The sequence below is a fragment of the Paraburkholderia sp. Tr-20389 genome, from assembly GCF_017104565.1.
GTDB lineage: Bacteria > Pseudomonadota > Gammaproteobacteria > Burkholderiales > Burkholderiaceae > Paraburkholderia.
Genome location: NZ_JAAGPD010000051.1, coordinates 1 through 57,671, shown reverse-complemented (window position 1 = coordinate 57,671; position 57,671 = coordinate 1). Strand labels below are relative to the sequence as shown.

Genomic DNA, 57,671 nt, shown 5'->3' with positions numbered 1-57,671 from the left:
GCGGCACAGGCGCTGGCCGTGCACAAGCAGATGGGCTGGGATCAGTCGAAGATCAACGTGAACGGCGGCGCGATTGCGATCGGTCACCCGATCGGCGCATCCGGTTGCCGGATTCTCGTCACGCTGCTGCACGAAATGCAGAAGCGCGACGCGAAGAAGGGTCTGGCGTCGTTGTGTATCGGCGGCGGCATGGGTGTGGCGCTCGCGGTCGAGCGTCCGTAAGAGGACGTTGCACGAGGAGGCCGTCACGCGTCCGTTGTCCGTCGAGGGCGATCGGCAGCGTGACGCGGTCCGGTGCGCATCGCGTGAGCGAGCGCTGTGCACCCGGCAGATTGGAAGGCGAAGCACGAGGCGGCTGGCGTCTCGTAAAACGATAATGGAGTGTGTTTTATGTCACAACGAATTGCGTACGTAACGGGCGGCATGGGTGGCATCGGCACGAGCATTTGCCAGCGTCTGTACAAGGACGGCTTCAAGGTGATCGCGGGCTGCGGCCCGAACTCGCCGCGCCGCGTGAAGTGGCTCGAAGATCAGAAAGCCCTTGGCTTCGACTTCATTGCTTCGGAAGGCAACGTGGGCGACTGGGAGTCGACCAAGATCGCGTTCGACAAGGTCAAGGCGGAAGCCGGCGAAGTCGACGTGCTGGTGAACAATGCGGGCATCACGCGCGACGTCGTGTTCCGCAAGATGACGCATGAAGACTGGACGGCCGTGATCGACACGAACCTGACCAGCCTCTTCAATGTGACGAAGCAGGTGATCGACGGCATGGTCGAGCGTGGCTGGGGCCGCGTGATCAACATTTCGTCGGTGAACGGCCAGAAAGGTCAGTTCGGTCAAACGAACTACTCGACCGCGAAGGCGGGCATTCACGGTTTCACGATGGCGCTCGCGCAGGAAGTGGCCACCAAGGGCGTGACGGTCAACACCGTTTCGCCGGGCTACATCGGCACGGACATGGTGAAATCGATTCGCGCCGACGTGCTGGAAAAGATCGTCGCGACGATTCCGGTGCGCCGTCTCGGCACGCCGGATGAAATCGGGTCGATCGTTGCATGGCTGGCGTCGGACGAGTCGGGCTTCTCGACGGGGGCCGACTTCTCGCTGAACGGCGGCCTGCATATGGGCTGATCCGTGAGCGTCCTGTCTTGTCGCAGCATGGACAAAGCAGGACGTTGCATGGTTCAGATGTTTCTGGCGGCGTCTTGTACGCGCAGTGTCAAGCTGTGCGTGCGACAGGACGCCGTTTCTGCGCTTCATTCGCGCTCAAAGGCGTTACATGACCACTACTACAAAGAAAACAGCCGAACGACTCATTAAGAAATATCCGAACCGTCGACTGTACGATACAGAGACCAGCACTTACATCACGTTGACCGATGTGAAGCAGCTCGTGCTGGATCAGGAGGATTTCAAGGTCATCGATGCCAAGAGCAACGAAGACCTGACGCGCAGCATTCTGCTGCAGATCATTCTCGAAGAAGAGAGCGGCGGCCTGCCGATGTTCTCGTCGCTGATGCTGTCGCAGATCATCCGTTTCTATGGGCACGCGATGCAGGGCATGATGGGCACGTACCTGGAAAAGAACATCCAGGCGTTCATCGATATCCAGAACAAGCTCGCGGATCAGTCGAAGGGCCTGTACGAAGGCAAGACGATGAATCCGGAAGTCTGGTCGCAATTCATGAATATGCAGGCCCCGATGATGCAGGGGATGATGACGAGCTATATCGAACAGTCGAAAAACATGTTCGTGCAGATGCAGGAGCAGATGCAGAACCAGGCGAAGACGATGTTCAGCACGTTCCCGTTTACGCAGCCTGCGCCGCAGGGGAATCCGGAACCGGAGAAGAAGTAGGCGGTTCTTCCCATCGCCGGTCTTTCGATGTGAGTCTGCCCGGGTAGCGAGCCCGGCAGACCGCACGCTGTTTCTGTTCCCTTTTTCGGACGATGGGCGTCGATTCGTGTCGAGCACGAGCGTCCATCGAGCTTGCCGGAGCGGGGCGCCTCCGCCGTCCGCGCGGCGCCTGGGCATCCGCCTCCACGGTATAATATGAGGTTGCTTGCGCGGGGCCCCGCCGATTCCCACAAGATCCACATGGCCCCATTTCGCGACGGCCCTCGCTAGAGGGCGCCGCATGGTGCGCCCACGTTTGCCGAGATTCCGGCGTTCGGGCTGCACGCCCAAGCCCTCGCACATCGCGTCACTCATCGCTTCTCGCCGGACCATTTTCTATGTCGCAGACTTCGATCCCCGCCGCGCCGACCGCTTCGATTCCGAAGGTCGGATTCGTTTCACTCGGATGCCCGAAAGCCCTCGTCGATTCCGAACAGATCATCACGCAACTGCGCGCCGAGGGTTACGAAATCTCCGGCACGTATGACGGCGCGGATCTCGTCGTCGTGAACACCTGCGGCTTCATCGACGAAGCCGTGCAGGAAAGTCTCGACGCGATCGGCGAAGCGCTGAACGAAAACGGCAAGGTGATCGTCACCGGCTGCCTCGGCGCGAAGCAGAGCGCGAGCGGGTCGAACCTGATCGAGGAAGTGCACCCGAAGGTGCTCGCCGTGACGGGCCCGCATGCCGTCGGCGAAGTGATGCAGGCCGTGCACAGCCACCTGCCGAAGCCGCACGATCCGTTCGTCGACCTCGTGCCCGCTGCGGGCGTCAAGCTCACGCCGCGTCACTATGCGTATCTGAAGATTTCCGAAGGCTGCAATCACCGCTGCACGTTCTGCATCATCCCGTCGATGCGCGGCGACCTCGTGTCGCGTCCCGTCGCCGAAGTGATGCTCGAAGCGGAAAACCTCTTCAAGTCGGGCGTGAAGGAACTGCTGGTGATCTCGCAGGACACGAGCGCGTACGGTGTCGACGTCAAATACCGCACGGGCTTCTGGAACGGCAAGCCGATCAAGACGCGCATGACCGACCTCGTCGGCGCGCTCGGCGAACTCGCCGCGCAGTATGGCGCGTGGGTGCGTTTGCACTACGTGTATCCGTATCCGAGCGTGGACGAAGTCATTCCGATGATGGCGGAAGGCCCATTCAAGGGCCACGTGCTGCCGTATCTGGACGTGCCGTTCCAGCACGCACATCCCGAAGTGCTCAAGCGCATGAAGCGCCCGGCGAACGCCGAGAAGGTACTCGAGCGAGTGCGCGCATGGCGCGAAATCTGCCCGGACCTGACCATCCGCAGCACGTTCATCGCGGGCTTCCCCGGCGAGACGGAAGAGCAGTTCGAAACGCTGCTCGACTTCATCCGCGAGGCGGAACTCGATCGCGTCGGCTGCTTTGCGTATTCGCCCGTCGAAGGCGCGACGGCCAATGAACTCGACGGCGCGCTGCCCGACGAAGTCCGCGAAGAACGTCGCGCGCGCTTCATGGAAGTCGCGGAAGAAGTGTCGGCGAAGCGCATCGCGCGCAAGGTCGGCAAGACGCTGAAGGTGCTCGTCGACGAAATCAACCCCGACGGCGGCATTGGCCGCACGGCGGCGGATGCGCCGGAGATCGACGGTGTCGTCTATATCGCGCCTGCGACCAAGGCGTCGAAGCGCTACAAGGTCGGCGATTTCGTGTCGGTGAAGATCACGGGCGCGGACGGCCACGACCTGTGGGGCGAGGTCTGACGCAATGACGTCGAACACGGTCGCCAGCACGCCGTCCATCCTCGCGCTCGGCGAGGCGATGGTCGAATTCAACCAGTCCGGCAAAAATCAGCCGACGTATCTGCAAGGCTTCGGCGGCGACACGTCGAACTTCTGCATCGCGGCTGCGCGGCAGGGTGCGTCGGCGGGCTTCGTGTCCGCCGTCGGCAGCGACCAGTTCGGCCGCCTGCTGCTCGACCTGTGGCAGCGCGAGCAGGTCGATACCGCATATGTGCGCATCGACGATCAGGCGCCGACGGGCGTGTATTTCGTGTCGCACGGTCCGGCCGGCCACCAGTTCGACTATCTGCGCGCGGGCTCGGCCGCGAGCCGTTACGCGCCGCGCGATCTGCCGCTCGATGCGATTGCGGCCGCCAAGGTCATCCATCTGTCGGGGATCAGTCTCGCGATCGGCGTGAACGCCTGTGACGCGGCGCTCGCCGCCATCGCACACGCGCGCGCGAACGAGGTGCTCGTGAGCTTCGACACCAATCTGCGCCTCAAGCTGTGGCCGCTCGCGCGGGCGCGCGCGGTGATGCTCGAAGCGATTCGCCAGACGGACATCTGTCTGCCTAGCTGGGACGACGTCACGGAACTGACTGGCCTCACCGCGCGCGACGACATCGTCGATTTCCTGCTGACGCAAGGGCCGCGTGTGGTCGCACTGAAGCTCGGCAAGGAAGGTTCGTACATCGCGACGCCGCAGGAGCGCCGCGTTGTGTCCGGCCACGTCGTCAATGCCGTCGACGCAACGGGCGCGGGCGACTGTTTCGGCGGTGCGTTCATCGCGCGCATCGTGGCGGGCGACGATCCGTTCCAGGCGGCGCGCTACGCAAACGTCGCGGCTGCGCTGTCGACGCAAGGCTTTGGCGCCGTCGCGCCGATTCCCGACCGCGCGACGGTCGAAAAATTGCTCGGCGCCTGATCTCTCACTCGATCGCACCTCGCAGGCGCCGCTGCACAATAACGTCAGACGCGTGGGACTCAGCGCGCAAATCCGGCAACTCCGGTATGTTGAAAGACAAAGTCGCGCGCGGCAACCATGCCGCGCGCGATATCCAACCGAGACAGAGAAGAGGAGCAAGCGATGCAACGTGAAGTGGTGGTAGTGAGCGGCGTCCGCACGGCAATCGGCGACTTCGGCGGCAGCCTGAAAGATTTCGCGCCGACGGATCTCGGCGCGCGTGTCGTACGCGAGGCGTTGTCGCGCGCGAACGTCGCCGGCGACGAAGTCGGCCATGTCGTGTTCGGCAGCGTGATCCACACCGAGCCGAAGGACATGTACCTCGCGCGCGTCGCGGCATTGAACGGCGGCGTCGCGCAGCATGCGCCTGCGCTGACCGTGAACCGCCTGTGCGGCTCGGGCTTGCAGGCTATCGTGTCGGCGGCGCAGTCGGTGCTGCTCGGCGACGCGGACGTCGCGATCGGCGGCGGTGCGGAAAGCATGAGCCGTGCGCCGTACATCATGCCGTCGGCGCGCTTCGGCCAGCGCATGGGCAACGCGAGCATGGTCGACATGATGCTCGGCGCGCTGCACGATCCGTTTCAGACGATCCACATGGGCGTGACGGCCGAGAACGTCGCGAAGAAGTACGACATCTCGCGCGACGCGCAGGATGCGCTCGCACTCGAATCGCACCGCCGCGCCGCAAAGGCGATTGAAGCCGGCTACTTCAAGGAACAGATTCTGCCCATCACGATCGCGTCGAAGAAGGGCGACACCGTGTTCGACACGGACGAGCACGTGCGCCTGAACGCGACGCCCGACGACTTCTCGAAACTGAAGCCGGTGTTTGCGAAGGAAAACGGCACGGTGACGGCGGGCAACGCGTCGGGCATCAACGACGCGGCGGCCGCCGTCGTGCTGATGGAACGCAGCGTCGCTGAAAAGCGCGGCATGAAGCCGCTCGGCAGACTGGTCGCTTACGCGCACGCGGGCGTCGATCCGAACTACATGGGCATCGGCCCCGTGCCGGCGACGCAGAAGGTGCTCGAACGCGCGGGCCTGACGGTCGCCGATCTCGACGTGATCGAGGCGAACGAGGCGTTTGCCGCGCAGGCTTGCGCCGTCAGCAAGGAACTCGGCCTCGATCCCGCGAAGGTGAACCCGAACGGCTCGGGCATTTCGCTGGGCCATCCGATCGGCGCAACGGGCGCGCTGATCACCGTGAAGGCGCTGTACGAACTGCAGCGCATCGGCGGGCGTTATGCGCTCGTGACGATGTGCATCGGCGGCGGGCAAGGCATCGCCGCCATCTTCGAGCGGATCTGATCCGCTCGCTCGGGACAGGGGCGGCCGCCGCGCCGCCCCTGTCTCTGAACGAACTTGCGGTATAACCGGTCGAAGCGGGTGCTCGACGTCATGCGCGTCATCGAGCGTCACTGAGCGTCACTGAGCGTCATCAAACCGGTTGAAAGGAAAGAACGGATGCAGGAAGCAAGGTCGAAACACAGGGCGTCGCGGCTCGCGATGATCGCCGCCGCGGCATTGACCGTCACAGCGGTGCTGTCTGGCGCGGCGCATGCGCAAAGCGATGCCGTCAAACAACTGGCGGCGCCCCCGGCGATGCAGTTGCCGCTGAAGCCGAGCCCCGAATTCGCGAAGTTTCCGCAATACGCGGGCACGCTCGGCAAGCGGCAGATCGTGCTGCGCCTCGGCGCGAAAACCGATCGCGACGATGCCGGCGGCGTCCACGGCGAATATCAGTACGCCGACACGGGCGAAGTGATCCTGATCGCGGGCGACCGCGACGGCGATACGCTCGAAGTCGAAGAGTCGAACGACGGCACGCATATCACGGGCAACTGGGTCGGCAAGTTCGCCGCCGATGGTTCGCTCGAAGGCGAGCGGATGAACGTCGACGACTCCGATCCGCTCGAATTTTCGCTGCGGCCGCTTGCTGCGGGACAGAAACCGTCCGTCGCGGCAGGACAGAGCGCACCGGCGCCTGTCCAGGCCCAGAAGCCGGCGCCGCAGCCCGCCCCGTCGCACGGGCAGGCCGTCAACGGCGTGAGCAATCTGACGATAGGCGAATGAGCGCCGCGCGTATCACTGACGAACCCAATTCTCTCTGACCATGACTCCAAAGACTCCGAAGCACGGCTTGCAGACTCGTATCGTCCAGCCGACCGATCAGATGACGCCCGGTTGGGAATCTTTCTCGGTGCCCGTGGCGCGGGCGTCGACGGTCGTGTTTCCCGACCTCGCGACCATGCGCGCGCTCGACTGGAAGAACGACGCGCAATGGCGCTACGGCCTGCACGCAACGCCGACGTCGATCGCGCTCGCGCAGCGGCTCGCGGCGCTCGAAGGCGGCAATCACGCGCTGTTGCAGCCGTCCGGCCTGTCGTCGATCTCGAACGTCTATTTCGGCCTCGTGAAAGCGGGCGACGACGTGCTGATTCCCGACAACGTCTACTCGCCGAACCGCGATCACGCGGAATGGCTCGCGAAGGATTTCGGCATCAGCGCGCGTTACTACGATCCGATGATCGGCGCGGGCATCGCCGATCTGATCCAGCCGAACACGAAGCTGATCTGGCTCGAAGCGCCCGGCTCGGTGACGATGGAAGTGTCGGACATCCCCGCCATCACGGCCGTCGCCCGCGCGCGCGGCGTGGTCACGGCGATCGACAACACGTGGTCGGCGGGTCTCGCGTTCCGGCCGTTCGATCACGGCGTCGACATTTCGATGCAGGCGCTCACGAAGTACCAGTCGGGCGGCAGCGACGTGCTGATGGGCGCGACCATCACGGTGGACCGCGAACTGCATCTGAAGCTGAAGCTCGCGCGCATGCGCATGGGCATCGGCGTGTCGGCGGACGATTGCTCGTTGATCCTGCGCAGCCTGCCGTCGATGAAAGTGCGTTTCGAGCAGCACGACAAGAGCGCACTCGAACTCGCCACGTGGCTGAAGACGCGCGCCGAAATCGCCACCGTGCTGCACCCGGCGCTGTCCGATTGTCCGGGCCACGAGTTCTACAAGCGCGATTTCACAGGCGCGGGCGGACTCTTTTCGGTCGTGTTCGACGCGCATTACACGCCGGAGCAGATCGACAGGTTCTGCGAATCGCTGGAACTGTTCTCGCTCGGCTGGAGCTGGGGCGGGGCGCAAAGTCTCGCGATGCCGTACAACGTCGCGTCGATGCGCACCGAGTCGCAGTGGCCGCATCGCGGCACGCTGGTGCGCTTCTACATCGGTCTCGAAGACGAAGCGGATCTGCGCAAAGATATCGAGCGCTGTCTCGTCGCGCTGGGTTGAGCGCGTAGCGTTTTATCTGCGGATTCAAACCAAAGCCCGCCTTGAACTGAGCGGGCTTTTTCACATCTGCCGCTTCAGCAAGCGGCGTTCAGAACAGCCGCAGCAAGCCGTCGAGCCCGACATGGTTGAACGCGACGCTGGCCGCTTCGCGCACCACGGGCTTCGCGCGGAACGCGACGGACAGGCCCGCCGCCGCCATCATCTTCAGATCGTTCGAGCCGTCGCCCATCGCGATCGCACGCGTCGGCTCGATGCCGAGCTTGTCGCACGCTTCGCGCAGCGTGCGGGCCTTCACGTCGGCGTTGACGATCTCGCCGAGCACACGGCCCGTCAGCTTCCCGTCGACGATCTCCAGCGTGTTGGCGCGCGCGAAATCGAGGCCGAGACGCGCCTGCAGTTTTTCGGTGAAGAAGGTGAAGCCGCCCGACACCAGCAGCGTCTTCATCCCCGCAGCCTTCGCGCCCGCCAGCATCTGTTCCGCGCCCGGCGACAGTTGCAGCCGCTGTTCATAGACCTTTTCCAGCGCGCCCGCGTCGAGGCCCTTCAGCAGCGCGACGCGGCGTGTGAGACTCTCGTTGAAGTCCTTGATTTCGCCGCGCATCGACGCTTCCGTGATCGCGGCCACTTCCGCTTTCAGCCCGCAGAAATCCGCAATTTCGTCGATACACTCGATCGTGATCAGCGTCGAATCCATGTCCATCGCGACGAGGCCGAAATCCGTCAGACGGCGGCCCGCTTCGACGAACGCGTAGTCGAGCGCATGCGCGCCGCAGTACACGTCGAGGTCGGGACGTTGCGCGACGGCGGCGTCGTCGATGCGCACGGCGCACGCATCGATCGCGGAGAGCTTCGCGCCGCGCGACAGCGCGAGCAGCGGCTTGTGGTGTTCGGCGGCAATCGGGGTGAGGCTTTGGATGACGAGATTCATGTCGACGCGGGAAGTGGGCAACAGGACGGGCAACAAGCCGGCGCGGAAAATCCGCTTATTGTAACGGTTCCGCTCGCGTTGCCCGGCTAGCGCTGGACACCTCGCGGCATGGTTCATACTGATGCTTCAAACAATCAGCCGCGATAGCGGCGAAGACAACACCTGGAGACACCCATGAACCCGTCCCGCGAGGCCGACATCGCCCGCGACTTCGATCTACTGCATCTCGACGCGTCGTTTCACGCGGACCCGTATCCCGTCTATCACGCATTGCGCACGCACGAGCCCGTCAAGCGCATGCCGGACGGATCGCTGTTTCTCACGCGCTATCGCGACGTGCAGGCCGTCTATCGCGATCCGAAGACCTTCAGCTCTGACAAAAAAGTCGAATTCGCGCCGAAATACGGTGCGACGCCGCTCTTCGAGCATCACACGACGAGCCTCGTGTTCAATGATCCGCCGCTGCACACGCGTGTGCGCAAGCTGATCGCGGGCGCGCTGACGGCGCGCGCAATCGCCGCGATGGAAGATGGCCTCGTGCGGCTCGTCGAGGGCTTGCTCGATCGTGCGGCCGCGCGTGGCGAGATCGATCTGATCGGCGACTTCGCGGCGGCGATTCCCGTCGAAGTGATCGGCAATCTGCTCGACGTGCCGCACGACGAACGCGCGCCCTTGCGCGACTGGTCGCTCGCGATACTCGGCGCGCTCGAACCCTCGCTCACGCCCGCGCAGCACGAACGCGGCAATCTCGCGGTGACGGAATTCGTCGCGTATCTGAAGGATCTCGTCGCGCGACGCCGCGCGGCGCCCGGCGACCCGCAGCATGACGTGCTCACGCGCCTGATTCAGGGCGAGGCGGGCGGCGAGCAGTTGTCCGAGATCGAACTGCTGCAGAACTGCATCTTCATCCTGAACGCCGGTCACGAAACGACGACCAATCTGATCGGCAACGGCCTCGTCACGCTGAGCACCTGGACGGAAGAACGCGATGCGTTGCTGCGCGAGCCGGAACTGATCGAGAGCGCCGTCGAAGAGTGCCTGCGCTTCGAGAGTTCGAACCAGCTCGGTAACCGCATGACGATGCTCGACACGGCAATCGGCGGCGTGCCGGTGACGGCGGGCACGCCCGTCACGCTGTGCATCGGCGCGGCGAACCGCGATCCCGAGCAGTTCGCCGAGCCCGACCGCTTCGATATCCGCCGCACGCCGAACCGGCATCTTGCGTTCGGCTTCGGCATTCATCAATGCGCGGGTCTGTCGCTTGCGCGGCTCGAAGCGCGGATTGCGATCGGGCGTTTCGTGCGGCGCTTTCCGTCGTATCGGATCGACGGCGAGCCGACACGCGGCGGACGCGTCCGGTTTCGCGGTTATGCGGCCGTGCCGTGCGTGGTCGAATGAGATGAGCATGATCGGGCGTCCGTAGCTTTTTCCGCAGCGAAGCAAGTCTTACAGCGAGATCGCGCCGCGCTGCGGCGTGCCGCACGCGCAGCGCGCAGTGCGGCGCGTCTGCCTGCTGGGCACACTTGCTGCTTCGCATGGAGTTCATCTTCGGGGAGCGCGCGATGGCTCACATGATCTGGAAAGGCGCGATCAGCTTCGGTCTCGTCCATGTACCCGTGCAACTGTATCCGGCTACGAAGTCGGAGAAGGTCGGCTTCAATCTGCTCGACAAACGCTCGATCGATCCCATCGGTTATCGGCAGATCAACAAGCGCACGGGCAAGGCAGTGACGCGCGACAACATCGTGCGCGGCTACGAGTACGAGAAGGACAAATACGTCGTACTGACCGACGAGGAGATCCATGCGGCGAATCCCGAAACGACGCAGACGGTCGACATCATCGCGTTCGTCGAGGCGCCCGAGATTCCCTTTCTGTATCTCGACACGCCGTACTACCTGACACCCGACCGTAAAGGCGAGAAGGTCTATGCGTTGCTGCGCGACGCGATGAAGGCGACGGGCAAGATCGGCGTCGCGAACGTCGTGATGCACAACAAGCAGCATCTGGCCGCGCTGATTCCCGTCGGGCCGATGCTCGCGCTCAACACGCTGCGCTGGGCCGACGAGGTACGCTCATTCGATGAATTCAAGTTGCCCGGCGAAAGCGCGAAGAAGTCCGGCGTGACGGCGCGCGAACTGGACATGGCGAAGAAGCTGATCGCCGATATGAGCGGCAAGTGGAACCCGGCCGACTATAAGGACACCTTCCGCGACGACATCCTCGCGCTGGTCGACAGGAAGATTCAGGCGGGCATGACGGAAGAAGTGATGGAGTTCGAAACGCCTCGCGAAACGCGTCCGTCCGCGGATATTCTTGACTTGTCGGATCTGCTCAAGCGCAGCCTCGGGCGCGGCGGAAAAGGCAAATCTGCGGTGCGCGCGGCAACAAGCGGCGAAAGCGAGGCAGACGAAGCCGCAGCACCCACGAAACGTCGTGCAGCGGCGAGGAAAACCACGCGACGCGCAACAGGAACGACCGCGCGCAAGAGCACATCCGGCAGCGCGTCGGGTGCTGCACGCAAGCGTCGCGCCGCCTGAGCACGGATTGCGCCATCGACCAGACGGGTTGCGGCAAGGGCGAAGCAACAGGAAAGCGCAAATCGATCATGACCGACAAGCTCGAGACCTATCAGCGCAAGCGCCGCTTCAATGAAACCCCGGAGCCGTCGGGTGTTGCCTCACGCGGAAAGAGCAGGCACGCGACGAAGACGACGCCCGCGAGAAAGACAGCGAAGCAGCACGACCTGTCGTTCGTGATTCAGGAACACGACGCGCGGCGCCTGCACTACGATTTCCGGCTCGAACTCGACGGCACGTTGAAATCATGGGCGGTGCCGAAAGGACCGAGCCTCGATCCTTCCGTGAAACGGCTCGCCGTGCACGTCGAGGATCACCCCATCGAATACGGCTCGTTCGAAGGCGACATTCCCGAGGGCAACTACGGCGCGGGTTCGGTGATCGTCTGGGATCGCGGCACATGGGAGCCCGTGGGCGGCGAAGCGGGCGCGCGCGACGCGTACCAGGCAGGCAAGCTCAAGTTCCATCTGAATGGTCACAAGCTGCACGGCGGCTGGACGCTCGTGCGCAGCCATATGCGCGGCAGCAACGACAAGGAGCAATGGCTGCTCATCAAGGAGCGTGACGACGAAGCGCGCAGCGAAGCCGACTTCGACGTGCTCGAACTGCGGCAGGGCAGCGTGCTGTCCGATGCGCCGGGTGCGCGCGGCGGCCGTGCGAACGGCGAGAGCGCATCGATCAAGGCGTCGAAGGCTGCGTCGTCACGCAAGGCCAAAGGCACGCCCGCCGATCGCCCCGACATCGTCGCGACGCGCAACGCGCAGTCGCTGAGAGAACTCGCGCAGCACCCGTCCATCGAAGGCGCCGTCGAGGCGAAGCTGCCCGCCGCGCTCAAGCCGCAACTGGCGACGCTCGTCGACAGCGCGCCCGCCAGCGACGACTGGCTCTACGAGATCAAGTTCGACGGCTACCGCGTGCTGGCGCGCATCGATCACGCATCGAAAGAGCCTGTGAAGATTTTCACGCGCGCGGGCAACGACTGGAGCGCGAAGTTCAGCAAGCAGATGAAGGCGATCGCGCGCGTCGGCGTCGACAGTGCGTGGCTCGACGGCGAAGCCGTGGTGCTCGACAGCCGCGGCGTGCCGAACTTTCAGTCGCTGCAAAACGCCTTCGACGCGAACCGTCCGCAGGACATCACGCTGTATCTGTTCGATTTGCCGTACCTCAACGGCTACGACCTGCGCGGCGTGCCGCTCGAACAGCGTCGCGCGATTCTGCGCGCGCTGCTCGACACCGTCGACGACGACACGCTGCGCTTCTCGTCGGACTTCGGCTTCGACGCCGATCAGTTGCTGAAGAGCGCCTGCGACATGCAGCTCGAAGGCATCATCGGCAAGCGCCGCGACAGTCTCTATGTGTCCGGACGCTCGCCTGCGTGGATCAAGCTCAAGTGCCGGCGTCGGCAGGAGTTCGTGATCGGCGGCTATACGGAACCGGCGGGCAGCCGCGAGGCGTTCGGCGCGCTGCTGCTCGGCGTTTACGACAAGAAGGGCAAGCTGCAATACGCGGGGCGGGTCGGCACGGGTTTCGACGCGAGCCGGTTGCGCTCGATCAAGAAGGAACTCGACGCGCGCGCGACGGCGACGATGCCGTTCGCGAGCGAGCCGCGCGAACGAAGCCGCACGCCTGTGCATTGGGTGAAGCCGGAACTCGTCGCCGAATGCAACTTCGCGGAATGGACGAGCGACGGCGTCGTGCGGCAGGCGTCGTTCGTCAGCCTGCGCAGCGACAAGCCCGCGAAGCAGATCGTCCACGAAGCGCCGCGCAAGGGGGCTGACGTGCAACACATCACGGAAGAATCGGGCGCCCATCAGGCGAAGACATCGGCGGCGAAAAAGCGCGCGTCGAAGACGGCCGATGTTCAGGCCGAACCCAGGACGACGAAGCGCGTGAGCGCGTCTAGCGGAGCTTCAGGCAGCGCAGCCGCGAAATCATCCAGCAAGGCGGGCACGACGACCGTCTCCGGCGTGCGCATCTCGCACCCCGACCGCGTAATCGACAAGAGCACCGGCGTGCGAAAGATCGAACTGGTGGAACACTACGCGTCGGTTGCGACGTGGATGCTGCCGTATCTCAAGGACCGGCCCGTCGCGCTCGTGCGCGCGCCGGAGGATATTGGCGGCGAACTGTTTTTCCAGAAGCACAGCCAGAAGCTTGCGATTCCTGACATCACGCAGCATCCGGGGCTGGACCCGGGTCATCCGCCGCTGCTGACGATCGAGAGCGAAGCGGCGCTGGTCGGCGCGGCACAGATGGGCACGATCGAACTGCATACGTGGAACGCTGTGGCCGCGAACATCGAGAAGCCCGACCGCATGGTGTTCGATCTCGACCCGGACCCGTCGCTTGGCTGGAAGCGGATGATCGAAGCGGCACAACTCACGCGCGAGCTGCTTGCGGAACTGGGCCTCGTGTCGTTCTGCAAGACGAGCGGCGGCAAGGGGCTGCACGTCGTCGTGCCGATTGCGAAGCAGCTGGGCTGGGACGACGTGAAGGCGTTCTCGCAAGCCGTCGCGCAGCACATGGCGACCGCGCTGCCGAAGCACTTCGCCGCGAAGATGGGCGCGCAGAATCGCAAGGGCAAGATTTTCGTCGACTATCTGCGCAACAACCGCGGATCGAGCACCGTCTGCGCGTATTCGCTGCGTGCGCGGCCCGGCCTGGGCGTGTCGGTTCCTCTCACGTGGGACGAAGTGCCCGAGACCACGGCGGGCGATCAATGGAATATCGCGAACGTACACGAGCGGCTCGACGCGCTGGAGCGCGATCCGTGGGCCGACTACGCGAAAACGAAGCAGCGCATCACAGCCGCGATGCGGCGCAGGCTCGATACGGCGGAGCACGATTGAGCGGCGGTGTATCGGCGGACGGGCAAGTCGCGAAACGCGCGAGCGTCATCGCGCGCAGAGGAGGGAGAGCATCATGAAGACATCGCAGCAACACGCGACGGGCGACGAGCACGAAGAGCACGCGACGCGCCCCGAAGGCAACGATCAATCGAACGTGCCGAAGCGTCCGTTCGGCGAACAGGCTGCGCCGCTGCCGCACGAATCCGATCAGAGCGCGGACTCGCAGAACGAGCACGAGCCGCGCGGCGTCGGCAAGCAGGCGCATAGCGATCTGGAGCACGGGCTGGAAGATACCGACCGGCGCGGCGGCGACGACTACCAGGAGCGCACGCAGAACGATGCGCATGCCAACGAGAATTCCGCGGGAACGGGTAACAAGCGCCGCTGAAGGATGCACTTGAGCCTGACTCTGAAGTAGCGGCCGTCAGCGTGCGCGGTCCCAATACGGCGGATCGCCGAAGTGCGTGGCGAGGAAGTCGATGAACGCGACGGTTTTCGGCGGCACGAATGTGCGCGACGGGTACACCGCCCAGATCGCGACCGTTTCGGCGAGCGGATACGAGTCGAGCACGGTCACCAGTTCGCCGCTGCGCAGATAGGGCGCCACGTCCCACGTCGATTTGAGCGCGATGCCGAATCCCGCCAGCAACGCATCGCGGATCACTTCGCCGTTGTCGGTCGCGAGTCGTCCACCGACCCGCACGTTCAGCGGGCCTGCCGGCGTGACGAAGGACCAGTCGCGCTGATCGGCGAGGATCACGCATTCGTGCTGCGCGAGATCGGACGGATGATGCGGCGTGCCGCGTTCGGCGAGGTACGACGGCGCGCAGCAGATCACGCGCCGGTTCGCCGCGAGCCGCCGGGCGACCAGCGTCGAATCTTTCAGCGCGCCCAGCCGGATGCCGACATCGACGCCGGCATCGACGAGATCGACGATGGTATCGGTGAGCCGCAAGTCGACGCTGACGCCCGGATAGCGCCGCAAGAACGCCGCGATCACGGGCGACACATGCTGCCGCCCGAACGACGACGGCATCGACACGCGCAGACGACCTTGCGGCTCGGCCTGGCCGCGTCCGACCGACGCACGCGCGGCGGCCGCCGCGTCCAGCAGCGTCTGGGCGCGCGCCATGAACACTTCGCCTTCCTGCGTGAGGCTGACGCGGCGCGTCGTCCGATGCAGCAGACGCGCGCCCAGCAGTTTTTCCAGGTTCGCAATCCGCGCGCTCGCGACGGCGGCCGACAGTCCAAATTCCCGTCCCGCCGCCGATACGTTCGCGAGCAAGGCGGCGCGCATGAACAGCGCGACGTCGAGCAGGTCGAGCCGGTCGCGATCGCCGGGTGCTGTCTGGGACACCGTGTCCATCGATTATTTGGAAATTCCAGAAAATGTTTCAGTGATTATGTCGCTTCTCGCAGCGTAAAGAGTTTTCTACAGTGGAGTCAACGCGATCGGCGGCCCGTTGAGCCTGGCTCTGAACAGAAAACAGGCCGCCGTTAGCGACACCGTTCAGAAAACATCACACCAATCAAGGAGCCGTCATGAAAGCCGTTGGACTGACCCGATACCTTCCCATCGACGATCCCGAGTCGCTTGTCGACCTTGAACTCGACAAACCGCAGCCGACGGGCCACGACATTCTCGTGAAGGTCGAGGCGATTTCCGTGAACCCGGTGGACTACAAGGTTCGCTCGCCGAAGGACACGGTTGAGAAGACGCCGCGCGTGCTCGGTTGGGACGCGGCGGGGATCGTCGAAGCCGTCGGGCCGGACGTGACGTTGTTCAAGGCGGGCGACTCCGTGTTCTATGCGGGCAGCGTTACGCGGCCGGGCGCGAACAGCGAGTTTCATCTGGTCGACGAGCGGATTGTGGGCCGCAAACCGGCGTCGCTCGATTTCACACACGCTGCTGCGTTGCCGTTGACAGCGATCACTGCGTGGGAGGCGCTGTTCGACCGTCTGGGCGTGTCGCCGCAGGGTACGGACGCGGGCAAGACGGTGTTGATCATCGGCGGCGCGGGCGGGGTTGGGTCGATCGGCATCCAGCTCGCGAAGCAGCTGGCGAAGCTGACGGTGATTGCGACGGCGTCGCGGCCCGAGTCGGCGAAGTGGGCGAAGGAGTTGGGCGCGGATCACATCGTCGATCACTTCGGCGACATGCCTGCGCAGATGAAGCAGATTGGCTTCGAGCAGGTGGATTACGTGTTGATGTTCAACGACACCGATCGGCATTTTCCGGCGGCGGCTGCCGTCATCAAGCCGCAGGGTGGCATTGCGACGATCGTCGAGAATGCGAAGCCGGTTCCCATCGAGCTGTTGAAGTCGAAGAGCGCGGCATTTCACTGGGAGTTCATGTTTACGCGGTCGATGTTCGGCACGGCTGACATGATCGAACAGCATAAGCTCCTGACGGAAGTGGCGCGTCTGATCGACGCGGGGATTTTGCGTACTACCGTTGGGGAGGATCTTGGCAAGATCAATGCGAAGAATGTGCGGCGCGCGCACAAGCTGCTTGAAGAAGGGCGGGCGATTGGGAAGCTGGTGTTGACCGGGTTTTGATTTTTTTGTCTGCGACGCAGTCGCCGGTTTGGATTTTTTGCTGGCGGGCGCCTTGGTTTTGCTGGCATTCGCGATTTCTGGCGCTGGCATCCGCGTTTTGCTTCTGGTTTGCTGGTGTTGCCCCTGTGCGGGGCGGCACCTACTTTTCTTTGCCGCGGCAAAGAAAAGTAGGCAAAAGAAAGCCGCTCACACCGCCAGCTTTTGTACTTGCCTGCGGGCCCCCAACCGGTCCCGCACTCCACACGGCAACACTTTGTTTTGTGCACGTTGCCAGCGCCTCGAACAGGCGCATCACCCACTCCAGTCACCCGTAGCGCAGCTAGCGGCAGCGATTCGTCTACGCCGCCCAGGTGGCAAACTGTGTGTAGCTTGTCGCGCCGTATGCGTTGGCGATACTACGACACCGATCCGCTTTTCAGTCCGGAGTGGTGCACTTCCATCGCGACAGCCTACACACAGTTTGCCACCTGGGCGGCGGTAGACGTCTGGTAACGCAGTCGGCGACGCGGGAGTGTGAAGCGGGTGATGCGTGCAGGTAGCCCGCTGGCAACGGGCGCAAACAAGTGGGTTGCCGCGTGAAGCGTAAGAACCGTCGGGGTCCCGCAGGCAGGAACAAGGGCTAGCGGTGTTAGCGGCTTTCTTTTGCCTACTTTTCTTTGCCGCTGCAAAGAAAAGTAGGTGCCGCCCCGCACAGGGGCAACGCATGAAACAAGACAACATCGCGCGGATGCCAGCGCTGGAAACCGCGGATGCCAGCGAAACCAAGGCGCCCGCCAGCAACAAAACCAAACCGGCGACTACGTCGCAGACAAAGAAAAACGACCTCATGACAAGCGGGGGAAACACCGCGCCACACACGCCACACTTGGCGTTAGACTTCACGTGCATCATGCAAAAAAAACCGCTGCCAGGCAAAAAGCGCGACAACACCGCACCAGATGCCCAAGCAGCTGCCCAACAACGAGGTGACAGTATGAGCATCAGCGTCAAACTTCCCGCCGTTTCTGTTGTGGCTTCTCTCGCATGCGCAACGCTTGCGCTCGCCGTGTTGCCGGCGCACGCAGCGACGCCGATCACCGTCACGTCGCAGGCAGCCACGGATGGTCCCATCCGCTATACCGTCAAGGTCACGTCGAAGCAGTTCGGCAACTCGCAGGAAACACGCACCATCCGCTCGGGCGAGTCCGACGACTTCACCTGGAAAACCGTGCCGCCCGGCGGCCCCGTCGCCGTCGACGGCGATTGCCCGGACCTGTCGTCGCTGCCCCTCGATCCCAACGGCGCGATGATCCGGCAGACGCAGATCCGCTTCGCACCCGTCGTCGCGAAAGACGGCACGGCCACCGTGCAGATGAACTTCCAGGCACAAACGCCCAAGGGCACCAAGACCGTGTCGAACAACGGCAAGTCGCTCAAGTGTCCAAACTATACGAGCGTGAGCCAGGTGCTGCGCTTCACAATGCCCACCAACGGCAGCACGAAAACCCTCACGTTAAGCGACGGCTCGCAGGTGGCGGTGTCGGCGAAACGGTGACAAGGTGGCACAGGTGACATGGCGAATCCGTGACGCACACGCATCGGTTGCATCCGGCATGCACGTCGCACATGCGATGCGCCCTATGCCGGACGGATGAGTGTCAGAGCCAGCGTCAACTGCGTCCTGGACGACGCTCGATCAGCCGCGACGCGAGAAACCGGTGCTCCGGCGCAAACAGCCGCCGATAAGTGAGCAGCACGGCGCCCACCGTGCCGAGCGCCGATGCCGCCGCGATCAGGAACATGATCACGATCTGATAGCGCACGGCCTGCACGGGCGACTGCCCCGCGAGCACCTGACCCGTCATCATGCCGGGCAGGCTCACGACGCCCACCACAGCCATCTGGTTCAGCGTCGGAATCATGCCCGCGCGCACGGCCTGGCGTGCCGGTCCCTGCGCGGCCTCCCAACGCGTCGCACCGAGCGCGAGCGCCATGTCGACGCGGTCGCGGCGCGCCGTCAGTTCCTCCGTCATCCGCTCGATACCGAGCGACACGCCCGTCAGCGTGTTGCCGAGAATCATCCCGAGAATCGGAATCGCATATTGCGGCTCGTACCACGGGCGAATGCGGATCACCAGAAACAGTCCGACCGCAGCGACCAGCCACGCGCTCGCCCAGATCGACATGATGCTGTCCGCGCGTTGCCCCGCGTAGGTACGCGTGCCGCGTCCCGCGCCGGCGAATCCCGCGATCAGCGTCATCACGAACATCAACGGCAGCACCACGTACCAGCGGTTGTACGCGAACACCCACGCGAGCACATAGCCGATCGCCAGCAACTGAACGACGGTGCGCACGGCGGCCCACGCGAGCTTGCGTTCGAGATCGAGCTTCAGCGCCACCGACACCGCGCCGTTCACGACGATCAGCAGCGCCGCGAGCGCGACGTCCCAGAGACTGAGGTTCTGCAGGCTCATCGCGGGGCCTCCGTGACATGAAAGGACGGCGCGGCATGCGGATCGTCGAGTACGCCTGCGCGCATCGTCAGATGACGGTTGTTGACGCGCGCCGCCTGCGCAGGATCGTGCGACACCCACAACCACGCGCGCGCCTGCGGTGCGGCGTCGAACCACGCGCGTACGAGTCCTTCGATGGCAAGCGCCGATTCGGGATCCAGCGACGCCGTCGGTTCATCGAGCAGCAGCACGTCAGGCTCGAGTTGCAGCACGCGGATCAAAGCGGCGATCTGCGCTTCGCCGCCCGACAGCTCGTTCGCGAAGCGGTCGAGGAAATCGCTCGCGCGGCCCGCCTGCGACGCGAGCGCCGCGGCGCGAGCGCGATCGAAGCGCACGTCGCGATACGCGTGCAGCGTGTACGGGTAGCGCAGATTGTCTTCGACGTTCCCGTCGAGCAGTGCCGGGCGCTGACGGATATATGCGACGTGGCGCCGATAGCGCGGGATCGTTGCGCGCGCAATCCGCTGGCCGCGCCATCGCACCTCGCCGCCGTCGAGCGGATCGAGTAGCGCGAGCGCACGCATGAACACGCTCTTGCCCGAACCCGACGGGCCCGTGATCGCGATGCGCTCGCCCGGGTGAATGGCGATGCGGGTTGGATGCAGCAGCGTCTGGCCGCGCGTCGGGTCGCGCCGCATGATGTCATGCGCCTCGACGATGGGCGCGTCCGTGGGGTCTGTATTGTGGGGCATGGTCGTTGAAAACTGTCGCAGCGCATCATCATAGCGAAGCAGGCACGCGGGCACACGACGTGCTGCGCAGACCAATGACGCAGGCATTTCACCGGAGCCCTCATGGCTGTGCTGCATTCGGCTGGCATGACGATCGGCAAGACGATAGGCAAGACCCTCGCATGGCTCATCGCCGTGCTGCTCATACTGATCGCGGTACTCGCGGTCTTCATTCTCACCTTCGACTGGAATCGCGCGCGGCCCTATGTGAACGAAAAGGTCAGCGAAGCGATCGGACGGCCGTTTGCGATCGAGGGCGATCTCAAGGTGGGCTGGCGGCATCCCATCGGCGAAACGGGTTGGCATGCGTGGGTGCCGTGGCCGCGCTTCTCGGCGCAGAACATCACGATCGCCAATCCCGACTGGACCCGGCAGAAACACTTCGCGACGCTCGACGAGATCGACTTCCAGGTGAAGGTGCTGCCGCTGCTCGCGCACGACATCGTGATTCCCGCGATCAATCTGGTGAATCCCTCGATCGATCTCGAACGGCTGCTCGACGGACGCAACAACTGGACCTTCAAGCTGAAGTCGTCCGCGCAGCCGTCCGAGTGGAAGCTCGATCTGCACGACATCCAGCTGAACAAAGGCAACATCGCGCTCTCCGATCAGCAGAAGAAGATCGAGATGCAGGCGGTCGTCGATACGCTGGGCCAGCCGATACCCATCGGCGAAGCCATGAAGCAGCAGGAAGAGGCGTCGCGTAAAGCGTCGGCGGAAGTGGTCGGCCAGCGGGGCGCGAAGCAGTTGACCGCGCAGGCGAAAGCGGCGGCGGCGTCTGAGGCATCGGCCGCGTCGGCGGTGGCGCCTGGTGTTCCTGCTGCGTCGGGGGTATCAGCATCCACGCCCGTCGCAACTGCAAGTGCGGGCGCATCCACCGCCATTGCCGCATCGGGCGCACCGGCCAGTTCGACGACGGGCACACCCGCAGGCACGGCCGTCGCGCAGCGCCCTTCCGCGCCGCAATACGGCATCGGCTGGACGGTGAAGGGCACCTACAACCGCTCTCCCGTATCGGGCAACGGCAAACTCGGCGGCGTGCTCGCGTTGCAGGACATGTCGCGGCCGTTCCCGGTGCAGGCCGACGTGAAGGCGGGCGATCTGCGCATCGCCCTTGTCGGCACCGTCACGGACCCCGCGCATCTGGCCGCCGTCGACCTGCGCCTGTGGCTGCAAGGCACGAGCCTCGACCATCTGTACGACCTGACGGGCATCACGCTGCCCGAGACGCCGCCATACGCGACGGAAGGCCACCTGATCGGCAATTTCAAGCCAGGTGCGAGCGTGTTCCGGTATGAAAATTTTACAGGCCGCGTCGGCGGCAGCGATGTGAACGGCACGGTCGTCTATACACAACGTCCGACGCGTCCGTTGCTCGAAGGGGCGCTTGTCTCGAATCTGTTGCAGTTCAAGGATCTCGCGCCGATCATCGGCGCGGATAGCAACGCGAGCAAGAAGAAGCGCGGCGACACCTCGCGTCAGCCATCGGACAAGGCGCTGCCGACCGAGGAGTTCAAGACCGACCGCTGGAAGGCGATCGACGCGAACGTGAAATTCACGGGCCGCCGCATCATCAAGGACCCCGCGCTGCCCATCACCGATCTCTATACGCACCTCGTGATGACGGATGGCGTGCTGTCGCTGGAGCCGCTGAAATTCGGCGTCGCGGGCGGCTCTCTTTCGTCGAATATTCATCTCGACGGCAGCACGACGCCGCTCCAAGGCCGCTTCTCGACGGAAGCGCGTCACCTGAAACTCAAGCAACTGATGCCGACGGCGAAGACGATGCAGAACGCGCTCGGCGAAATCAACGGCGATGCGGCGCTGTCGGCGACGGGTAATTCGCCCGCGGCGCTCGCGGGCACGTCGAACGGCGAAGTGAAGCTGCTCGTCACGGATGGCGCCGTCAGCCGTCTGCTGATGGAAGCGGCCGGGCTGAACGTCGCGAACGTCGTCTACGAAAAGCTGTTCGGCAATCGCGATGTGCAGATCAATTGCGCGGCGGGTGACTTCGTCGTCACGGACGGCGTGCTCGATTCGCGCGTATTCGCGCTCGATACGCAGGACGCCGTGATCAACGTCGACGGCACGGTGAACATGAAGAACGAGTCGATGGATCTCGGTGTGCACCCGCATACGAAGGGCTTCCGCATTTTTTCGCTGCGCTCGCCGCTCTATGTGAAAGGCACCTTCAAGGATCCGCACGTCGGCGTGAATGCTGCGGCGCTTGCAGCGCGTGGCGGCGCGATGATCGGCCTCGGTCTGATCAATCCATTCGCGGCGCTGATTCCGCTGATCGCGCCGAGCAACAACAAGCCGCTGCCGTGTCAGCAACTGATGGCGGCGATGCAGGCCGAGCATCCGACTGCCCCGCCGCCGGGGCAGCGCGAGAAAGCCGGCAAGGGCGTGAAGCTGCCGGCGGGGACGCCGGGCGCATCGGAGGCCGAACCGTCGGCGGCGCCGTCGAAGAAACCGGCGGCGCCCGTCAATGGCGCGTCGCTGCCGGGACCTGCGCACGCAGCGGATTACAAGGGGAGTTGATACACGCGAGCGTCGCTTTCGGTTCGACGAGAGGCGCTCGCAAAACAACACGGCCGCGAAATCTCGCGGCCGTGTCTTTATGTGAATTGCGTGAAGGTATGAACGGGATTCAGCGCAGCGAGCGCGGTGTCGCGTCGCCCGCCGCGTCCTGACGGCGCACGCCGCGTCGCGTGCTGGCCGCCGTGCGTGTCGCACCGAACTCGGGCAGGATGCGCGCTCTCGCGCGGCTCGCGAACACCAGGAAGCCGAAGCCGTCCGCCTCGTACCAGTAGCCGCCGTTCTCGAGTCCGTCAAGCGGTTGCTCAAGCGCGTTGGCAATCGATTCGATGCAGCGCCTGCGCAATTCGGCGACAGCAGGATAGGGCGGATGGGCGCCGCGCACGCTGCACAGCAGGACGTCGAGTCCCGGCAGCACATGCGCGTACAGCACAGGCTCGTCCTGCGCGCGGGCGCGTGCAATCTTGGTGTCGAGCTGACCGAATGGCTTGAAGTGTCGCAGCACGGCGAGGAACGACTCGTCGCCGTCCACCTTCGCGCGCCTGCGCTTTTTCGGGAAGGACATAAAAACTCGCCTGAAAAAGAATTGCAAGAAACGCAGCGTCCTCATGCGACCACTCCCGGCTTCGCGCGCCGCACGTCGATCTTTTATAGCATACGAAAATGCCGGATACACGGTGATTCGTCTGTCTCACTCCATCGTCCGTGCGAATCAGGCCGAATCGCGTCGCCGTGCGCTTTCGCATCCCCTGTGCATCTGGTCTCAATAATAGACTCACCCGCGCTGCGCGTGTTTCCGGACCCTTAAAAAAAGACATTTTTATGTGCGCCAGCACCTTCTTCGCGCGAATTGAAATATCCGTTGCGCCCGCTGATAATGGCGGCGTCCCAGTTGCGGCGCGCTTTTTGACGCGCATCAGGCCGGCATGTCCGGGCGCCGGACGCAGTGCATGAGTGAAAATATCGATGGCGTCCGCCGCGCGTCGACGCTAAACGCGCCGCGCACGGCGACGATGCATGCGCGCGACTCATCATTCGCGCGCCCGTTCCACATGTCGGGAACGCGGCACACGTCGCTTTGGACGTTCGTGCCGCACTGCGCCAGGCATCCATGAAACTGTTCACCAAAGGTCTATTGCTGATTGCGTTGCCGAGCGCCATCGAACTGGCGTTGCTCGGCGTCGTCTTCGACATGCAGGCGCAGACGGCGGCCGCCGTCGAGCGCTCGTCGGACAGCAAGCAGATCCTCTATCAGGCGGCCGCGCTCGAAAACCCCGTGCTGCGGCAGGTCGCGCGCGTGCGCGCGGGCATCGCGGCAGGCGATCTGTCGTTCATGGAGCGTCATGCGGCGTGGGTCGATATCGGCGACCGGCTCGGGCGTCTCGAACAGGCGGTCGCCGATACGCCCGATCAGGCCGCACGCGTGCAGCGCATGCGCGAGGCCGTCGACAGCTACCGGCAGCAGGCGCTGTCCGTCGCGCAGTCGCTGCGCACGGGCGCGACGATGAGGCCGTTCGTCACGCTCGAAGGCGGCGAGTTGCCCGCGCAGGTGGTGGGCTTTCGCGAGCAGTTGCACACGTTCATTGACGAAGCATCGCGGCTCGAAAGCGAGCGTAACGCAACGCTCACTCGCACGCGCCAGCGCCAGCAATATGCGCTGGTGGGCGCCGTGATCGGCTCGATGCTGCTGTGGGCGGGCACCGCGTTCGCGTTCGCGCGCGGCATCGGGCGGCGGCTCGACGTGCTGGCGGACAATGCGCAGCGCCTCGCCGACGGGCGGCCGCTGCCCGCACCGCTGGCGGGAAACGACGAAATCGCGGCGCTCGATGCCGCGCTGCATCGAACGAGCGGGCTGCTGCGCGTCGCGGACCAGAATCAGGCCGCGCTGAAGGTCTCGCTGCAGGCGCGCGCGGCGGAACTGGCAAGCGTCAACGACACGCTGCGCCAGGAGACGCAGGACAACGAGATGTTCATCTATAGCGTGTCGCACGACCTGCGCTCGCCGCTCGTCAACATGCAGGGCTTCTCGAAGGAACTGCAGGTTTCGTGCGACGAGCTGCGCGCAACCGTCGTCGAGGCCCGTTTGCCCGCTGACGAGTACAAGCGGCTTGCGGATGTGCTCGATGGGGACGTGCAGGAATCGCTGCGCTTCGTGCGCTCGTCGGTGACGCGCGCGGCGGCCATCATCGAAGCGCTGCTGCTTATTTCGCGTGCGGGCCGGCTCGAATATCAATGGCAGCGCGTGAGCGTCGGGCGCGCGGTCGCGCGGGTCGTCGATACGCTGCAACCGCGCATCGACGAGCGCCATGCCGTCGTCGTCGTGCGTGAACTGCCGACGGCATGGGGCGATCCGTTCGCGATCGAGCAGGTGTTCAGCCAGCTGCTGTCGAATGCGATCAACTTTCTCGATCCGTCTCGGCCGGGTCGCATCGAAATCGGCGCGCTCGACGGGCAGCAGGAAGACAGCGCGCACGGCTCGGCTTCTCCCACACGCACCTACTTTGTGCGCGACAATGGACTCGGGATTCCCGCCGCGTATATGTCGAAAGTATTTCGCGCGTTCCAGCGGCTGCACGGCGATGTCGCGCCAGGCGAGGGCGTCGGCCTCGCGCTCGTGCGGCGCACCGTCGAACGTCATGGCGGACGCGTGTGGGTCGAATCGGCGGAGGGCGCGGGCTCGACGTTCTTCGTCACACTGCCCGATCACCCGCTGCGCCACTGATACACGCATGAAGGCGTGCCGCGCGCATGTGCAAACGTGCAAGAAGCCGTAAGCCAACACCCGCATAATATCGGGCAGTGGGTCGTACCATTGGACGCGGTCGCAGCCAACGCGCAGCGCATAAATGCAGGTGCAACAAGGCGCCGGAGGGAACATGTCACACGGGGAAGCGGTCGGTAAGTCGGTTGGCATCGTACTGGTCGAAGACGATGACGGGCACGCGACGCTCGTCGAGCGCAATCTGCGGCGCGCGGGTATTTCAAACGGGTTTATCCGCTTTACCGATGGCCAGCAGGCGCTGGATTATTTCTTCGGCGAGCCGCGCGCGGGCAATTGCACCGACGGCCGTCCGTCGCGTGACGAACTGGCGAATTACGTCGTGCTGCTGGATCTGAAGATGCCGCGCGTCGACGGCTTCGAGGTGCTGCGGCGGCTGAAGGAATCGCCGTCGACGGCGTCGATGCCCGTGATCGTCCTCACGACCACCGACGATCCGCGCGAAATCGAGCGCTGCTACGAACTCGGCTGCAACGTCTACATCACGAAGCCGGTCGAATACGATGCGTTTATCGAGGCCGTGCGGCGCCTGGGCTTTTTCCTGCAGGTCGTGAAGCTGCCGCCGGGGCAGCGCTATGCACCGGCTTGAGCACCAGGGCTCGCGTCGAAGATCGTCCACGTAGTCGTTGCGCCACTGAAGTCCTCGTTCGTTCCATTGATCTGAATCATCTGGCATGACAGAACACGTATTCACGCCACCCGCAGCGCTCGTGCTCGTCGTCGACGACGACGAAGGGATCTTGCGCCTTGCGCGCAAGTCGCTGGAGCGCGCAGGCTGCCGGGTCGAACTGAGCAGCAGCGTCGAGGCTGCGCATCGCTCGATCGCCGCGAGTCCGCCCGATCTGATCGTGCTCGACTATCAGCTCGACGGCGCGGAGACGGGGCTCGACTTTTTCCGGCGCCTGCGCGGCGAAGGCGTACGCATTCCCGCGATTCTCGTCACCGGCTTCACGGACGAATCGCGCGTGATCGAAGCGCTGCGCTCGGGCGTGTCCGACGTGGTACCGAAAGCGGGCGACTATCTCGACTATCTGCCCGAAGCCGTCGAACGGGTGCTGTCGCAGATGCGGCTGCAGCGGGAGTCGGCGGAAGCGCTGCTGCTGCGCGAGCGCGAGGCGCATTATCGGATGCTGTCGGAGGCGCTGCCGCACCTCGTCTTCACGTGCAGTGCGAACGGCGACTGCGATTTCGTTTCGAAGCAATGGGTCGAATACACGGGGCTGGACGGTCCGAACGCGCTGGGCCTTGCGTGGCTCGATGCCGTGCATCCCGACGATCGCGAAGACACGCGCCGCAACTGGCTCAAAACGGCGCGCGGCGACGGCAGCGACTTCCGTAGCGAGATCCGGATTCGCCGGCGCGACGGTGCGTATCGCTGGTTCGATGTGCGCATCGCCGCGGTGCACGACGCGGGCGGCGTCATCAGCAAGTGGTTCGGCAATTGCACGGACGTCCATTCGCAACGCGAAGCCATCGAGGAGCGCGAGCGCCTGCTCGCTTCCGAGCAGGCCGCGCGTCAAACGGCCGAAGAGGCGAACCGCGCGAAGGACCGTTTCCTCGCGATGCTGTCGCACGAATTGCGCACGCCGCTCACGCCCGTGCTGGCGGGTGCGCGCATGCTCGAAATCATGCCGGATCTGCCCGACGCGGTGCGCGCAGGCGTCGTGATGATTCGCCGGAACGTCGAACTCGAAGCGCGGCTGATCGACGATCTGCTCGATCTCACGCGGGTGGCGAACGGCAAGCTGCGGCTGTCGCTGGAAACCGTCGACGTGCACGACGTGATCGACAGCGTGCTCGAACTGTTTCGCAGCGAAATCCAGACCAAGCAGCAGGACGTGCATGTCGACACGCGCGCACAGCATCATTTCGTGCTCGCCGACCGTGCGCGACTGCAGCAGATGCTGTGGAACCTCATCCGCAACGCCGCGAAGTTCACGCCGGACGGCGGCCACATCTATGTGCGCACGCGTGACGAACGGATGCAGGTGCAGATTTCGATCGAAGATACGGGCGTCGGCATCGAGCCTGAGCAGATCGGCAAGCTCTTCAATGCGTTCGAGCAGGGCAGTCAGAACATGTCGCGGCAGTTCGGCGGGCTGGGTCTCGGGCTCGCGATCACGAAGGCGCTCACCGACGCGCACGGCGGCGCCGTGACCGCGCAAAGCCCGGGCGCGCACTGCGGCGCCACCTTCACGATCACGCTGCCCACGGCCGAAGAGCCGCTCGCCGAGCCTGCCGCGCCCGAAGCCGCGAGCGTGCAGTCAGCGGGCGGGCTGACTATCCTCCTGATCGAAGACCACGCGGACACGGCCGAAGTGATGGCGCAACTGATGCGCGCGCTCGGCCACGAAGTGACTGTGGTCGGTCGCGTGGCCGATGCGCTCGCCGCGACGCAAAGCGCCGGCTTCGATCTGATCGTCAGCGACGTGGGTCTGCCCGACGGCACGGGCCTCGATTTCATCAAGGTATTCCGCGAACGCGACGATGCGCCTGCCGTTGCGCTGACGGGCTTCGGCAGCGACGAGGACATCCGGCGCTGCCTTGAAGCGGGCTTCACGTCGCATCTGACCAAACCCGTCAACTTTTCGCAACTCGAGCAGGTGATGGAGGGGGCGGCGGTGGCCAAGTTACAGAAGGAGGCGGGCGGCGAAGCGCGGACGGGCTAGCAGCGCCCTTCGCCGCGTATGAAAACGACAAGGGCCTGTCGCTCGACAGGCCCTTGTGTCATTTGCAGGCGGCACTGCGTGAGTGCCGCGTCAGCGTTGCGCCGTCAGACGCGCGGCGAATTCTTCAGCGAATCGCGGATTTCGCGCAGCAGCAGCACGTCTTCCGGCGTGGGCGGCGGCGCAGCCGGTGCGGCCGGCTCCGGAGCGCGCAGCTTGTTGATGAACTTGACCATCATGAAGATGATCAGCGCGAGAATCACGAAGTTGATCGCGACCGTGATGAACGAGCCGTAACCGAACGCGGCGACGCCTGCCGTTTGCAGGTCTTTGTACGAATCGGGATTGCCCTTGAAGTTCGGGGGTATGTGTCCGAGCAGGACGAACTTGTTGGAGAAATCGAGGCCGCCCGTCGCCACGCCGACGACAGGCATGATCAGGTCCTTCACGACGGAGTTGACGATCGTCGAGAACGCGCCGCCGATGATCACACCGACTGCGAGGTCCATTACGTTGCCTTTGAGGGCAAATTCCTTGAATTCCGTGACTAAGCTCATCGGGCAGTTCTCCTTGAAGTCGATGGCGACATAATAGCCAACGATCGGTGCAGCGTGAAATGATTTAGCGTCCGATCGCCACGACGCATGGAAATGGCCGATTCGTTCGGCAGATATGTCGCAGAAGTGACGAAGAGCTGTCAGTGTCCGCAAACGCCGGGCCTGCAAGAAACAGGCGCATCGAGCGGCTCAAACCAGGCGGCTCAGACCTCGGCGGCCCGAGCCTGTTCTATGTGCGCGGCGAACGTGATGGGATCGGTGTTGGTCCCACACAGCAGCACACCGACGCGCTTGCCTTGCAGTTGCTCGCGCAACGGCCCCAGCAGGGCGGCCGTGGCGGCCGCGCAAGCCGGCTCGACGGCGAGCTTCAGTTGCGTGAAGAGCGTCAGCATCGCGGCACGCAGCGCGTCGTCCGTGACCGTAACGAGACGGTCCACATGACGGCGGCACAGTTCGTAACTGTATTGCTCCGTGTGCGGCGCCATCAGCGAATCGGCGATCGAATGCATGTGGCTCATCTTGACCGTGTGATTCGCGGCGAAGCTTCGGCTCATCACGTCCGCGCCTTCCGGCTCGACGCCGTACACATGCACACGCGGATTGGCGAGGCGCAGCGCCGTCGAAATGCCCGCCGCGAGTCCGCCGCCGCCAACGGGCACGATCACGGCATCGAGGTCGGGCGTCTGCGTCGCCCACTCGTAGCCGAGCGTCGCGGTGCCGAGCACCGTGCGGTAGCCGTTGAACGGATGCACGAAATAGCGGCCTTCCTCCGCTTCGATGCGCCTCACGATCTCGAACGCTTCGTTCACGTTGTCGGCCATCACGACTTCCGCGCGGTACTGGCGGCACAGCGCGATCCGCGCCGGATTCGCCGCATGCATCACGACGACCTTCGCGCTGATGCCCGTGCGCATCGCCGCATACGCGACGGCCACGGCATGATTGCCGCCCGACACACAGGTGACGCCCGCGCTGCGTTGCGCCGCGTCGAGCGCGAGCAGATTCGTGAACGCGCCGCGCGCCTTGAAGCTGCCGCCTGCCTGCAGCAGTTCGAACTTGAAGTTGACGAGCGTGCCTTCGAGCGTCGGAAAATCCATCCGGTCGAACACGGGCGTTCGCACGACCCACGGCGTCAACGCGAAGTGCTGCGAGGCGATATCGTCGAGCGTCGGTATCGCCTCGCCGTCGATCGTGCGGTCGGTGTGTTGCGGCGTGGCAGTGGACATGGCGTGCGTACTCGTATGTGGGTGAGGTCCGCGTTCTTGTGCCGTGTTGTTGTGCTTGTTGCCTTCTCAACTGCTTCGGTCAATGTGCGTGCGCATCGACCGACATACTGTGGATGAATTTCTCGAGGAACCGTTCGCACTGCGCGATCTGATCGAGCGCGACGAACTCGTTCGCCTTGTGCGCCTGCTGGATGTCGCCGGGGCCGCACACGATGCTCGGAATGCCCGCCAGCGAGAACAGGCCGGCTTCCGTGCCATACGCGACCTTGCGCTTGTCCTGATCCGCCGTGAGCGCGCGCACCAGTTGCGTGATGGCCGCCTGCTCCGTTGCGTCGAGCCCCGGCGCCGCGGCGATCTTCGTGAACTCGATCGCGGCCGCTTCGTGCTCGCGCTTCATCTTGGGCAGCAGCGTTTCGCGCGCGTATTGATCGATGCGCGCGAAGATCGGCTCGGGATCCAGCGTGGGCAGATTGCGGAATTCGAACTCGAAGCTGCATTCGGCGGGCACCGTGTTGATCGCGTTGCCGCCTTTGATCGTGCTGGTCTGCGCCGTCGTGAACGGCACGTCGTAGAGTTGATCGAACGGACCTTGGTCGCGGAACTGGTCGGCCATGTCGCGGATGAAGCAGATCAGGCGCGCCGCGTATTCGATTGCGTTCAAGCCCTTCGGCGTAAGCGACGAATGCGCCGCGAAGCCGCGCACGCAGCACTGGTAAGCATTGATGCCCTTGTGCGCGATGATGGGGCGCATGCTGGTCGGTTCGCCGACGATGCAGCCGTCCGGCTTGATGCCGCGCTTCATCAGGTCGGCGATCATCAGCGGCGCGCCGACGCAGCCCACTTCTTCGTCGAACGAGAACGCGAGATGGATCGGCTTCGCAAGTTTCGTCTGCTGCATCCGCGGCACGAGCGTCAACGCGGCGCCGATAAAGCCTTTCATGTCGCAGGTACCGCGCCCATAGAGCTTGTCGCCGCGCACTTCCGGCTTGAACGGGTCGCTGTCCCATTTCTGGCCGTCGACGGGCACCACGTCCGTGTGGCCCGACAGCACGATGCCGCCATGGGTCTCGCCGTCATGCGCCGGAATCGTCGCGAACAGGTTCGACCACTTGCCGCTTTCATCGTGCGTGAGCGTCGCTTCGATACCGCGCTCGCGCAGCGAATCGCGCACCGTTTCGATCAGTCCGAGATTCGGATTGCGGCTGACCGTGTCCATCGACACGAGACGCGTGATCCAGGGAAGCGAAGCGGGAGACGAAGCGTTGGCGGAAGCAGCGGAAGGGGTGGACGATTGTTCGGACAGCGCTTTGTCAGCGACCTGTGACATGACTTGAACTCCAGCTTGGGTGTCTTTCGATGATACCCAAAAAACGCTTAACTAGCCAAAGCTCATCACGGCAGACGCCCGCGCGGCGGGGCTTTGCGCGATGCAGCAATTGATCGTGAACCGTGAAATCGATATCGCCGACGACCGGAATCGTCAGTTCGCGGCGGCAAGCAAGGTGAGCAGCGCGCGTTCGTAAGTGCGGTAGACGGGTTCGATGGAGGCGAGTTCGATGCGTTCGTCGGCGGCGTGGATGCCGGCGCATTGCACGCCGAAGCCGCACAGCGCGGGGATGCCGAGCGACGCCAGGTAATTGCCGATGTTCGACGGACCGGCGACGACGCGCGGCAGTTCTACACCAAGTTCGTCGTGTGCCGCGCGATACAGCGCACTCGCGAGCGGATGCGAATCCGTCACGCGATACGCGGGCCAGCCCGGCATCCATTCAATCGACGTTGCGAGCGATGCATCGTATAGCGCGTCCTGTTCGCGAACGATGTCTTCGATCACACGCTGCGCTCGCGCTGCATCGAAGTCTGGCGTGAGGCGGCAATCGATGTCGAGTTCGCAACGGTCGGGAACGCGGGTGAAGGTGCCGTCGCCCGCACGGATGCCCGTCACGGTGAGTTGGGCAGGGCGTCCGAAGGCATGATCGACGGGCAGCGACGTGTCGTTCAAGGCGGCGGCAAGCTGCGCGCCGCGTATCGCCGCGTTGAGTCCGCGCGTGCTGCTCGCGCCCGAATGCGCGGCGATGCCGCGCACAACCAGTTTCGCGCGCATGAATCCGCGCGCGCCGACCACGATGCGGTCGATGCCGGGATAGCCGATGAACACGCCGTCGGGCCTGGACGCATTCGTTCCGTCGAAGAACGCGCGAGCGCCGCCGAAACGCCCTGTGTGCTCGTCGAGATCGAACAGCACGCCGAGCGTGCCGGCGAATGTATCGGTGCGGCGCGCGAACGCCGCGGCGAGGTGCGCGAAGATCGCGACGGCCGCCTTGCTGTCGGCACTGCCGCGTCCATGCAGCCAGCCGTCGACGACTTGCGCGCTGAGGGGCGGATAACGCCACGTCGATTCGTCGCCGAAGCTGGCCGTGTCGAGCGTCGCGTCGAGCACGTAATGTGGCCCTGGCGCGGCGCCGCGAATTTCGGCGTAGAGCGCGAGCGGCTCGCCATCGGCGGAAAGCAGCCGGCGCGTACCGACCGCATGCGCGACGAGCCACGCTTCGGCACATTCGAGCACGGGCGCGCACGTATCGATACCGCCGCGGCTCGGCAGGCGCACGAGCGCCGTCAACAATTCGACGATGGATGCCGTGTCGACCGCGCCCGTCATGCGTCTAGCGCGACGACGCGACGCGCTGATCGGCCGCGCCCTTCGACGGCGTACCGAGCGCGCGCAACGTCTCCTTCACGGTCGCGACGCGCACCGTGAAATCGGGACTGCGCGTTTCGATGCGCAGCTTGTCCTGGCCCGCGAGCTTGATGTGCTTGTGCTTCTGAACCATTTCGATGATCCGCATCGCGTCGATGGGCGGATTCGGAATGAACTGTAAACCGATTACGGCTTCGCCCGCGTCGATCTTCGAAATACCGAGTGGTTTCGCCGCGAGGCGCAGACGGTGTGTTTCGACGAGCGCGTGGGCCTGCGGCGGCATCTTGCCGAAGCGGTCGATCAGTTCTTCCTGAATGCCGTCGATCGAATCGTTGTGCTCGCAGTTCGCCAGACGCTTGTACAGCGACAGACGCTCCTGCACGTCGCCGCAATAGTCGGCGGGAAGAATCGCGGGCGTATGCAGGTTGATCTCGGTCGTGGCCGCCAGCGGCGCCGTGAGGTCCGGCTCCTTGCCGTTCTTCAATGCCTTCACCGCGTCGTTGAGCATGTCGGTGTAAAGCTGGAAACCGATCTCGTGGATCTCGCCCGACTGCTTGTCGCCGAGCACTTCGCCCGTGCCGCGAATTTCGAGGTCGTGCATCGCCAGATAGAAGCCCGCGCCGAGTTCTTCCATCTGCTGAATCGCTTCGAGACGTCGTTGCGCCTGCTTGGTGAGACCTTGCGGATCGTGCACGAGCAGATACGAATACGCCTGGTGATGCGAACGCCCGACGCGCCCGCGCAACTGGTGTAGCTGCGCGAGACCGAACTTGTCGGCGCGATGAATCAGGATCGTGTTCGCGCTCGGCACGTCGATGCCGGTTTCGATGATCGTCGTACATAGCAGCACGTTCGCGCGCTGCGCGACGAAATCGCGCATCACGCGTTCGAGTTCGCGCTCGTGCATCTGACCGTGCGCTACCGCGATGCGCGCTTCGGGCACGAGCGCTTCGAGCATCTGGCGGCGGTTCTCGATGGTTTCGACTTCGTTGTGCAGGAAGTACACCTGACCGCCGCGTTTCAGTTCGCGCAGCATGGCTTCGCGGATCACGCCGTCTTCCTCGCGGCGCACGAAGGTCTTGATCGCGAGGCGCTTTTGCGGCGCCGTGGCGATCACGGAAAAGTCGCGCAGGCCTTCGAGCGCCATGCCGAGCGTACGCGGAATCGGCGTCGCGGTGAGCGTCAGCACGTCGACTTCGGCGCGCAGCGCTTTGAGCGCTTCCTTCTGGCGCACGCCGAAACGGTGCTCTTCGTCGATGATCACGAGTCCGAGCCGCTTGAACTGCACATCCGACGACAGCAGCTTGTGCGTGCCGATCACGATGTCGACGCTGCCTTCGTTGATCTGCTGGATCGACGCGCTCACTTCCTTGCCCGTCTTGAAGCGCGACAGTTCGGCGATGCGCACGGGCCAGTCGGAGAAGCGGTCGGTGAAGGTCTGCGTATGCTGTTCGGCGAGCAGCGTGGTGGGCGAGAGCAGCGCGACCTGCTTGCCGCCCATCACCGCGATGAAGGCCGCGCGCAACGCGACCTCCGTCTTGCCGAAACCGACGTCGCCGCACACCAGGCGATCCATCGGCTTGCCGCTCGTCATGTCGCCGATCACGGCGGCAATCGCGGCCGCCTGGTCGGGCGTTTCCTCGAAGCCGAAACTTTCCGCGAATTTCACGTAGTCGCGCGGTTCGAGCGGGAACGCGTGGCCTTCGCGCAGCGCGCGGCGCGCGTACAGGTTCAGCAGTTCGGCGGCCGTGTCGCGAATCTGCTGCGCGGCCTTGCGCTTGGCCTTTTCCCACTGGCCCGAGCCGAGCGCGTGCAGCGGCGCGCTTTCGGGATCGGCGCCGCTGTAGCGCGAAATGACGTGCAGTTGCGACACGGGCACGTAGAGCTTGCTGTCGCCCTGGTATTCGAGGTGCAGGAACTCGGTTTCGCCTTCGCCGAGATCCATCGTCACGAGGCCCATGTAGCGGCCGATGCCGTGCTGCGAATGGACGACCGGGTCGCCGACCTTCAGCTCCGACAGATCGCGCACCATCGAATCGACGTTGCTCGCCTGCTCCTGGCGGCGGCGTCCTGCCTTGCGCGCGAGCGGGCCGTACAGTTCCGTTTCCGTCAGGATCGCGACGCCTTCGGCGGGAATCGCGAACCCGTTCGATAGCGGCGCGACGCCGAGCGCGAAACGCGCATCGGAAGTCAGCCAGTCTTCGTAGCTGTCGGCGGAAGAGGGGCGCAGTTCGTTGTCGGCCAGCAGCTGCGCGATCGTTTCGCGGCGGCCCGCCGATTCCGCCGCGAACAGCACGCGGTTCGGCGTCGTGACGAGCCAGGCACGCAATGCGGCGACGGGGTCGTCGGCATGGCGGTCGATGGCGAGATTCGGCAGCGGCACGGCCCAGCCGCCGCCCGCGTTGCCGGGCAGCGACAGGCGCGCGAACGGCTTGGCGAACGTATAGAAGTCGTCGTCCGACAGGAACAGGCGCTTCGGTTCGAGAATTGGCCGGTCGCGATCGTGGGACAGGAAACCGTGGCGCTGTTTCGTGTCCGCCGTGAAGCGCCGGATGGCGGCATCCAGATCGCCGACGAACACCAGTTGCGCGTTCTCGGGCAGGTAGTGAAAGAGCGTCGCCGTCTCTTCGAAGAAGAGGGGCAGATAGTATTCGATGCCCGCCGACGGCACGCCGTTGCCGATGTCCTTGTAGATCGACGCGCGGCTCGGATCGCCTTCGAACACCTCGCGCCAGCGGCTGCGAAACGCGGTGCGCGCGGCTTCGTCGAACGGAAACTCGCGGCCCGGCAACAGACGCACGTCCTTCACGGGATACAGGCTGCGCTGCGAGTCGGGATCGAACGCGCGGATCGAATCCACCTGATCGTCGAACAGGTCGATCCGGTACGGCAGCGGCGAGCCCATTGGGAACAGGTCGATCAGCGAGCCGCGCACGCAGTATTCGCCCGGCCGCACGACCTGACTCACGTGTTCGTAGCCGGCGAGCGTCAACTGTGCCTTCAGCTTCGCTTCGTCGAGACGCTCGCCCTGCGAGAACGAAAACGTGTACGCGGCCATGAACGAGGCGGGCGGCATCCGGTAGAGCGTCGTCGTCGCCGGGACGAGCAGGATGTCGCAGCGGCCTTCGCCGAGATCGTGAAGCGTGGCGAGCCGCTCGGACACGAGGTCCTGGTGCGGCGAGAACGAATCGTAGGGCAGCGTTTCCCAGTCGGGCAGCAGACGGACGCGCGCGTTCGGCGCGAAGAACGCGAGTTCCTGCGACAGCCGCTGCGCATCGACGGCGCTCGCGCAGACGACTGCGAGCAGCGGCATCTGCGCCTTGTGCGCGTGGTGATAGCGGGCGATCAGCAGCGCGTCGGACGAGCCGTGCGTGCCGTCGAACACAAAACGCTGGCCGGTCTTGACGAGCGCGACAGGCGTTGAAGAAGAGGACTGCGTGGATGCGGCGATGTCGGGCATAAAAGGGAAACGGCCTTTGGGTGACGCCAATGAACGACGGATCAACGATCGACTGCGAACATAAGGATGCAACGGGCTACAGCAAACGCACGGCCAGCGGCTCGCGACGCGCCAATGACAGCCGCCAGCGGACGCCGGGTTGGCGCGTCGCTGGAAGGCGCGATCGGCAAGCAATCGGGAGCAATCGGCAAGTTTAAGCGCGCCGGGACGTGCGTGCCGAAGACCTATTATAAAATCCGTCCTTCACTTTGACCTGCAACGCGCCCGTTCTGTGACTTCCCGCCTCTTTGCACTGATTCCCTGCGCCGGTACCGGCAGCCGTTCCGGCGCGCCGATGCCCAAGCAATATCGCACCGTCGCGGGCCGCGACATGCTGCATTATTCGCTCGCCGCGTTCGACGCCTGCAGCGAGTTCGCGCAAACGCTCGTCGTGATCGCGCCCGACGACCAGCACTTCGACGCGCGCCGCTTCGGCGGCCTGCGCTTCGCCGTGCAGCGCTGCGGCGGGGCATCGCGGCAGGCGTCGGTGCTCAACGGGCTGCACGCGCTCGCCGGGTTCGGAGCGCACGACGACGACTGGGTGCTCGTGCACGACGCCGCGCGGCCCGGCATTACGCCTGCGCTGATCCGCGCGCTGGTCGGCGCGCTGAAGGACGACGCCGTGGGCGGCATCATGGCGCTGCCCGTCGCCGACACGCTCAAGCGCGTGACGCCCAACACCGACAACCGCATCGATCACACGGAACCGCGCGACGGCCTGTGGCAGGCGCAAACGCCGCAGATGTTCCGCATCGGCATGTTGCGCGACGCGATTCTGCGCGCGCAAAGCGACGGCCACGATCTCACCGACGAAGCCAGCGCGATCGAATGGAGCGGCCACGCGCCTAAACTGGTTCAGGGCAGTCTGCGCAATTTCAAGGTCACGTATCCCGAGGACTTCGATCTGGCCGAAGCCATCGTCGGGCGCGGCGCGGCGGGCTGACTCAAACACGCTCATCGAGCCGGCTTCGCGCTGGCCACAACGCTTTCACGAAACAACGGAACCCCACGCATATGGATTTGAGAATCGGACAAGGCTACGACGTTCACGCACTGGTGCCGGGACGGCCGCTCATCATCGGCGGCGTGACGATTCCGTACGAGCGCGGGCTGCTCGGCCACTCGGATGCCGACGTGCTGCTGCACGCGATCACCGACGCGCTGTTCGGCGCCGCCGCGCTCGGCGATATCGGCCGCCATTTCCCCGATACCGCGACGGAATTCAAAGGCGCGAACAGCCGTGTGCTGCTGCGCGAATGCGCGGCGCGCATCGCGAAGGCAGGCTTCACGATCCAGAACGTCGACAGCACTGTGATCGCGCAGGCGCCGAAGCTCGCGCCGCACATCGACGGCATGCGCGCGAATATCGCCGAAGACCTCAACCTGCCCATCGACCGTGTCAACGTGAAGGCGAAGACCAACGAGAAGCTCGGCTATCTGGGACGAGGCGAGGGCATCGAAGCGCAAGCGGCCGCGCTGTTGCTGCGCGTCTGAACTCGCGGGTCAGGGCGCATATCCAACGCCCGTAAGAGCGAAAACGCCACGCGGATCGCGTGGCGTTTTTTCATGGAGCTGTGGGTCGCTTACTTGCCTTCAGCAACGATCACTTGCGCCGCCGCATTGACGACAGCTGCGATCCGGCCGACGTCGCGCAGCTGCGTCGAACTCATGCCCTCGTTGACCAGCGTGTCGAAGTGCGACTTCACGCAGAAATGGCACTTGCCGATGATCGACGCAGCCAGCGCGTACATCTCGAAGCGGCGCTTGTCGACGCCGCCGTGCGACGCGTAAGCGTTCATCCGCAAGCCCGCCGGCTGCGATTTCAGATCGGCGCTGTCGGTCATCTCGACGTAGGGATACCAGACGTTGTTCATGCCCATCAACGCGGCGGCCGTCAGCGCGCCGTTCACTTCTTCGGGCGACAGCACGCCCGCTTCGCGGATCGCGGCGATGATCTTCGGGCTCTTCGCAGCGAACGCGGCAGCCAGCGCGACGCCGACGGCGTCGTTGCCTTCCAGCGACGAGCGCGCGATTGTGCCGTCCAGATTCAGGCGAATGTCTTTGGCGTAGTCGGGAATTGCTTCCTTAATCGTCGCGATGAATTCCATCGATATCTCCTATCAGGTTGCCGATAAAAAAGCCCGCTGGCCTTTCGAGCTTAGCGGGCTTTCGACTGCACATTCTTACAGCGTTGCGCCGCCGACTGCGCGGTTGCACGGGCACAGTTCGTCGGTTTGCAGGCCGTCGAGAATACGCAGCACTTCTTCCGGGTTGCGGCCGACGTTCAGGTTGTTCACCGACACGTGCTGGATCGTGTTGTCCGGATCGACGACGAAGGTCGCGCGCAGTGCGACGCCGGCTTCCTTGTCGCGCACGCCGAGCTGGTCGATCAGTTCGCCCTTCACGTCGCCGAACGCGTAGTGGTTCAGCTTGTTGAGGTCCTTGTGCTCACGGCGCCATGCGAGCTTGACGAATTCGTTGTCGACGCTGCCGCCGAGCAGAATGGCATCGCGCTCTTCGAAGTCCTTTGCCAGCTTGCCGAACTCGACGATTTCCGTCGGGCAAACGAACGTGAAGTCCTTCGGGTAGAAATAAATGATCTTCCACTTGCCCGGGAACGACGATTCGGTGATTTCTTCGAACGCCGACACGCCGTTCTCTTCGTGGTTGTTGAAACCCGGCTTGGCAGCGGTGACGGTGAAAGCTTCGAGTTTATCGCCGACAGTTTTCATGCGTTTGCTCCTTGAGAATTGGCAAATGAGATTCGATAAACAACCCGCTCAAACTACCTGCTGGCTGTAACGAACGCGTTACACAGAAAAACTATAACTCTATAGGTAAATCCATTCAATAGTTTTTGTCTAACGATTGAGATGGATTTTCTCGAAACGATCGATCGTGCAGCGTCTGCATATTCGCTTTGCACGAAATCGGGGAAGAGGATCCCCTGGCATGCGGCAACCGCAATGGGCGTCAGTTTCCGTCAGATGCTCTTCGCGAGCGGGAACTCGATCGTCACTTCGAGGCCTGGCAGCGGCGTCCGGTTGCGCAGACGAAGCGCGCCCCGATAACGTCCGACGAGCCGTTGCACGATCGCCATGCCGAGGCCCGTGCCGTTCGCCTGGGTGCGCGCCGAATTCACGCGGTAGAACGGACGCGTGACGAGCGGAAGCTGGTCTTCCGGAATGCCCGGACCCTCGTCGACCACCGAAAGCTCGACGCGCGAATGCGACACCCGCGTTTCCAGGATCACATGCGGGATGCCATCGGATTCGGACAGCCCGTACTTGCGGGCGTTCTCGATCAGATTGCCGACGACGCGCCGGATATCCGTCTCGTCTGCCTCGATCACAGCAGAGGGAGCAAGCCGCGTGACCAGCCGCATGCCGTCTTCGCTCGACATGCGCGCAGCCAGTTCTCCTGCGATCACCGACAGGTCGACAGGTTCCGGATTTCTTTGCACAGGACGCGCGTAATCGAGGAAGCGCCCGATGATCATGTCCATCTGTTCGATGTCGTCGATCATCGCGTCCTTGGTCGCCTGATCCGACGGACTCATTTCCGTTTCCAGTCGAAGACGAGCAAGCGGCGTGCGCAGGTCGTGCGAAATGCCCGCGAGCATCAGCGCGCGGTCCGCATCGAGTTGTTCCAGATCCTGCACCATCTGGTTGAAGCTTCGGTTGGTTTCGGCGGCGACGCCCATGCCGCGCTCGGGCAGTTTTTCGGGCGCCTGACCCGAACCGACTTTGCGCGCGGCCATCGCGAGGCGCGCGAATGGCCGGTTCACCAGGCTTGTGATGAACGCCGCGCCGAACAGCGACAGCGCGAGCGCGAAAATGCCCCAGCCGGCCCATTGCAGGCCCGTTACGCTGTCGAGCTGATCGCGGTCGAGGGCGACCCAGTAGTCGTCGTCGTCGATCTTGAAGCTGATCCACACGCCGGGAATGTCGTTGACCGACTGCGCGATGATCGTGTCGTCGCCGAGACGCCCGCGTATGTCATGCTCGATCAAACGATTGAGCGATTCGTCGGGCTGGAGCTTGTATTTGTCGGTGGTCTCGCGCGGGTACACGCGCACGCCCTCGTTGCTTTCCAGGTCTTGCAGCAATGCGCGCCGCAGATCGGGATCGGAATAGAGGAGTGCGGTGCGCGTGAGTTTCACGATCGCGACCAGTTGCAGCGCGACGCGCTGCGCGCGCGGCTCGCGCTCGATCACCCGGAAGCTCTGGAACCATGCGGCGAGGCTGACCGCGATCAGGAGCGCGATCAGCAGAAACGTTCGCCAGAACAGGCCGCCGAATGCGAGCGTCAGGAGGCGCCGGTCGATCCGCATGCGGCCTTCGTGTCAAAAAAGAGAGACAACTGGAACGGCAAACTCAGGCAGCGCCGTCGGGAATGAACACATAGCCGAGACCCCAGACCGTCTGGATGAAGCGCGGGCTGCCCGGATCCGGTTCAATCAGTTTGCGCAGACGGGAGATCTGCACGTCGAGACTGCGGTCGAATACTTCATATTCACGGCCGCGCGCGAGTTCCATCAGCTTTTCACGCGACAGCGGCTGGCGCGGATGACGCGCGAACACCTTCAGCACGGAAAACTCGCCCGTCGTCAGCGGGATTTCCTGGCCGGCCTTGGTGAGCGTGCGAGTGGCGAGGTTCAGCGCGAACTCGCCGAACTCGAAGACTTCCGACGTTTCCGACGGCGCGCCCGGCAGTTCGGACGGCGACTGGCGGCGCAGCACCGCGTGAATGCGCGCGACCAGTTCGCGCGGATTGAATGGCTTCGGCAGATAGTCGTCGGCGCCCATTTCGAGGCCGACGATACGATCCACGTCCTCACCCTTGGCCGTCAGCATGATGATCGGCGTGCGGTCGTTGCTGCCGCGCAGACGCCGGCAGATAGAAAGACCGTCTTCCCCGGGCAGCATCAGGTCGAGCACCAGCAGATCGAAACGTTCGCGCACCCACAGCTTGTTCATCGAGGGTGCGTTCTCGGCGACATAAACGTTAAAACCCTGCTCGCCGAGGTAACGGCGCAGCAGGTCACGCAAACGCGGGTCGTCATCGACGACGAGGATTTTCGAAGGGTTTTTGGTTTCCATGGTCGGCATCTTAGCGCGATTAGAAAGAGGTGCGCGTTTGCACCATTTATCACGTAACAGTCAGTTACAAAATTTACCCGGCCTGTGGCACGGCGTAAAGCCTTGGCGCTTACACTCCTTTACTGTTTGCGCCAGTTCGGTAGATACTTCACTCGAATAAAGCTCTCGCACCCGGTTTCAAGCCGGAGTCAATACACGTATCTGAGGTTGCCGGTTGCCGCGCCACGAAGGGAACAAGATGAAGGGAGGGGTCTGGCCGAACATGCGCCTGAGCGTGATCGCAGTAGCTGTTGCGATCGTGTTCGCTAGCGCGTTGAGCCCGGTCTCCGCCTATGCCGATTCCTCGACGGAACGCAATACCGACACGCGCCCGCCCCAGCGTCCGCACATGCGCCAGGGTCGCCAGCCGCATAATCCCAACACCGATCGCCCCGCATCCGACACGATCATGCGCACGACTGCCGTGCCGCCCGATCTGGATCAGCGCCGGCGCGACGGACATATGACGCCTGAAGAACGGCGTCTGTTGCGCCAGCATATCGAAGACGCCGTTCGCGAACTGTACAAGCGCTGACGCCGTGGTGGCCGCGCGCAGGCCGTGGGCGGCAATGGCTGTGATCTATCCCGAGAGGCGTAGGTGAAACGACGCGACTTCATTTCGATGGCAGCGGCCGCAGGCGCTTCGTTATCGATGTCGCGCGTGTTCGCAACGCCACAGCCAGCCGGCGGCATATCGTCGCAACTCGATGCGGCCGCAACCGCTCGCGACGGGTCCGGCAAGCTGCTGATCCTGATCGAACTGAAGGGCGGCAACGACGGATTGAACACCGTCATTCCGTTCACCGACTCCACTTACTATGCGCTGCGCAGGCACATCGCGATACCGCGCGACCACGGGCTCGTGCTCGACGGTCGAACGGCGCTGCATCCGGCGCTGCGTCCGCTGCTTTCCTCGTGGCGCGATGGGCAACTGGCCGTCGTGCAGGGCATCGGTTGCGAGCAGGACGATGCATCGCATTTCCGCTCGAGAGAGATCTGGGACACCGCATCGCGTGCCGATGTTTATCGGCGCGATGGCTGGCTGACGCGTGCGGCCGGGCAGTGCAGTGCTGCAGGCAGACGCTTCATAACCGCGTCGTTCGGCTGCGACGAGCCCGGGCCGTTTGCGCAAATCGCGCATCGCTCCGGGGCGGAATGTTCGTGGGTGCGTGTCGACGATCCCGATCCTCACGTCTCCCGGGACGAAGACGATCCAGGGTCGAGCACGACATTCGCTGCTGTGCAAGCGTCTCACCCCGACGTACGCACGTTTCGCGATTCGATCGACGCTGCGCTGCGCGCGGTCGATACGATGCAGCCGCACACGAGCGCTGCGATTCGCGTGACGCTCGATGGCTTCGACGCACATCGCAATCAGCTCGCACGTCATGCCGCGCTGCTTACGCAACTCGCCGACGGCTGTGCGACGCTTCGTGCAGAACTCGCGCGGCGCGGCCGCTGGCGCGACACGCTCGTGATGACGTATTCGGAATTCGGCCGTTCCGCGCATGAGAACGTCGATCGCGGCACCGGGCATGGCGGCGCTGCGGCGCACTTCGTGATGGGCGGCGGGGTGCAGGGCGGCGTGTATGGCCAGCCGCCCGATCTGACCAGACTCGATGCCGATGGAAGACTGCCCGTCGAGATCGACTTCAGGCGGCTCTATGCAACCGCACTCGCTTCATTCTGGAAGCTGGACGCGAACGCCGTGCTGCTCGACGACGTGAAGCCGTTGCCGCTGCTGCGCGCGTGATAGTCAGTGCCTGCGCGCCGCTCGCCACGCGACCCACAGCTTGCGGATCGGCGTGAGCGCGATGCGCTGATGAAGCACGTGGTAGCCGTCGCGCTCGATCTCATCGAGCAACGCCAGCGCCAGCGCCGCCAACGCGCGCAGCGTGCTCTGCGAGTGGCGCTCGCCGACGGGTAGCGCATCGAGCGCCTTGCGAATCGCGTCGCGGGCACGCGCGGTCTGGAAGCGCATCATCTCCGTGAACGCGTCCGTGTACTTGCGGTTGATGATGTCCGCGGCCGTCACGTTGAAGCGCTGCATCTCGTCGATGGGGATGTAGATACGTCCGTGCCGCGCGTCGTTGCCGAGTTCCACCACGATTTGCGCGAGCATCAACGCCTCGCCAAGCGGCGCAGCCCACAAGGCTGCCTGCGACGGATCGCGTGCCGTCGCGCGCGCGACCACGGACGCGAAGGTGCCGCCGACGCCCGCCACATAGCGACGCAAATTCGGATAGTCGAGATAGCGCGCCTGATCGAGATCCATCTCGAAGCCCGCGATCATGCTCTGCAGCGCCGGATACTCGGCCTGCACGTCGGGCAGATGCGCGGCGAGCGCCTGCGACACAGGATGCGTCGGCTCGCCGGCCGCGAGCGCCGCCGCTTCCTTTTGCCACCAGGCGAGCTTGGTGCGGCCGATGGTCGGATCCGTCGTTTCCTTCACCGTCTCCTCGAACTCGCGACGCAGCGCGAACAGCGCGGTGAGCAGCGGCTGCCGTGCGACGGGCGCCTGGCGCAACGCGTAGTAGGTGCTCGAACCGGGAGGCGCCGCTTTCTGCTGGCAATATTCGTCGAAGTTCACGGGATTGGCTTGTGAGGAAGGCGGTCGCGCACGGCTGTGCGCGGGGCTGCACGAAAGACCGAAAATTGTAGCATCGACGGAATTCGACATATGCAGACAAGTGCAGGGCAATCGGTTAGAATCTCGCGCTTACGCTTTCGGACGTGCTTTGTTGCGCAAGCGTTCGCGGCCACGACGAGTCTGATCCTGCCGGGTCAGAGTTATCCATGTGAATGACATCGCGCTGAAGAATGCGGTGGCCGGCAAGACATCGGTGCTGCATGCTTTTTTCCGCATGCGCCCGGCTGCGAGGATGGCGAAATTGGTAGACGCACCAGGTTTAGGTCCTGACGCCCGCAAGGGTGTAGGGGTTCGAGTCCCCTTCCTCGCACCATCAAGTATTTGATTTTTAACGCAAGGCGCGCTCGCGAACGTTAAAAATTCAGCCAGCTTTTACCGGGCGTGCGGTGATGTGCCAGCAAATTCGCCCGCATCCGATGCAGACTTCTCGATCGCGCTGACCGCGCGATCGCCCGCCTCGTGTCCGCTCAACGCATCCAATCATAAACCGCACGCGCGGCCATCGTCCCGGCCGAAAGACCGTCTGGGTCCTGGTCTACGTCGGCTATTTCCCTGCTGAGTGCATCGTCGATGCGTGGGTGTGACCGCACTCTGCCGCATTCTGTAGGCAAGGGGTGTGCTTGACGAGATTCGCCGGGAATCAGGAAACGGATAGCCGGAACGCACGATTCAGCAGGAACCGGGCGCCTGATTTCGTCCGTGTGTCCGACAGTTCATCTTTCGTCACGTCAAAGATGTTGGTTCGTCGGTGATTTGTCGCTTCCAGATGACGCCGTGACCCACACGATGAACGGAAAGCATGCGCGACCATCACCACGCTCCCGACGACGCCGTTATATGATTCGTTTTGCTAAGTAAATGTCCAGAAATTTCAGCGGGCTTCAGCCGTGTATCGGGTGAGCTGGACGCTCCAGCGGCCATGGAGACGTGCAGAGACATTCGCGTGCTGAGTCCTGCGATCCGATGCGAATTTTTAAAAAAGATAGGTATGCTACAAAATTAATCGGACTCGATCCTTCCTGGTTTTCGAAACAATTTGGCGAAGACCTTGACCGGCATCTCGCACAATGCCCTGTCGTTGTCCGGCGGCGGCTACCTGTCGATTGCTCCGATCACATTGAGTGGCGATTTCTCGGTCGATGCCTGGGTCAACACCTTGAACCCTCCGACCAATCAGGACGGTGTTTTCCATACTGCAGAAGGGTACGACTTCAACTTTTATGCTGGCTATCCCCGCTTTTGGGGCGACTCGCGCGACGTGCTGATTTCGTCTGCGGCTGTGCGGAAGGGGCTGTGGACACACGTTGCATTGACGCGCTCAAGCGGTGCAATGTCGATTTACGTGAACGGCGTCAAAACCGCGGAAGGTACGTTCAATGGCGCGCTCAATATCGATTCAATTGGCCGTACAGTCGCCGGCACCTATACGGGAGCACTGGATGAGGTTCATGTCTACAACCGCGCGCTCAGCGCGTCGGAGATCGCGAATCTGATGCAGACTTCTGTTCCGGGCGTCGGCGGGACAGCGACGCCTGGCGAGGGTGCCGGCGCGTAAGTCTTGTTCGACTGACCAATACCGCTGGCTGCCCGGCTGGTGGCTGATCGTGAGGCGGCGATGTCTGTTTCGTGAGACTTGCGTGTTCGCGTGCCCCCTCTTTATTCGCAGTCTGCCGTACCTCCGCCTGACAGTGGAGGTGCTCACTCCAAATCCAGAATCGATACCCACAAAAAACCCCGCGCGAAGGCGGGGTTCGATGCATCGCACCGACGCTGCAAAAGCCTGCTTAGTGGCAGCGCTTTTCCCAGTGGTGATGCACGCGCACCTTGTGGCACTCGTGATGATGATTGCCGTTTGCGAATGCCGACGACATGCTCATGAAGCCAGCGGCCGCAGCGACCAGTGCCAGAACAACCTTCTTCATTTTGAATCCTCGAAGTCAGAGAGAAAGCGAGCGGCGATCGTAGCAAGGCAGCATTACGATTTCCTTGAGATCGGTCGTTCGAAAAGTGCAATGCGCTGTATGTCTTTGGCTTTTCGCTCGCTCGTCGACCGCTTTCCAACATTTGGCATCTGGTTGCGCGAGCAACCAGATTTTTTCCTGCTCGCAGGCCGACCTCGTCAACAACAATTTCTATTTTGATGTGTTGAACGCATTGCTGCGTCAGATGGACAGGATCGATCCGTCGTATCGAGACTGAGCGGATGGGTGCTGTGCGCGGGCGGCTTGTGAATGAGTGTTTAAGAAATTAGGCAACGAGGAATTCAACGGCGCCGCGCAAGCGCCGACACTGGACTAACCCGGACCTCGTCTGTCCCAACTACGCTGCGTTACGCGCGATGGCGTTTTCGATCACCTTGTCGAGTGCTTCGCTGAGCGCGACCTTCTCGCGATCGTCGAGGCAATCAAAGAGATCGACATTCCACTTGCGCGCGATGGGCATCACTTTGCGATAGAGCGCCCGGCCTTCCGTGGTCAACGATACGAGCACCACGCGGCCGTCTTCCGCGCTCGCTTCGCGTTGCACGAGGCCTTGTCTGATCAACGCCTCGGCTGCGCGGCTCGCCTGACTTTTGTCGAGGTTCGCGTGGCGCGCGAGATCCATGATCGAGAACGGCCCGAACGATCCGACCGATGCAATCACGCGCGCCTCAGGCAGCGTCACGTCAAGCTTGGCCATATACCGTTCGCTGATGCCCCGCTCGGAAAGTTTATTCAGCACGTGCAGACGATACGTCAGAAACTGTTCGAGTCCGGCTTTGTCGGAGGCCTTCATGGTCTTCCTGTTGTGAGTGAATGCAGTCCCGCGATGTGATTGTTGCTGCATCCGCTCGCGCGGTCAACGCGGGCCGTACCTGAGTCGCGTCATCTGTTCGGCTTCGTTCGCAAGCAGCGTGGCTGCGTCGCGAATCGCCACTTCGAGCGTGATCGGGCCGGGGGCTGGCGAGAAGCATCCGCTGAAATATTCGGCGAGCTTCGGCAACGCGGATGAGTCGACGGCACCCGAGAGCAGCGTGGCCGGCACGCTTGCCGCGCGCGCATGCCGGCATGCGATGAAGGGCGCCTTGCCATGCAGTGTCTGTACGTCCGAACGGCCTTCACCCGTGATGAGCCAGTTGGCGCCTTCGAGCGCGGCATCCAGGCCGACCTCGCGCGCGACCACTTCGGCGCCCGGCTCGAAGTCCGCGCCGAGCATATGCAGCGCGAACCCGAGGCCGCCCGCGGCGCCCGCGCCGGGCTGGTTGCGCGCGACACGATTCATGGCCGGCTCGACGAGATCGGCGAAGCGGGCGAGGGCGGCGTCGATGGTTGCGACCTGCTCCGGCTGCACGCCTTTCTGCGGACCGAAGACTGCGGTTGCACCGTGATCGCCGGTAAGCGGGTTGTCGACATCCGACATGCCGACGAACGTCGCTTCACGCAGACGCGCATCGAGGCCCGACGCGTCGACACGTGCCAGTTGCGCAAGCTGCTCGGGTGTGGCGTCGAGTTCGTGTCCCTGCGCGTCGAACAGCTTGAGGCCGAGCCCGACCAGCAGGCCTGCGCCGCCGTCGTTCGTGCTGCTGCCGCCGAGTGCGACGAAGAAGCGCCGCACGCCGGCGTCGAGCAGCGAGCGGATCGCCTCGCCCATGCCGCGCGTGCTGCGCTTGTCGACGGGAACGCCCATGCCGACCGGATCCGTGATGCCGACGACTTCCGCCGTTTCGACGATTGCGCTGCCGTCCGCGAGCAAGCCCGTCGCAGCCTCGCGGGCGGGGCCCGCCGCGCCGCGCACGGTCAGCATGCGGCGCTCGCCGCCACGGGTCAGCATGGCGTCGAGCGTGCCTTCTCCGCCGTCGGCCATGGCGCAGATGCGGATCGTGGCGTCGGACCGCGCGCGCAGAATGCCCGTCGCGATGGATTGCGCGACCTGCTCGGCCGAGAGCGAACCTTTGAACGAATCAGGGGCGATGACGACGATGGGCGCGGACGACGTATTCGGCATGGTGTCTCAGATGTTTGGTATGAGGAGGCATCGCTACCGCTACCGCGATGCTGAAGCGCCGGGACGCCGGTCCATGAAGGGCAGGCGTGTCAGGATGTGATGAAGCTTATCAGCATGCGGCGCGCGACTGAATATACCGGAAGGTATAGGCAGAATTGACTTTGATTCACAGCTGAACGGCGATCGGCGCGGGGCATCGAAGCGTTTCGAGCTGTCTTCCGCGCGCCCGGCAAGGCGCCAGAAGCCGCGAAACAGCGAATCCGGCTAGGCGCGCAAATAGTTTGCTAAAATATTTGGCTCTCTGACCCAAACTGTGCTGCCGGCGGCCTCACAGCCCGCGGAGAGAGGCACGCGATCGATGTCACACCTCAGTGAGCGAAGCGAAGCGGCGACCCTGCGCAAGAGCGTGTGCAACACGCAGCGTCGGGCGCACAACGCAAAGCGGACATCGACAGGCGGCGCACACAAGATAACTGATTCGCTCGAATAATTTTAGGACGATTGAAGCCATGGCTAACGTTGTTGAAAACCTCGGCAAGCTCGAACGCCGCGTGACGATTTCCCTGCCGAAGGACACTGTGCAGAAGGAAGTGGACTCGCGTATCCGTCAACTCGCGAAGAACGTGCGCATGCCGGGTTTCCGCCCGGGCAAGGTTCCGCTCAAGATGGTGACGCAGCAGTACGCGGGTCAGGTGGAAGCCGAAGTGCTGAGCGACAAGGTTGGCAAGGAATTCTTCGATATCAGCCGCGCGGAAAACCTGCGCGTTGCTGGCCAGCCGAGCTTCAGCCCGAAGACGGACGCCGTGGAAGGCGACTACGCGTTCGACGCAACGTTCGAGGTTTACCCGGACGTGAAGCTGGGCGATGTCGCAACGGCTGAGATCGAACGCACGAAGACCACCATCAGCGACGCGGAAATCGACCGCACGCTGGACATCCTGCGCAAGCAGCGCGTGCACTACCACGCTCGCGGCGAAGCCGGCGAGCACGGCGACGGCGGCGCGGACACGGCAGCCAAGGACGGCGACCGCGTGACGGTCGACTTCGTCGGCAAGATCGATGGTGACGCATTCGAGGGCGGCAGCGCGGACGACTTCGCGTTTGTCCTGGGCGAAGGCCGCATGCTGCCGGAATTCGAAAAGGCCGCGCTCGGCCTGAAGGTCGGCGAGTCGAAGGAATTCGACCTGGCCTTCCCGGCGGACTATCACGGCAAGGAAGTCGCCGGCAAAACCGCGCAGTTCACGATCACGATGAAGAAGATCGAGTGGCCGCACCTGCCGGAAATCGACGGCGAATTCGCGAAGTCGCTCGGCATCGAAGACGGCGACCTGACGAAGATGCGCAATGAAATCAAGGACAACCTGGAGCGCGAAGCGAAGCGTCGCACGCAGGCTGTCGTGAAGAACCAGGTGATGGATGCTCTGCTGAAGATCTCCGAACTCGACGTGCCGAAGGCACTGATCGAGCAGGATCAGCAGCGCCTCGTCGAAATGGCGCGTCAGGATCTGGCGCAACGCGGCGTGCCGAACGCCAAGGACGCACCGATCCCCGCCGAAATGTTCGCCGAGCAGGCAGAGCGCCGCGTCAAGCTGGGCCTCGTGCTGGCCGAGTTGGTGAAGGCCAACGAACTGCAGGCGAAGCCGGAGCAGATTCGCGCGGAAGTCGACGAATTCGCGAAGAGCTACGAAGACCCGAAGGAAGTCGTGCGCTGGTATTATTCGAACCAGCAGCGCCTGGCAGAGATGGAAGCGTATGTCGTTGAATCCAACGTCGTCGATTTCGTCCTGAGCAAGGCGAAGGTGACGGACAAGGAAGTGAGCTTCGAAGAGCTGGCAAGCGCAACGGCGCAAGCGTAATAGCATCGCTGTAACGGCGTGCCGGCTGTCCGAACGACGGCCCGCACGCCGTTTTTACATTTGCGCACGGTCTTCATGCTAAAACAACGCCTGTCGGCCGTCGCAGCTCTTGAAGAAACGCGCGGCCGCACCCACTTGTCCAGAACCGATTATCAGAACATTTCCTGACAAGGATCCATTGCATGACCTTTCGCGCTCAAATGCTGGACACGTTGACCTCGCAGTCGTCGCGAGATCGGGATCTCGAAGCGCAAGCGCTCGGCCTCGTGCCGATCGTGGTCGAAACGAGCGGCCGCGGTGAACGTTCGTATGACATCTACTCGCGCCTGCTGAAGGAGCGCGTGGTGTTCCTGGTCGGCGAAGTGAACGACCAGACCGCCAACCTCGTGATCGCGCAGTTGCTGTTCCTCGAAAGCGAAAATCCGGACAAGGACATCAGCTTCTACATCAACAGCCCGGGCGGCTCGGTGTCGGCAGGCATGGCTATCTACGACACGATGCAGTTCATCAAGCCGGACGTCTCGACGCTCTGTATGGGTCTCGCGGCCAGCATGGGCGCGTTCCTGCTGGCGGCCGGCGCGAAGGGCAAGCGTTTCGCGCTGCCGAACGCACGCGTGATGATTCACCAGCCGCTGGGCGGCGCGCGCGGCCAGGCATCCGACATCGAAATCCAGGCGCGCGAAATCCTGTATCTGAAGGAGCGCCTGAACCAGTTGCTGTCGCACCATACCGGTCAACCCGTCGAGCGCATCCAGCGCGACACGGACCGCGACAACTTCATGTCGGGCGACGACGCGCAGGCTTACGGTCTCGTTGACCAGGTTCTGCACAAGCGTCCGTAAGCAATCGCTGAAACATGGCTGATCCGGTGCGCTTTTTCCTCAAATTGGGGGAAGAGCGCCGGCGCAAAGCCTTGTGAAATAATAAGACCCGTCTGAACGCCTGCGGCAAACGCCGTCACAGCTTTTGCGCATCCGTCCCGCCCCGGACTGAACGAGGTGGGCAAACGGCGTATCATGTCATTCGAGTGTCCGGAGGCTCACACATCTATGGCGGACAAAAAAGGTTCGAACAGCGAGAAGCTGTTGTATTGCTCGTTCTGCGGCAAGAGCCAGCACGAGGTCAAAAAACTGATTGCTGGCCCGTCGGTATTCATCTGTGATGAATGTATCGACCTGTGCAACGAAATCATTCGCGACGAAGCAGCGGGCGCGGGTCTGGAAACGGGCCTGTCCAAGTCCGACCTGCCGAGTCCTCAGGAAATCCGCGACATTCTCGATCAATACGTGATCGGGCAAGAGCGCGCGAAGAAAATTCTCGCGGTCGCGGTCTACAACCACTACAAGCGCCTGAAGCATCTCGACAAGAAGGACGATGTCGAGCTGTCGAAGAGCAACATCCTGCTGATCGGCCCGACGGGTTCCGGCAAGACGCTGCTCGCGCAGACCCTCGCGCGCCTTCTGAATGTGCCGTTCGTGATCGCTGACGCGACCACGCTGACGGAAGCCGGCTATGTCGGTGAAGACGTCGAGAACATCATTCAGAAGCTGCTGCAAAACTGCAATTACGAAGTCGACAAGGCGCAGCGCGGTATTGTCTACATCGACGAAATCGACAAGATCAGCCGCAAGTCGGACAACCCGTCGATCACCCGCGACGTGTCGGGCGAGGGCGTGCAGCAGGCGCTGCTGAAGCTCGTCGAAGGCACGATGGCGTCGGTGCCGCCGCAAGGCGGTCGTAAGCATCCGAACCAGGATTTCATCCAGGTCGATACGACCAACATCCTGTTCATCTGCGGCGGCGCTTTCGACGGTCTCGAGAAGGTGATCGTCGACCGTACGGAAAAGACGGGCATCGGTTTCGGCGCCAGCGTCAAGAGCAAGCAGGATCGCGATGCGGGCGAAGTGCTGCGCGAAGTCGAGCCGGAAGATCTCATCAAATTCGGCCTGATTCCAGAACTGATCGGACGTTTGCCCGTCGTGGCAACGCTCGGCAAGCTGGATGAAGCCGCGCTGATGAAGATTCTGGTGGAGCCGAAGAACGCACTCATCAAGCAGTATCACAAGCTGTTCAACATGGAACGCGTCGAGCTGGAGATTCGTCCCGCCGCGCTGCAAGCCATAGCCCGCAAGGCCATCCGTCGTAAGACAGGGGCACGCGGCTTGCGCTCGATCCTGGAACAGGCGTTGCTCGACGTGATGTACGAATTGCCGGCAATGAAGGGCGTGAGCAAAGTCATTATTGACGACAATGTCATTGATGGTGACGGAAAGCCTTTACTGATCTACGAAGACGCGCCGAAGGTAGCGGGTTCGAATTGATCGGCTTCCCGATTTTTGAAAAAAAGCCGTTCATGGCGACGTGAACGGCTTTTTTCGTTTATCGTGTCGACAGGATGGGCCGTTTTTCTGGAGTCACTGAACTTTTTCCCACACGCGAAGGCTTGCAATCTTTTTTGGCGGCCTCAACTATCGAACAAACTGATTCCACTCATGGGGAAATGAAATGTCAGGAACCCAACTCCTCCCGCCGGAACGCGTCACACTTCCGCTGCTCCCGCTGCGCGACGTAGTCGTTTTCCCTCACATGGTGATCCCGCTCTTCGTGGGTCGCCCGAAGTCGATCAAGGCGTTGGAAGCCGCGATGGAAGGCGGCAAGCACATCATGCTTGTTGCCCAGAAAACGGCGGCCAAAGACGAGCCGACCGAAAAGGACATGTACGAAGTTGGCTGTATCGCCAACATCCTGCAGATGCTCAAGCTGCCCGACGGCACCGTGAAGGTGCTGGTCGAAGGTCTGCAGCGCGCGAAGACGCTGTCGATCGAAGAGCAGGAAACGCAATTCTCGTGCGAAGTCATGCCGCTCGAGCCCGATCACGCCGATAGCGCTGAAACGGAAGCGCTGCGCCGGGCGATCGTCTCGCAGTTCGACCAGTACGTGAAGCTGAACAAGAAGATCCCGCCGGAGATCCTGACGTCGCTGTCGGGCATCGACGAAGCCGGTCGTCTTGCCGATACCATCGCTGCGCATCTGCCGCTCAAGCTCGACCAGAAGCAGCAGATCCTCGAAATGTTCCCGGTCATCGAGCGCCTCGAGCATCTGCTCGCGCAACTCGAAGCCGAGATCGACATCCTGCAGGTCGAAAAGCGCATCCGCGGACGCGTCAAGCGTCAGATGGAAAAGAGCCAGCGCGAGTACTACCTGAACGAACAGGTCAAGGCGATCCAGAAGGAACTGGGCGAAGGCGAAGAGGGTGCCGATCTCGAAGAACTCGAGAAGCGCATCACCGCCGCGCGCATGCCGAAGGAAGCCAAGAAGAAGGCCGACGCCGAGCTGAAGAAGCTCAAGCTGATGTCGCCGATGTCGGCGGAAGCGACCGTCGTGCGCAACTATATCGACACGCTGATCGGCCTGCCGTGGCGCAAGAAGAGCAAGGTCAACAACGACCTCTCGAATGCAGAGCGCGTGCTGGACGAAGACCACTTCGGTCTCGAGAAGGTCAAGGAACGCATTCTCGAGTATCTCGCGGTTCAACAGCGCGTGGACAAGGTGAAGGCGCCGATCCTGTGCCTCGTCGGGCCGCCGGGTGTTGGTAAGACGTCGCTGGGCCAGTCGATTGCGCGCGCAACGAACCGCAAGTTCGTTCGCATGGCGCTGGGTGGCGTGCGTGACGAAGCCGAAATTCGCGGCCACCGTCGTACGTACATCGGTTCGATGCCGGGCAAAATCCTGCAGAGCCTGACCAAGGTCGGCGTGCGCAATCCGCTCTTCCTGCTCGACGAAGTCGACAAGATGGGCATGGATTTCCGCGGCGATCCGTCGTCGGCGCTGCTCGAAGTGCTCGACCCGGAACAGAACCACACGTTCGCCGACCACTACGTCGAAGTCGACTTCGACCTGTCGGACGTGATGTTCGTCGCGACGTCGAACTCGCTGAACATCCCGCCGCCGCTGCTCGACCGGATGGAAGTGATCCGTCTGTCGGGCTACACGGAAGACGAGAAGGTCAGCATCGCGCAACGTTATCTGCTGCCGAAGCAGAAGAAGAACAACGGCCTGAAGCAAGGCGAGATCGAAGTCACGGAAGCAGCCATCCGCGACATCATTCGCTACTACACGCGTGAAGCGGGCGTGCGTTCGCTCGAGCGTGAAGTATCGAAGATCTGCCGCAAGGTCGTGAAGATGCTTCTGCTGAAGAAGGCGGACAAGGCAGTGACGGTCGACGGCAACAACCTCGACACGTTCCTCGGCGTGCGCAAGTATGACTTCGGTCTGGCCGCGAAGGAAAACCAGATCGGTCAGGTTACGGGTCTGGCATGGACGGAAGTCGGCGGCGATCTGCTGACGATCGAAGCAGCTGTGATGCCGGGTAAGGGCAACGTGATCCGCACGGGTTCGCTCGGCGACGTGATGAAGGAATCCGTCGAAGCCGCGCGCTCAGTGGTGCGTTCGCGTTCGCGCCGTCTCGGTATCAAGGACGAAGCGTTCGAGAAGCAGGACATCCACATCCACGTGCCGGAAGGCGCGACGCCGAAGGACGGTCCGTCCGCCGGTATCGCGATGACGACGGCGCTGGTGTCGGTGCTCACGGGCATCCCCGTGCGTGCCGACGTTGCGATGACGGGTGAGATCACGCTGCGCGGCGAAGTGCTGCCGATCGGCGGGCTGAAAGAGAAGCTGCTTGCAGCGCATCGCGGCGGTATCAAGCTCGTGCTGATCCCGGAAGAAAACGTCAAGGATCTGACGGAGATTCCGGACAACGTGAAGAACGCGATCGAGATCGTCCCCGTTCGCTGGATCGACAAGGTGCTGGAGCTGGCGCTCGAACGCGCGCCATCCGCTTTGCCTGATGAGGAGCCGAAGGCGGAAGCGCCCGTCGGTGAATCGAAAGACGCCGGCGCAAGCGATGTCGTGAAGCACTGAACGTCAGTTCGCTCAGTCCATAGCGATCAAAAACCCGCGGCTTTGTCCGCGGGTTTTTTTATGTCCGGACGACGCAAACGTTTGATCGTGTACTTGTTAGATCGCGCGATTCACCCGCTATCCAGGATGCCGCGCGGCGCGTCTCAAACTGGTTGCACTCACATCGATCGCTTGCAAGATTTTGTGATCGATCGCCCCCCCGACGAGCCCCTCGAATCAGGCTCAATCCCGCTTGACACAAGGGTTTCGGACCATTCTAATGAGTGGCCGGCAAATTCTGCCGTGCCGTATATAACCGGGCGCTTAAGCGCTTTCATGATTGCCCAACAACATTCTCGGGGGCTTGGAATGAATAAAACGGAATTGATCGATCACATCGCGCAGCAAGCCGACATTTCGAAAGCGGCAGCAGGGCGCGCGCTGGATGCTGTGATCGGTGGCGTCAAAGGCACGTTGAAAAAGGGTGGTTCGGTGACGCTGGTCGGCTTCGGCACGTTCGCCGTCGGCAAGCGCACGGCGCGCACGGGCCGCAATCCGCGCACGGGCGCAGCAATCAAGATCAAGGCAGCCAAGGTTCCTAAATTTAGGCCTGGCAAAGCGCTGAAGGATGCGTTAAACTAACGGGCTTGCTGCTTGATGAAAGTGTCGATGTAAATCGATAAGCAATCAGGTAGCAGCAATCTCGGAGCGGGTGCTTAGCTCAGTTGGTAGAGCGGCGCCCTTACAAGGCGTAGGTCGGGAGTTCGAGCCTCTCAGCACCCACCAGTTCCAGATTGAAGTGACACGCTGCAGGATCTGCAGCAAAAGGAGTGGTAGTTCAGTCGGTTAGAATACCGGCCTGTCACGCCGGGGGTCGCGGGTTCGAGTCCCGTCCACTCCGCCAGTATCCTAGAAAGGCGAACTCCGGTTCGCCTTTTTTATTGCCCGCTGTTGTACTATCGGGCGTTCCGTTTTTGGCATCCGACTTTTGCCTCCTCATGCTCGATTTCTTCCGTAATCACCAACGTCTGATGATGTTCATGCTCATCCTGGTCATCCTGCCGGGTTTGGGTTTTGTCGGTATCCAGGGCTTCCGTGGTTTCTTTGACGAGAGCGCAAACGTCGCGAGCGTCAATGGACACAAGATCACGCGCAGCGAGTTCGACAACGCATGGCGCCAGCAGATGGACCGCGCGCGTCAGATGCTCGGCGCCCAGTTCGACTCGAAAATGTTCGACACGCCGGAGCGCCGCAAGGACATGCTCGACGGTCTGATCCAGCAGCGTGTGCTGGCCGACGAAACGCAGCGCATGCACCTGACGGTGTCCGACGATGCACTGCGTCGCGCGCTGCTTGCGGATCCCGTGATCGGATCGTTGAAGAATCCGGACGGCTCGATCGACGTGAACAAATACAAAGAACTCCTTGCGATGCAGGGCATCACGCCCGATCAATACCAGGAGCAGGTGCGCTATAGCATGTCGATGCAGCAGCTGCCGGCTGCGATCACGCAAACGGCGTTCACACCGAAGACGCTCGCACAGCATCTGACCGAACTCGCCGAGCAGCAGCGCGAAGTGCAGGGCCTTGCGTTCCGTGCGAAAGAATACGAGTCCAAGGTGCAGCCGACGGATGCACAAATTCAGGCGTACTACGATGCCCATCGCGATGACTTCGCGACGCCCGCAACGGCGACGATCCAGTATCTGGTGATGTCGCCCGCGACGCTCGCGGCATCGGCGAATCCCAGCGACGCCGACCTCAAGAAGTACTACGACGACAACATCGCGCATTTCCGCACGACGGGCGAAGTGCGCGCCAGCCACATCCTGATCGTCGCGCCGAAGGATGCAAGCGCGGCCGACAAGGACAAGGCGAAGCAGAAGGCGCAAGAAGTTCTCGCGCAGGTGAAAGCGCATCCGGACCAGTTCGCGCAACTCGCGCAGCAGAATTCGCAGGACCCGGGTTCGGCGTCGAAGGGTGGCGATCTCGGCTACTTCAGCCCTGGCATGATCGCGGGTGGCAAGGCGTTCGACGACGCAGTCTTCAAGATGAAGAAGGATGAGATCAGCGATCTGATCCAGTCGGACTTCGGCTATCACATCGTCAAGGTGACGGATGTGAAGCCGTCGGTGACGAAGCCGTTCGACGAAGTAAAAGACTCGATCGCCAGGGATCTCAAGGCGCAACTCGCGACCAAGGCATTCGGCGACGATTCGGAAGGCTTCACATCGACGGTCTACGAACAGGCGAAGAGCCTGCAGCCGGCTGCCGACAAATACAAACTGCAGATCCAGACCGCGACGGTCACGCCGCGCGCCAACAGCGCGTTGCCGCCGGATAGCCCGCTGAACAACGCGAAGTTCCTTGCTGCTGTCTTCGCGAACGATTCGGCGAAGGACCGCAACAACACGCAGGCCATCGACGTCGGCAACAACACGCTGATCGCAGCGCACGTGACCGACTACAAGCCGGCCGCCGTGCAGGCGCTGGCGGCCGTCAAGGACGCCGTGCGTCAGAAGGTCGTCGCGCAGCAGGCAGCCGATCTCGCGCGCAAGGAAGGCGAGGCGAAGCTAGCCGATCTGCAGAGGTCGAAGTCGACGGATGGCTTCTCATCCGCGCTGAAGGTGTCGCGCAACGATGCGCAGGGTGTACCGCCCGCCGCATTGGGTGCAATTTACAAGGCCGATGCGCAAAAACTCCCGGCTTATGTCGGTGTCGATCTGGGCGCGGACGGCTATGCGATCTATCGCGTGAACTCGATCGTGCAGCCCGCACCGACTGACGCGCAGCGTCTGACGTCGGCGCAGCAGCAGATCGCGTCGGTGAATGCACAGGCCGAAGCGGAAGCGTATCTCGACGCGCTGCGTGCGCGTTCGAAGGTGAAGATGTACGGCTCGCTCGATAACCCGCAATCCGGCGAGTAAACCGTTCGCTCGAAGCCGCCTGGGTGCGGTTTCTTGATCGCCACAGAAAAGCCCCGCAAATGCGGGGCTTTTGTTTTTGTGCGCCCAGCATGGGCGCACTCCTGCGGGTGCAAGTCCCGCCATAAGCTGGTCACAGCGAATGAAGTGAAGCGCAACTGCATGAGGGCGACCGAGTGTGGGGAGGAAGCGTGGAGCGTAAA

At 63.2% G+C, this 57,671-nt stretch carries 47 protein-coding genes and 3 tRNA genes (1 of these 50 running past the window's edge); 33 read left to right on the top strand and 17 right to left on the bottom strand.

Annotation, left to right across the window (positions count from 1 at the left end; all coding sequences use genetic code 11):
* The 8 genes from G3N95_RS34425 to G3N95_RS34390 form a co-directional block, all read left to right on the top strand.
* Nucleotides 1-222: the 3' portion of an acetyl-CoA C-acetyltransferase gene (locus G3N95_RS34425; RefSeq protein ID WP_205974548.1), read on the top strand. Its footprint begins 960 nt before the window's first position; only the last 222 of its 1,182 coding nucleotides appear in the window; its start codon lies off the left edge, out of view; it ends in the stop codon at nucleotides 220-222.
* 168 nt (nucleotides 223-390) lie between these two features.
* Nucleotides 391-1,131: a 3-ketoacyl-ACP reductase gene (locus G3N95_RS34420; protein WP_205974547.1), complete on the top strand. Its 741-nt coding sequence runs from the start codon at nucleotides 391-393 to the stop codon at nucleotides 1,129-1,131.
* Between the two features lie 148 nt (nucleotides 1,132-1,279).
* Nucleotides 1,280-1,858: a polyhydroxyalkanoate synthesis repressor PhaR gene (gene phaR, locus G3N95_RS34415; RefSeq protein WP_205974546.1), complete on the top strand. Its 579-nt coding sequence runs from the start codon at nucleotides 1,280-1,282 to the stop codon at nucleotides 1,856-1,858.
* A 377-nt stretch (nucleotides 1,859-2,235) separates the two neighbouring features.
* Nucleotides 2,236-3,627, top strand: coding sequence for a 30S ribosomal protein S12 methylthiotransferase RimO (gene rimO, locus G3N95_RS34410; protein WP_205974545.1), 1,392 nt, complete (start codon nucleotides 2,236-2,238; stop codon nucleotides 3,625-3,627).
* Between the two features lie 4 nt (nucleotides 3,628-3,631).
* Nucleotides 3,632-4,570 (top strand): sugar kinase, encoded by a 939-nt coding sequence (locus tag G3N95_RS34405; protein WP_205974544.1) that lies wholly within the window; start codon nucleotides 3,632-3,634, stop codon nucleotides 4,568-4,570.
* A gap of 162 nt (nucleotides 4,571-4,732) precedes the next feature.
* Complete coding sequence (gene bktB / locus G3N95_RS34400) at nucleotides 4,733-5,917, top strand: beta-ketothiolase BktB (protein ID WP_205974543.1); 1,185 nt, start codon at nucleotides 4,733-4,735, stop codon at nucleotides 5,915-5,917.
* A 156-nt stretch (nucleotides 5,918-6,073) separates the two neighbouring features.
* Nucleotides 6,074-6,682: a hypothetical protein gene (locus tag G3N95_RS34395; RefSeq protein WP_205974542.1), complete on the top strand. Its 609-nt coding sequence runs from the start codon at nucleotides 6,074-6,076 to the stop codon at nucleotides 6,680-6,682.
* Nucleotides 6,683-6,722: 40 nt separating this feature from the next.
* The gene (locus G3N95_RS34390; protein ID WP_205974541.1) at nucleotides 6,723-7,907 is read left to right on the top strand and encodes a cystathionine beta-lyase; all 1,185 of its coding nucleotides are present in this window, start codon (nucleotides 6,723-6,725) and stop codon (nucleotides 7,905-7,907) included.
* 88 nt (nucleotides 7,908-7,995) lie between these two features.
* Here the strand turns inward: G3N95_RS34390 and serB are convergent, their stop codons facing one another.
* Complete coding sequence (gene serB / locus G3N95_RS34385) at nucleotides 7,996-8,835, bottom strand: phosphoserine phosphatase SerB (protein ID WP_205974540.1); 840 nt, start codon at nucleotides 8,833-8,835, stop codon at nucleotides 7,996-7,998.
* Nucleotides 8,836-9,009: 174 nt separating this feature from the next.
* On the opposite strand from serB, the gene G3N95_RS34380 reads away from it, so the two are divergent.
* From G3N95_RS34380 to G3N95_RS34365, 4 genes are all read left to right on the top strand, one after another.
* Entirely contained in the window at nucleotides 9,010-10,233 is a 1,224-nt protein-coding gene (locus G3N95_RS34380) for a cytochrome P450 (protein WP_205974539.1), read from the top strand.
* A gap of 164 nt (nucleotides 10,234-10,397) precedes the next feature.
* Entirely contained in the window at nucleotides 10,398-11,375 is a 978-nt protein-coding gene (locus tag G3N95_RS34375; protein WP_205974538.1) for a Ku protein, read from the top strand.
* Between the two features lie 68 nt (nucleotides 11,376-11,443).
* Nucleotides 11,444-14,263, top strand: a complete 2,820-nt coding sequence (ligD, locus tag G3N95_RS34370; protein ID WP_205974537.1) for a DNA ligase D — start codon at nucleotides 11,444-11,446, stop codon at nucleotides 14,261-14,263.
* 73 nt (nucleotides 14,264-14,336) lie between these two features.
* Complete coding sequence (locus G3N95_RS34365) at nucleotides 14,337-14,651, top strand: hypothetical protein (RefSeq protein WP_205974536.1); 315 nt, start codon at nucleotides 14,337-14,339, stop codon at nucleotides 14,649-14,651.
* A 36-nt stretch (nucleotides 14,652-14,687) separates the two neighbouring features.
* Here the strand turns inward: G3N95_RS34365 and G3N95_RS34360 are convergent, their stop codons facing one another.
* On the bottom strand, nucleotides 14,688-15,629 hold the full coding sequence (locus G3N95_RS34360; RefSeq protein WP_205974535.1) for a LysR family transcriptional regulator: 942 nt from the start codon (nucleotides 15,627-15,629) through the stop codon (nucleotides 14,688-14,690).
* Between the two features lie 176 nt (nucleotides 15,630-15,805).
* Between G3N95_RS34360 and G3N95_RS34355 the strand changes: the two genes are divergently transcribed.
* Together G3N95_RS34355 and G3N95_RS34350 are read left to right on the top strand one after the other, a co-directional pair.
* A complete protein-coding gene (locus G3N95_RS34355) occupies nucleotides 15,806-16,822 on the top strand; it encodes a zinc-binding alcohol dehydrogenase family protein (RefSeq protein ID WP_205974534.1) in 1,017 nt (338 codons plus the stop codon).
* A gap of 973 nt (nucleotides 16,823-17,795) precedes the next feature.
* Nucleotides 17,796-18,356, top strand: coding sequence for a DUF6013 family protein (locus G3N95_RS34350; RefSeq protein ID WP_205974566.1), 561 nt, complete (start codon nucleotides 17,796-17,798; stop codon nucleotides 18,354-18,356).
* Between the two features lie 115 nt (nucleotides 18,357-18,471).
* Here the strand turns inward: G3N95_RS34350 and fetB are convergent, their stop codons facing one another.
* Together fetB and G3N95_RS34340 are read right to left on the bottom strand one after the other, a co-directional pair.
* Entirely contained in the window at nucleotides 18,472-19,278 is an 807-nt protein-coding gene (fetB, locus tag G3N95_RS34345; protein ID WP_205974533.1) for an iron export ABC transporter permease subunit FetB, read from the bottom strand.
* The gene (locus G3N95_RS34340; RefSeq protein WP_205974532.1) at nucleotides 19,275-20,009 is read right to left on the bottom strand and encodes an ATP-binding cassette domain-containing protein; all 735 of its coding nucleotides are present in this window, start codon (nucleotides 20,007-20,009) and stop codon (nucleotides 19,275-19,277) included. The genes fetB and G3N95_RS34340 overlap by 4 nt, the downstream gene beginning before the upstream one ends.
* A gap of 102 nt (nucleotides 20,010-20,111) precedes the next feature.
* Between G3N95_RS34340 and G3N95_RS34335 the strand changes: the two genes are divergently transcribed.
* Nucleotides 20,112-22,589, top strand: a complete 2,478-nt coding sequence (locus G3N95_RS34335) for an AsmA family protein (RefSeq protein ID WP_205974531.1) — start codon at nucleotides 20,112-20,114, stop codon at nucleotides 22,587-22,589.
* A gap of 109 nt (nucleotides 22,590-22,698) precedes the next feature.
* On the opposite strand, the gene G3N95_RS34330 is transcribed toward G3N95_RS34335, so the two are convergent.
* Nucleotides 22,699-23,196 (bottom strand): hypothetical protein, encoded by a 498-nt coding sequence (locus tag G3N95_RS34330; protein ID WP_007750376.1) that lies wholly within the window; start codon nucleotides 23,194-23,196, stop codon nucleotides 22,699-22,701.
* Between the two features lie 501 nt (nucleotides 23,197-23,697).
* On the opposite strand from G3N95_RS34330, the gene G3N95_RS34325 reads away from it, so the two are divergent.
* From G3N95_RS34325 to G3N95_RS34315, 3 genes are all read left to right on the top strand, one after another.
* Nucleotides 23,698-25,308, top strand: coding sequence for an ATP-binding protein (locus G3N95_RS34325; RefSeq protein WP_205974530.1), 1,611 nt, complete (start codon nucleotides 23,698-23,700; stop codon nucleotides 25,306-25,308).
* 154 nt (nucleotides 25,309-25,462) lie between these two features.
* Nucleotides 25,463-25,954 carry a response regulator gene (locus tag G3N95_RS34320; protein ID WP_205974529.1) on the top strand — a complete coding sequence of 164 codons (492 nt, stop codon included), beginning with the start codon at nucleotides 25,463-25,465 and terminating at the stop codon, nucleotides 25,952-25,954.
* An 85-nt stretch (nucleotides 25,955-26,039) separates the two neighbouring features.
* Complete coding sequence (locus G3N95_RS34315) at nucleotides 26,040-28,034, top strand: response regulator (RefSeq protein WP_205974528.1); 1,995 nt, start codon at nucleotides 26,040-26,042, stop codon at nucleotides 28,032-28,034.
* Nucleotides 28,035-28,138: 104 nt separating this feature from the next.
* On the opposite strand, the gene mscL is transcribed toward G3N95_RS34315, so the two are convergent.
* The 5 genes from mscL to mfd form a co-directional block, all read right to left on the bottom strand.
* On the bottom strand, nucleotides 28,139-28,588 hold the full coding sequence (mscL, locus tag G3N95_RS34310; RefSeq protein WP_205974527.1) for a large conductance mechanosensitive channel protein MscL: 450 nt from the start codon (nucleotides 28,586-28,588) through the stop codon (nucleotides 28,139-28,141).
* 203 nt (nucleotides 28,589-28,791) lie between these two features.
* Nucleotides 28,792-29,814 (bottom strand): threonine/serine dehydratase, encoded by a 1,023-nt coding sequence (locus G3N95_RS34305; protein ID WP_205974526.1) that lies wholly within the window; start codon nucleotides 29,812-29,814, stop codon nucleotides 28,792-28,794.
* A gap of 79 nt (nucleotides 29,815-29,893) precedes the next feature.
* A complete protein-coding gene (gene argE, locus G3N95_RS34300) occupies nucleotides 29,894-31,141 on the bottom strand; it encodes an acetylornithine deacetylase (protein WP_205974525.1) in 1,248 nt (415 codons plus the stop codon).
* Between the two features lie 153 nt (nucleotides 31,142-31,294).
* Nucleotides 31,295-32,473 (bottom strand): M20/M25/M40 family metallo-hydrolase, encoded by a 1,179-nt coding sequence (locus G3N95_RS34295; RefSeq protein ID WP_205974524.1) that lies wholly within the window; start codon nucleotides 32,471-32,473, stop codon nucleotides 31,295-31,297.
* Nucleotides 32,474-32,477: 4 nt separating this feature from the next.
* Entirely contained in the window at nucleotides 32,478-35,972 is a 3,495-nt protein-coding gene (mfd, locus tag G3N95_RS34290; RefSeq protein WP_205974523.1) for a transcription-repair coupling factor, read from the bottom strand.
* A gap of 271 nt (nucleotides 35,973-36,243) precedes the next feature.
* Here mfd and ispD point away from each other — a divergent pair, with 271 nt between their 5' ends.
* Nucleotides 36,244-36,954 carry a 2-C-methyl-D-erythritol 4-phosphate cytidylyltransferase gene (gene ispD, locus G3N95_RS34285; protein WP_205974522.1) on the top strand — a complete coding sequence of 237 codons (711 nt, stop codon included), beginning with the start codon at nucleotides 36,244-36,246 and terminating at the stop codon, nucleotides 36,952-36,954.
* Nucleotides 36,955-37,025: 71 nt separating this feature from the next.
* Nucleotides 37,026-37,505 (top strand): 2-C-methyl-D-erythritol 2,4-cyclodiphosphate synthase, encoded by a 480-nt coding sequence (gene ispF, locus G3N95_RS34280; RefSeq protein ID WP_205974521.1) that lies wholly within the window; start codon nucleotides 37,026-37,028, stop codon nucleotides 37,503-37,505.
* 89 nt (nucleotides 37,506-37,594) lie between these two features.
* Here ispF and G3N95_RS34275 read toward each other — a convergent pair whose 3' ends face one another.
* From G3N95_RS34275 to ompR, 4 genes are all read right to left on the bottom strand, one after another.
* Nucleotides 37,595-38,119, bottom strand: a complete 525-nt coding sequence (locus G3N95_RS34275) for a carboxymuconolactone decarboxylase family protein (protein WP_205974520.1) — start codon at nucleotides 38,117-38,119, stop codon at nucleotides 37,595-37,597.
* Nucleotides 38,120-38,194: 75 nt separating this feature from the next.
* Nucleotides 38,195-38,743, bottom strand: a complete 549-nt coding sequence (locus G3N95_RS34270) for a peroxiredoxin (protein ID WP_205974519.1) — start codon at nucleotides 38,741-38,743, stop codon at nucleotides 38,195-38,197.
* Nucleotides 38,744-38,994: 251 nt separating this feature from the next.
* A complete protein-coding gene (locus G3N95_RS34265) occupies nucleotides 38,995-40,344 on the bottom strand; it encodes an ATP-binding protein (protein ID WP_205974518.1) in 1,350 nt (449 codons plus the stop codon).
* A 43-nt stretch (nucleotides 40,345-40,387) separates the two neighbouring features.
* Nucleotides 40,388-41,113: a two-component system response regulator OmpR gene (ompR, locus tag G3N95_RS34260; RefSeq protein ID WP_035539351.1), complete on the bottom strand. Its 726-nt coding sequence runs from the start codon at nucleotides 41,111-41,113 to the stop codon at nucleotides 40,388-40,390.
* Between the two features lie 238 nt (nucleotides 41,114-41,351).
* Here ompR and G3N95_RS34255 point away from each other — a divergent pair, with 238 nt between their 5' ends.
* Both G3N95_RS34255 and G3N95_RS34250 read left to right on the top strand, forming a co-directional pair.
* On the top strand, nucleotides 41,352-41,687 hold the full coding sequence (locus tag G3N95_RS34255) for a hypothetical protein (RefSeq protein WP_205974517.1): 336 nt from the start codon (nucleotides 41,352-41,354) through the stop codon (nucleotides 41,685-41,687).
* A gap of 63 nt (nucleotides 41,688-41,750) precedes the next feature.
* Nucleotides 41,751-42,905: a DUF1501 domain-containing protein gene (locus tag G3N95_RS34250; RefSeq protein ID WP_205974516.1), complete on the top strand. Its 1,155-nt coding sequence runs from the start codon at nucleotides 41,751-41,753 to the stop codon at nucleotides 42,903-42,905.
* Between the two features lie 3 nt (nucleotides 42,906-42,908).
* Here the strand turns inward: G3N95_RS34250 and G3N95_RS34245 are convergent, their stop codons facing one another.
* Nucleotides 42,909-43,742, bottom strand: coding sequence for a squalene/phytoene synthase family protein (locus tag G3N95_RS34245; RefSeq protein ID WP_205974515.1), 834 nt, complete (start codon nucleotides 43,740-43,742; stop codon nucleotides 42,909-42,911).
* Nucleotides 43,743-44,028: 286 nt separating this feature from the next.
* Between G3N95_RS34245 and G3N95_RS34240 the strand changes: the two genes are divergently transcribed.
* The 3 genes from G3N95_RS34240 (at nucleotide 44,029) to G3N95_RS34230 (ending at nucleotide 45,943) form a co-directional block, all read left to right on the top strand.
* Nucleotides 44,029-44,115, top strand: a tRNA-Leu gene (locus G3N95_RS34240).
* Nucleotides 44,116-44,850: 735 nt separating this feature from the next.
* Nucleotides 44,851-45,357 carry a LamG domain-containing protein gene (locus tag G3N95_RS34235; protein WP_205974514.1) on the top strand — a complete coding sequence of 169 codons (507 nt, stop codon included), beginning with the start codon at nucleotides 44,851-44,853 and terminating at the stop codon, nucleotides 45,355-45,357.
* Nucleotides 45,358-45,556: 199 nt separating this feature from the next.
* Entirely contained in the window at nucleotides 45,557-45,943 is a 387-nt protein-coding gene (locus G3N95_RS34230) for a hypothetical protein (RefSeq protein ID WP_205974513.1), read from the top strand.
* A gap of 178 nt (nucleotides 45,944-46,121) precedes the next feature.
* Here the strand turns inward: G3N95_RS34230 and G3N95_RS34225 are convergent, their stop codons facing one another.
* Together G3N95_RS34225 and G3N95_RS34220 are read right to left on the bottom strand one after the other, a co-directional pair.
* On the bottom strand, nucleotides 46,122-46,577 hold the full coding sequence (locus G3N95_RS34225) for a MarR family transcriptional regulator (RefSeq protein ID WP_205974512.1): 456 nt from the start codon (nucleotides 46,575-46,577) through the stop codon (nucleotides 46,122-46,124).
* 63 nt (nucleotides 46,578-46,640) lie between these two features.
* The gene (locus G3N95_RS34220) at nucleotides 46,641-47,786 is read right to left on the bottom strand and encodes a glycerate kinase (RefSeq protein ID WP_205974511.1); all 1,146 of its coding nucleotides are present in this window, start codon (nucleotides 47,784-47,786) and stop codon (nucleotides 46,641-46,643) included.
* 509 nt (nucleotides 47,787-48,295) lie between these two features.
* On the opposite strand from G3N95_RS34220, the gene tig reads away from it, so the two are divergent.
* From tig to G3N95_RS34180, 8 genes are all read left to right on the top strand, one after another.
* Nucleotides 48,296-49,642: a trigger factor gene (gene tig, locus G3N95_RS34215; protein ID WP_205974510.1), complete on the top strand. Its 1,347-nt coding sequence runs from the start codon at nucleotides 48,296-48,298 to the stop codon at nucleotides 49,640-49,642.
* Between the two features lie 182 nt (nucleotides 49,643-49,824).
* A complete protein-coding gene (gene clpP / locus G3N95_RS34210; protein ID WP_007585897.1) occupies nucleotides 49,825-50,484 on the top strand; it encodes an ATP-dependent Clp endopeptidase proteolytic subunit ClpP in 660 nt (219 codons plus the stop codon).
* Between the two features lie 207 nt (nucleotides 50,485-50,691).
* Nucleotides 50,692-51,963, top strand: a complete 1,272-nt coding sequence (gene clpX, locus G3N95_RS34205) for an ATP-dependent Clp protease ATP-binding subunit ClpX (protein ID WP_201652271.1) — start codon at nucleotides 50,692-50,694, stop codon at nucleotides 51,961-51,963.
* A 184-nt stretch (nucleotides 51,964-52,147) separates the two neighbouring features.
* Nucleotides 52,148-54,565: an endopeptidase La gene (lon, locus tag G3N95_RS34200; protein ID WP_205974509.1), complete on the top strand. Its 2,418-nt coding sequence runs from the start codon at nucleotides 52,148-52,150 to the stop codon at nucleotides 54,563-54,565.
* A gap of 348 nt (nucleotides 54,566-54,913) precedes the next feature.
* Nucleotides 54,914-55,186, top strand: a complete 273-nt coding sequence (locus G3N95_RS34195; RefSeq protein ID WP_007585907.1) for an HU family DNA-binding protein — start codon at nucleotides 54,914-54,916, stop codon at nucleotides 55,184-55,186.
* A 68-nt stretch (nucleotides 55,187-55,254) separates the two neighbouring features.
* Nucleotides 55,255-55,330, top strand: a tRNA-Val gene (locus G3N95_RS34190).
* A gap of 41 nt (nucleotides 55,331-55,371) precedes the next feature.
* A tRNA-Asp gene (locus tag G3N95_RS34185) sits at nucleotides 55,372-55,448 on the top strand.
* 94 nt (nucleotides 55,449-55,542) lie between these two features.
* Nucleotides 55,543-57,471, top strand: coding sequence for a SurA N-terminal domain-containing protein (locus tag G3N95_RS34180; protein ID WP_277398056.1), 1,929 nt, complete (start codon nucleotides 55,543-55,545; stop codon nucleotides 57,469-57,471).
* Nucleotides 57,472-57,671 lie beyond the last annotated feature (200 nt).

What these genes read in the sequence shown, in the direction of transcription:
- G3N95_RS34395 (WP_205974542.1), top strand. Translation starts at nt 6,074, where the DNA reads ATGCAGGAAGCAAGGTCGAAACACAGGGCGTCGCGGCTCGCGATGATC.
- bktB (WP_205974543.1), top strand. Translation starts at nt 4,733, where the DNA reads ATGCAACGTGAAGTGGTGGTAGTGAGCGGCGTCCGCACGGCAATCGGC.
- G3N95_RS34320 (WP_205974529.1), top strand. Translation starts at nt 25,463, where the DNA reads ATGTCACACGGGGAAGCGGTCGGTAAGTCGGTTGGCATCGTACTGGTC.
- G3N95_RS34270 (WP_205974519.1), bottom strand. Translation starts at nt 38,743, where the DNA reads ATGAAAACTGTCGGCGATAAACTCGAAGCTTTCACCGTCACCGCTGCC.
- G3N95_RS34230 (WP_205974513.1), top strand. Translation starts at nt 45,557, where the DNA reads ATGCATCGCACCGACGCTGCAAAAGCCTGCTTAGTGGCAGCGCTTTTC.
- G3N95_RS34375 (WP_205974538.1), top strand. Translation starts at nt 10,398, where the DNA reads ATGGCTCACATGATCTGGAAAGGCGCGATCAGCTTCGGTCTCGTCCAT.
- G3N95_RS34330 (WP_007750376.1), bottom strand. Translation starts at nt 23,196, where the DNA reads ATGAGGACGCTGCGTTTCTTGCAATTCTTTTTCAGGCGAGTTTTTATG.
- ispF (WP_205974521.1), top strand. Translation starts at nt 37,026, where the DNA reads ATGGATTTGAGAATCGGACAAGGCTACGACGTTCACGCACTGGTGCCG.
- clpP (WP_007585897.1), top strand. Translation starts at nt 49,825, where the DNA reads ATGACCTTTCGCGCTCAAATGCTGGACACGTTGACCTCGCAGTCGTCG.
- G3N95_RS34360 (WP_205974535.1), bottom strand. Translation starts at nt 15,629, where the DNA reads ATGGACACGGTGTCCCAGACAGCACCCGGCGATCGCGACCGGCTCGAC.
- ligD (WP_205974537.1), top strand. Translation starts at nt 11,444, where the DNA reads ATGACCGACAAGCTCGAGACCTATCAGCGCAAGCGCCGCTTCAATGAA.
- rimO (WP_205974545.1), top strand. Translation starts at nt 2,236, where the DNA reads ATGTCGCAGACTTCGATCCCCGCCGCGCCGACCGCTTCGATTCCGAAG.
- fetB (WP_205974533.1), bottom strand. Translation starts at nt 19,278, where the DNA reads ATGAGCCTGCAGAACCTCAGTCTCTGGGACGTCGCGCTCGCGGCGCTG.
- serB (WP_205974540.1), bottom strand. Translation starts at nt 8,835, where the DNA reads ATGAATCTCGTCATCCAAAGCCTCACCCCGATTGCCGCCGAACACCAC.
- G3N95_RS34355 (WP_205974534.1), top strand. Translation starts at nt 15,806, where the DNA reads ATGAAAGCCGTTGGACTGACCCGATACCTTCCCATCGACGATCCCGAG.
- G3N95_RS34265 (WP_205974518.1), bottom strand. Translation starts at nt 40,344, where the DNA reads ATGCGGATCGACCGGCGCCTCCTGACGCTCGCATTCGGCGGCCTGTTC.
- phaR (WP_205974546.1), top strand. Translation starts at nt 1,280, where the DNA reads ATGACCACTACTACAAAGAAAACAGCCGAACGACTCATTAAGAAATAT.
- G3N95_RS34325 (WP_205974530.1), top strand. Translation starts at nt 23,698, where the DNA reads ATGAAACTGTTCACCAAAGGTCTATTGCTGATTGCGTTGCCGAGCGCC.
- G3N95_RS34180 (WP_277398056.1), top strand. Translation starts at nt 55,543, where the DNA reads ATGCTCGATTTCTTCCGTAATCACCAACGTCTGATGATGTTCATGCTC.
- G3N95_RS34195 (WP_007585907.1), top strand. Translation starts at nt 54,914, where the DNA reads ATGAATAAAACGGAATTGATCGATCACATCGCGCAGCAAGCCGACATT.
- G3N95_RS34390 (WP_205974541.1), top strand. Translation starts at nt 6,723, where the DNA reads ATGACTCCAAAGACTCCGAAGCACGGCTTGCAGACTCGTATCGTCCAG.
- G3N95_RS34225 (WP_205974512.1), bottom strand. Translation starts at nt 46,577, where the DNA reads ATGAAGGCCTCCGACAAAGCCGGACTCGAACAGTTTCTGACGTATCGT.
- G3N95_RS34350 (WP_205974566.1), top strand. Translation starts at nt 17,796, where the DNA reads ATGAGCATCAGCGTCAAACTTCCCGCCGTTTCTGTTGTGGCTTCTCTC.
- mscL (WP_205974527.1), bottom strand. Translation starts at nt 28,588, where the DNA reads ATGAGCTTAGTCACGGAATTCAAGGAATTTGCCCTCAAAGGCAACGTA.
- G3N95_RS34305 (WP_205974526.1), bottom strand. Translation starts at nt 29,814, where the DNA reads ATGTCCACTGCCACGCCGCAACACACCGACCGCACGATCGACGGCGAG.
- G3N95_RS34420 (WP_205974547.1), top strand. Translation starts at nt 391, where the DNA reads ATGTCACAACGAATTGCGTACGTAACGGGCGGCATGGGTGGCATCGGC.
- argE (WP_205974525.1), bottom strand. Translation starts at nt 31,141, where the DNA reads ATGTCACAGGTCGCTGACAAAGCGCTGTCCGAACAATCGTCCACCCCT.
- G3N95_RS34365 (WP_205974536.1), top strand. Translation starts at nt 14,337, where the DNA reads ATGAAGACATCGCAGCAACACGCGACGGGCGACGAGCACGAAGAGCAC.
- ompR (WP_035539351.1), bottom strand. Translation starts at nt 41,113, where the DNA reads ATGGAAACCAAAAACCCTTCGAAAATCCTCGTCGTCGATGACGACCCG.
- G3N95_RS34315 (WP_205974528.1), top strand. Translation starts at nt 26,040, where the DNA reads ATGACAGAACACGTATTCACGCCACCCGCAGCGCTCGTGCTCGTCGTC.
- clpX (WP_201652271.1), top strand. Translation starts at nt 50,692, where the DNA reads ATGGCGGACAAAAAAGGTTCGAACAGCGAGAAGCTGTTGTATTGCTCG.
- G3N95_RS34220 (WP_205974511.1), bottom strand. Translation starts at nt 47,786, where the DNA reads ATGCCGAATACGTCGTCCGCGCCCATCGTCGTCATCGCCCCTGATTCG.
- lon (WP_205974509.1), top strand. Translation starts at nt 52,148, where the DNA reads ATGTCAGGAACCCAACTCCTCCCGCCGGAACGCGTCACACTTCCGCTG.
- G3N95_RS34295 (WP_205974524.1), bottom strand. Translation starts at nt 32,473, where the DNA reads ATGACGGGCGCGGTCGACACGGCATCCATCGTCGAATTGTTGACGGCG.
- G3N95_RS34380 (WP_205974539.1), top strand. Translation starts at nt 9,010, where the DNA reads ATGAACCCGTCCCGCGAGGCCGACATCGCCCGCGACTTCGATCTACTG.
- G3N95_RS34340 (WP_205974532.1), bottom strand. Translation starts at nt 20,009, where the DNA reads ATGCCCCACAATACAGACCCCACGGACGCGCCCATCGTCGAGGCGCAT.
- tig (WP_205974510.1), top strand. Translation starts at nt 48,296, where the DNA reads ATGGCTAACGTTGTTGAAAACCTCGGCAAGCTCGAACGCCGCGTGACG.
- G3N95_RS34275 (WP_205974520.1), bottom strand. Translation starts at nt 38,119, where the DNA reads ATGGAATTCATCGCGACGATTAAGGAAGCAATTCCCGACTACGCCAAA.
- G3N95_RS34335 (WP_205974531.1), top strand. Translation starts at nt 20,112, where the DNA reads ATGGCTGTGCTGCATTCGGCTGGCATGACGATCGGCAAGACGATAGGC.
- G3N95_RS34405 (WP_205974544.1), top strand. Translation starts at nt 3,632, where the DNA reads ATGACGTCGAACACGGTCGCCAGCACGCCGTCCATCCTCGCGCTCGGC.
- G3N95_RS34255 (WP_205974517.1), top strand. Translation starts at nt 41,352, where the DNA reads ATGAAGGGAGGGGTCTGGCCGAACATGCGCCTGAGCGTGATCGCAGTA.
- mfd (WP_205974523.1), bottom strand. Translation starts at nt 35,972, where the DNA reads ATGCCCGACATCGCCGCATCCACGCAGTCCTCTTCTTCAACGCCTGTC.